49 protein-coding genes and 3 tRNA genes (2 of these 52 cut by a window edge) are annotated in these 57,671 nt (G+C 41.0%); 30 read left to right on the plus strand and 22 right to left on the minus strand.

Annotated elements, in window-relative coordinates; translation table 11 throughout:
- A protein-coding gene (locus QTN47_RS18170; protein WP_369330833.1) for an ABC transporter permease crosses the window boundary here: on the plus strand, positions 1-118 show its 3' end. Its footprint begins 1,145 nt before the window's first position; the window shows 118 of its 1,263 coding nt (coding positions 1,146-1,263); the start codon falls outside the window, past its left edge; its stop codon occupies positions 116-118.
- A 10-nt stretch (positions 119-128) separates the two neighbouring features.
- Positions 129-803, plus strand: a complete 675-nt coding sequence (locus tag QTN47_RS18175; RefSeq protein ID WP_369330834.1) for an ABC transporter ATP-binding protein — start codon at positions 129-131, stop codon at positions 801-803.
- A gap of 47 nt (positions 804-850) precedes the next feature.
- Here QTN47_RS18175 and QTN47_RS18180 read toward each other — a convergent pair whose 3' ends face one another.
- From QTN47_RS18180 to QTN47_RS18205, 6 genes are all read right to left on the minus strand, one after another.
- On the minus strand, positions 851-1,315 hold the full coding sequence (locus QTN47_RS18180; RefSeq protein WP_369330835.1) for a YgaP-like transmembrane domain: 465 nt from the start codon (positions 1,313-1,315) through the stop codon (positions 851-853).
- Positions 1,316-1,711: 396 nt separating this feature from the next.
- Positions 1,712-2,695, minus strand: coding sequence for an ISAon1 family transposase (locus QTN47_RS18185; protein WP_369330836.1), 984 nt, complete (start codon positions 2,693-2,695; stop codon positions 1,712-1,714).
- The gene (locus QTN47_RS18190) at positions 2,676-3,041 is read right to left on the minus strand and encodes an ISAon1 family transposase N-terminal region protein (RefSeq protein ID WP_369330837.1); all 366 of its coding nucleotides are present in this window, start codon (positions 3,039-3,041) and stop codon (positions 2,676-2,678) included. The genes QTN47_RS18185 and QTN47_RS18190 overlap by 20 nt, the downstream gene beginning before the upstream one ends.
- 80 nt (positions 3,042-3,121) lie before the next feature.
- A tRNA-Lys gene (locus QTN47_RS18195) sits at positions 3,122-3,195 on the minus strand.
- A 53-nt stretch (positions 3,196-3,248) separates the two neighbouring features.
- Positions 3,249-3,322: transfer RNA gene (locus tag QTN47_RS18200), tRNA-Lys, on the minus strand.
- 51 nt (positions 3,323-3,373) lie between these two features.
- A tRNA-Lys gene (locus QTN47_RS18205) sits at positions 3,374-3,446 on the minus strand.
- Between the two features lie 164 nt (positions 3,447-3,610).
- On the opposite strand from QTN47_RS18205, the gene QTN47_RS18210 reads away from it, so the two are divergent.
- From QTN47_RS18210 to QTN47_RS18225, 4 genes are all read left to right on the plus strand, one after another.
- A complete protein-coding gene (locus QTN47_RS18210; RefSeq protein ID WP_369330838.1) occupies positions 3,611-4,417 on the plus strand; it encodes an SDR family oxidoreductase in 807 nt (268 codons plus the stop codon).
- 21 nt (positions 4,418-4,438) lie between these two features.
- Positions 4,439-5,260 (plus strand): SAM hydrolase/SAM-dependent halogenase family protein, encoded by an 822-nt coding sequence (locus QTN47_RS18215; RefSeq protein WP_369330839.1) that lies wholly within the window; start codon positions 4,439-4,441, stop codon positions 5,258-5,260.
- 249 nt (positions 5,261-5,509) lie between these two features.
- Positions 5,510-5,656: a hypothetical protein gene (locus QTN47_RS18220; protein ID WP_369330840.1), complete on the plus strand. Its 147-nt coding sequence runs from the start codon at positions 5,510-5,512 to the stop codon at positions 5,654-5,656.
- A 666-nt stretch (positions 5,657-6,322) separates the two neighbouring features.
- Positions 6,323-7,636, plus strand: coding sequence for a sugar porter family MFS transporter (locus QTN47_RS18225; protein WP_369330841.1), 1,314 nt, complete (start codon positions 6,323-6,325; stop codon positions 7,634-7,636).
- Between the two features lie 390 nt (positions 7,637-8,026).
- Here QTN47_RS18225 and QTN47_RS18230 read toward each other — a convergent pair whose 3' ends face one another.
- The gene (locus QTN47_RS18230) at positions 8,027-8,794 is read right to left on the minus strand and encodes a phosphosulfolactate synthase (protein WP_369330842.1); all 768 of its coding nucleotides are present in this window, start codon (positions 8,792-8,794) and stop codon (positions 8,027-8,029) included.
- Positions 8,795-9,045: 251 nt separating this feature from the next.
- On the opposite strand from QTN47_RS18230, the gene QTN47_RS18235 reads away from it, so the two are divergent.
- The 4 genes from QTN47_RS18235 (at position 9,046) to QTN47_RS18250 (ending at position 16,205) form a co-directional block, all read left to right on the plus strand.
- On the plus strand, positions 9,046-9,831 hold the full coding sequence (locus tag QTN47_RS18235; RefSeq protein ID WP_369330843.1) for a 5'-nucleotidase, lipoprotein e(P4) family: 786 nt from the start codon (positions 9,046-9,048) through the stop codon (positions 9,829-9,831).
- A 139-nt stretch (positions 9,832-9,970) separates the two neighbouring features.
- Positions 9,971-10,357: a hypothetical protein gene (locus QTN47_RS18240; protein ID WP_369330844.1), complete on the plus strand. Its 387-nt coding sequence runs from the start codon at positions 9,971-9,973 to the stop codon at positions 10,355-10,357.
- 276 nt (positions 10,358-10,633) lie between these two features.
- Positions 10,634-15,013: a CusA/CzcA family heavy metal efflux RND transporter gene (locus QTN47_RS18245; RefSeq protein WP_369330845.1), complete on the plus strand. Its 4,380-nt coding sequence runs from the start codon at positions 10,634-10,636 to the stop codon at positions 15,011-15,013.
- A gap of 52 nt (positions 15,014-15,065) precedes the next feature.
- Complete coding sequence (locus QTN47_RS18250) at positions 15,066-16,205, plus strand: efflux RND transporter periplasmic adaptor subunit (RefSeq protein WP_369330846.1); 1,140 nt, start codon at positions 15,066-15,068, stop codon at positions 16,203-16,205.
- Positions 16,206-16,558: 353 nt separating this feature from the next.
- Here the strand turns inward: QTN47_RS18250 and QTN47_RS18255 are convergent, their stop codons facing one another.
- Both QTN47_RS18255 and QTN47_RS18260 read right to left on the minus strand, forming a co-directional pair.
- Positions 16,559-17,755 (minus strand): hypothetical protein, encoded by a 1,197-nt coding sequence (locus QTN47_RS18255; protein ID WP_369330847.1) that lies wholly within the window; start codon positions 17,753-17,755, stop codon positions 16,559-16,561.
- Positions 17,756-18,181: 426 nt separating this feature from the next.
- Positions 18,182-18,997 carry a type 1 glutamine amidotransferase gene (locus QTN47_RS18260; protein ID WP_369330848.1) on the minus strand — a complete coding sequence of 272 codons (816 nt, stop codon included), beginning with the start codon at positions 18,995-18,997 and terminating at the stop codon, positions 18,182-18,184.
- A 238-nt stretch (positions 18,998-19,235) separates the two neighbouring features.
- Here QTN47_RS18260 and QTN47_RS18265 point away from each other — a divergent pair, with 238 nt between their 5' ends.
- Positions 19,236-19,793, plus strand: coding sequence for a DNA-3-methyladenine glycosylase I (locus QTN47_RS18265; protein WP_369330849.1), 558 nt, complete (start codon positions 19,236-19,238; stop codon positions 19,791-19,793).
- A gap of 255 nt (positions 19,794-20,048) precedes the next feature.
- Here the strand turns inward: QTN47_RS18265 and QTN47_RS18270 are convergent, their stop codons facing one another.
- Positions 20,049-21,341: a sugar MFS transporter gene (locus QTN47_RS18270; RefSeq protein WP_369330850.1), complete on the minus strand. Its 1,293-nt coding sequence runs from the start codon at positions 21,339-21,341 to the stop codon at positions 20,049-20,051.
- Positions 21,342-21,769: 428 nt separating this feature from the next.
- Complete coding sequence (locus QTN47_RS18275) at positions 21,770-22,321, minus strand: GNAT family N-acetyltransferase (protein WP_369330851.1); 552 nt, start codon at positions 22,319-22,321, stop codon at positions 21,770-21,772.
- Between the two features lie 175 nt (positions 22,322-22,496).
- Between QTN47_RS18275 and accD the strand changes: the two genes are divergently transcribed.
- From accD to QTN47_RS18295, 4 genes are all read left to right on the plus strand, one after another.
- Positions 22,497-23,432, plus strand: a complete 936-nt coding sequence (accD, locus tag QTN47_RS18280; RefSeq protein ID WP_369330852.1) for an acetyl-CoA carboxylase, carboxyltransferase subunit beta — start codon at positions 22,497-22,499, stop codon at positions 23,430-23,432.
- 144 nt (positions 23,433-23,576) lie between these two features.
- Positions 23,577-24,017, plus strand: a complete 441-nt coding sequence (smpB, locus tag QTN47_RS18285; RefSeq protein WP_369330853.1) for an SsrA-binding protein SmpB — start codon at positions 23,577-23,579, stop codon at positions 24,015-24,017.
- 200 nt (positions 24,018-24,217) lie between these two features.
- A complete protein-coding gene (locus tag QTN47_RS18290) occupies positions 24,218-25,099 on the plus strand; it encodes a hypothetical protein (RefSeq protein ID WP_369330854.1) in 882 nt (293 codons plus the stop codon).
- A 227-nt stretch (positions 25,100-25,326) separates the two neighbouring features.
- Positions 25,327-26,616 (plus strand): bifunctional folylpolyglutamate synthase/dihydrofolate synthase, encoded by a 1,290-nt coding sequence (locus QTN47_RS18295; protein WP_369330855.1) that lies wholly within the window; start codon positions 25,327-25,329, stop codon positions 26,614-26,616.
- Positions 26,617-27,186: 570 nt separating this feature from the next.
- Here the strand turns inward: QTN47_RS18295 and QTN47_RS18300 are convergent.
- From QTN47_RS18300 to QTN47_RS18310, 3 genes are all read right to left on the minus strand, one after another.
- Complete coding sequence (locus QTN47_RS18300; protein ID WP_369330856.1) at positions 27,187-27,906, minus strand: copper homeostasis protein CutC; 720 nt, start codon at positions 27,904-27,906, stop codon at positions 27,187-27,189.
- Positions 27,907-28,066: 160 nt separating this feature from the next.
- A complete protein-coding gene (locus QTN47_RS18305) occupies positions 28,067-29,089 on the minus strand; it encodes an isoaspartyl peptidase/L-asparaginase family protein (RefSeq protein WP_369330857.1) in 1,023 nt (340 codons plus the stop codon).
- A gap of 59 nt (positions 29,090-29,148) precedes the next feature.
- Entirely contained in the window at positions 29,149-29,457 is a 309-nt protein-coding gene (locus QTN47_RS18310; RefSeq protein WP_369330858.1) for a phosphoribosylpyrophosphate synthetase, read from the minus strand.
- A gap of 250 nt (positions 29,458-29,707) precedes the next feature.
- Here QTN47_RS18310 and QTN47_RS18315 point away from each other — a divergent pair, with 250 nt between their 5' ends.
- From QTN47_RS18315 to QTN47_RS18325, 3 genes are all read left to right on the plus strand, one after another.
- Positions 29,708-31,021 carry an NAD(P)/FAD-dependent oxidoreductase gene (locus tag QTN47_RS18315; RefSeq protein WP_369330859.1) on the plus strand — a complete coding sequence of 438 codons (1,314 nt, stop codon included), beginning with the start codon at positions 29,708-29,710 and terminating at the stop codon, positions 31,019-31,021.
- Between the two features lie 178 nt (positions 31,022-31,199).
- A complete protein-coding gene (locus QTN47_RS18320; RefSeq protein WP_369330860.1) occupies positions 31,200-31,685 on the plus strand; it encodes a cytidine deaminase in 486 nt (161 codons plus the stop codon).
- Positions 31,686-31,757: 72 nt separating this feature from the next.
- Positions 31,758-32,255, plus strand: coding sequence for an SRPBCC family protein (locus QTN47_RS18325; RefSeq protein ID WP_369330861.1), 498 nt, complete (start codon positions 31,758-31,760; stop codon positions 32,253-32,255).
- 332 nt (positions 32,256-32,587) lie between these two features.
- Here QTN47_RS18325 and pncB read toward each other — a convergent pair whose 3' ends face one another.
- From pncB to QTN47_RS18340, 3 genes are all read right to left on the minus strand, one after another.
- Complete coding sequence (gene pncB / locus QTN47_RS18330; RefSeq protein ID WP_369330862.1) at positions 32,588-33,772, minus strand: nicotinate phosphoribosyltransferase; 1,185 nt, start codon at positions 33,770-33,772, stop codon at positions 32,588-32,590.
- Positions 33,773-33,898: 126 nt separating this feature from the next.
- A complete protein-coding gene (locus QTN47_RS18335) occupies positions 33,899-35,323 on the minus strand; it encodes a SusD/RagB family nutrient-binding outer membrane lipoprotein (RefSeq protein ID WP_369330863.1) in 1,425 nt (474 codons plus the stop codon).
- A 19-nt stretch (positions 35,324-35,342) separates the two neighbouring features.
- Entirely contained in the window at positions 35,343-38,399 is a 3,057-nt protein-coding gene (locus tag QTN47_RS18340) for a SusC/RagA family TonB-linked outer membrane protein (RefSeq protein ID WP_369330864.1), read from the minus strand.
- A gap of 515 nt (positions 38,400-38,914) precedes the next feature.
- Between QTN47_RS18340 and QTN47_RS18345 the strand changes: the two genes are divergently transcribed.
- The 3 genes from QTN47_RS18345 to QTN47_RS18355 all read left to right on the plus strand — a co-directional run bounded on the left by QTN47_RS18345 (position 38,915) and on the right by QTN47_RS18355 (position 42,121).
- Positions 38,915-39,628 (plus strand): DUF8737 domain-containing protein, encoded by a 714-nt coding sequence (locus QTN47_RS18345; protein ID WP_369330865.1) that lies wholly within the window; start codon positions 38,915-38,917, stop codon positions 39,626-39,628.
- A gap of 32 nt (positions 39,629-39,660) precedes the next feature.
- Positions 39,661-41,403, plus strand: coding sequence for a tetratricopeptide repeat protein (locus tag QTN47_RS18350; RefSeq protein WP_369330866.1), 1,743 nt, complete (start codon positions 39,661-39,663; stop codon positions 41,401-41,403).
- A 187-nt stretch (positions 41,404-41,590) separates the two neighbouring features.
- Complete coding sequence (locus tag QTN47_RS18355; protein ID WP_369330867.1) at positions 41,591-42,121, plus strand: HD domain-containing protein; 531 nt, start codon at positions 41,591-41,593, stop codon at positions 42,119-42,121.
- A 173-nt stretch (positions 42,122-42,294) separates the two neighbouring features.
- On the opposite strand, the gene QTN47_RS18360 is transcribed toward QTN47_RS18355, so the two are convergent.
- The 4 genes from QTN47_RS18360 to QTN47_RS18375 all read right to left on the minus strand — a co-directional run bounded on the left by QTN47_RS18360 (position 42,295) and on the right by QTN47_RS18375 (position 46,981).
- Complete coding sequence (locus QTN47_RS18360) at positions 42,295-43,488, minus strand: hypothetical protein (RefSeq protein ID WP_369330868.1); 1,194 nt, start codon at positions 43,486-43,488, stop codon at positions 42,295-42,297.
- 305 nt (positions 43,489-43,793) lie between these two features.
- Positions 43,794-44,177 (minus strand): hypothetical protein, encoded by a 384-nt coding sequence (locus QTN47_RS18365; protein ID WP_369330869.1) that lies wholly within the window; start codon positions 44,175-44,177, stop codon positions 43,794-43,796.
- A gap of 135 nt (positions 44,178-44,312) precedes the next feature.
- On the minus strand, positions 44,313-46,343 hold the full coding sequence (locus tag QTN47_RS18370; RefSeq protein WP_369330870.1) for a PAS domain S-box protein: 2,031 nt from the start codon (positions 46,341-46,343) through the stop codon (positions 44,313-44,315).
- Between the two features lie 185 nt (positions 46,344-46,528).
- The gene (locus QTN47_RS18375; protein ID WP_369330871.1) at positions 46,529-46,981 is read right to left on the minus strand and encodes a ferritin-like domain-containing protein; all 453 of its coding nucleotides are present in this window, start codon (positions 46,979-46,981) and stop codon (positions 46,529-46,531) included.
- Between the two features lie 502 nt (positions 46,982-47,483).
- Between QTN47_RS18375 and QTN47_RS18380 the strand changes: the two genes are divergently transcribed.
- The 8 genes from QTN47_RS18380 to QTN47_RS18415 all read left to right on the plus strand — a co-directional run bounded on the left by QTN47_RS18380 (position 47,484) and on the right by QTN47_RS18415 (position 56,120).
- The gene (locus QTN47_RS18380) at positions 47,484-47,972 is read left to right on the plus strand and encodes a hypothetical protein (protein WP_369330872.1); all 489 of its coding nucleotides are present in this window, start codon (positions 47,484-47,486) and stop codon (positions 47,970-47,972) included.
- 264 nt (positions 47,973-48,236) lie between these two features.
- On the plus strand, positions 48,237-48,809 hold the full coding sequence (locus QTN47_RS18385) for a carboxymuconolactone decarboxylase family protein (protein WP_369330873.1): 573 nt from the start codon (positions 48,237-48,239) through the stop codon (positions 48,807-48,809).
- Positions 48,810-48,826: 17 nt separating this feature from the next.
- Positions 48,827-50,101 carry an MFS transporter gene (locus QTN47_RS18390; RefSeq protein WP_369330874.1) on the plus strand — a complete coding sequence of 425 codons (1,275 nt, stop codon included), beginning with the start codon at positions 48,827-48,829 and terminating at the stop codon, positions 50,099-50,101.
- A 1-nt stretch (position 50,102) separates the two neighbouring features.
- Positions 50,103-50,651 carry a carboxymuconolactone decarboxylase family protein gene (locus QTN47_RS18395; protein ID WP_369330875.1) on the plus strand — a complete coding sequence of 183 codons (549 nt, stop codon included), beginning with the start codon at positions 50,103-50,105 and terminating at the stop codon, positions 50,649-50,651.
- 2 nt (positions 50,652-50,653) lie between these two features.
- Complete coding sequence (locus tag QTN47_RS18400; protein ID WP_369330876.1) at positions 50,654-51,217, plus strand: carboxymuconolactone decarboxylase family protein; 564 nt, start codon at positions 50,654-50,656, stop codon at positions 51,215-51,217.
- Positions 51,218-51,229: 12 nt separating this feature from the next.
- Positions 51,230-51,790 (plus strand): carboxymuconolactone decarboxylase family protein, encoded by a 561-nt coding sequence (locus QTN47_RS18405; protein ID WP_369330877.1) that lies wholly within the window; start codon positions 51,230-51,232, stop codon positions 51,788-51,790.
- Between the two features lie 67 nt (positions 51,791-51,857).
- The gene (locus tag QTN47_RS18410) at positions 51,858-54,806 is read left to right on the plus strand and encodes a SusC/RagA family TonB-linked outer membrane protein (RefSeq protein ID WP_369330878.1); all 2,949 of its coding nucleotides are present in this window, start codon (positions 51,858-51,860) and stop codon (positions 54,804-54,806) included.
- Between the two features lie 12 nt (positions 54,807-54,818).
- Positions 54,819-56,120 (plus strand): RagB/SusD family nutrient uptake outer membrane protein, encoded by a 1,302-nt coding sequence (locus tag QTN47_RS18415; protein ID WP_369330879.1) that lies wholly within the window; start codon positions 54,819-54,821, stop codon positions 56,118-56,120.
- Positions 56,121-56,253: 133 nt separating this feature from the next.
- Here QTN47_RS18415 and QTN47_RS18420 read toward each other — a convergent pair whose 3' ends face one another.
- Positions 56,254-57,045, minus strand: a complete 792-nt coding sequence (locus QTN47_RS18420; RefSeq protein ID WP_369330880.1) for a DUF2490 domain-containing protein — start codon at positions 57,043-57,045, stop codon at positions 56,254-56,256.
- Between the two features lie 324 nt (positions 57,046-57,369).
- Here QTN47_RS18420 and QTN47_RS18425 point away from each other — a divergent pair, with 324 nt between their 5' ends.
- Positions 57,370-57,671 carry the 5' portion of a hypothetical protein gene (locus QTN47_RS18425; protein ID WP_369330881.1) on the plus strand. The gene runs 40 nt beyond the window's last position, so the window shows 302 of its 342 coding nt (coding positions 1-302); the start codon lies at positions 57,370-57,372; the stop codon falls past the right edge of the window.

The following is a 57,671-nucleotide window of genomic DNA, read 5'->3' on the forward strand; positions in this document are numbered from 1 at the left end:
CAATTCTCTTTATTATGTGGTGGGACTGATTTTTGGACTGCTCACTACCGCGCTGGCAGGTTTATTACCCGCACTTAAGGCGTCCAGGGTTGACCCTGTAGCTATTTTACGAGGATAAAAATAATTATATGGCGCAGGCAGTATTGACGGCCGAAAAGCTAAATAAATACTTTTATGATCCGGCAATGATTCATGTGCTGCATGACGTGTCCTTGTCGGTTTGCGAGGGCGAATTTGTTTGCATTATGGGTAAGTCCGGCTGTGGTAAATCAACCTTGCTATATTTGCTGTCAACATTGGATACGGCGTATGAAGGTGCACTGTATATTAACGGCATCAGGGTAACGGGGCTCGATGAAAATGATCTGGCGCATTTTCGCAATAAACATATTGGCTTTGTGTTTCAATTTCATTTCCTGCTTCCGGAGTTCACTGCATTAGAAAACGTAATGTTGCCCGCTTTGAAACTGGGAAAGCTGAACCCGAAAGAAGCGGAAGAATATGCAATAGAAAAGCTCCGGCAAATGGATATGCATGAACATGCGCGTAAATTGTCGGGCAAGTTATCGGGCGGTCAGCAGCAGCGTGTTGCTATTGCCCGTGCTTTGATCAATGATCCTAAAATAATTATGGCTGATGAGCCTACCGGTAATCTTGATTCAACCAATACCGCGATAATATTTAATATTTTTGATCAATTGGTTAAAGAAGGCAACACGATTATTACTGTTACACACGATCACGACTTTGCTGCCAAATCAAATCGTATACTTGAAATGGCAGACGGACAAATAAAAAGTTGACAAAGCTGTTCAATTTTAAATAGAAGTTTCAAAATAAGGAAGCTGCGTTATTTGATATCCCCTTCCAGATTTTTCCATCCACCGCCGTTAAATGTTTTGATTCCTTTGGCTGACAGGATTTTTTTTGCCACCGCACTGCGGGCGCCACTTGCACAGCATACCACAACTGTTTTGCCTTTTAGCGTTGTAATTTGTTCGGATAACTCACTAAGAGGCATATTGATACTGCCTTCGATGTGGCCGAGGTTATATTCATTTGGCTGACGGACGTCCACAATTATCGCATTTTGCTGCAATATTTTTTTGAAATCGATGGCTGGTTTACGCGTGGAGATATGAAGTAATGAATATAACGGACAAAAACGGAAATATACCGTGAATAGCATTATTATGCCTGTTACAAGAGCAATGGTACCGGCGGTATTGTTTAGGAACTGTAAATAGTATGTTGCTAATGCTGCTGCTATTGTAAAACGGATGGAACGATCGGTTGAACCTACATTAGTTTTCATATTATCTGTTTTGAATTAAAGTTGGCAAAAAGTATTAACGGGATTGGTAACTTTAGTTACATAAACAGAGGTTTGTTTTTACTATAACCGTGTGATATGAGATGTGCTGATCTTACGAAAAACAGATTGATCAAAACTTACTCTGAGGAATGAAGCCATAAAAAATATCATTACTGAAGATTTAGTGTAGATGGATATAATACTTATCGATTTTTTCGGAGTAGAGTATGTAGGTATAGGGTAAAAAACACCATTTCAGGCGGTTACTGATTCCGCTAAAAAAGCGGGGATGTCCACCAACCTAGCCATCAGATCTTTATTGCAATAAAAAGCCTTCAATTCCTTCGGAAAGAAGGCATTTTTCGGATCAAGTTAAATTCTTGGGGGATTGGAGGATCAAGCATAAATTTTAGATAGTCTGTAAAGAAAGAATTGAATATCCCTTACACCTCTGGATGACGCCCTAAAAGCCTTAATTTTTGCATTGAAAGATTCCGCGGACGCGTTTGTACTTCTATTATTAAAGAAGTTAAGAATATACGTGTAATGGGCTTGTATTGACCTTGCGACTGTTTTGAATGAATCAATGCCGCAATCTTCAATATCATTATACCAAAGAGCCAGCTTTTTAAATGCCTGTTCTTTACTGGTACAGTTCTTAAAGATGAAGCCTAATCTGATGGATAGTTTATAGGCTTGATCAATGAGTGGATATCTTTCGAAAAGTAAATCTGCCCGTTGTTTTTGGGAAGGCGTCCATTTCGTAGGGTGTTTGAACAGAAGATACCTGCTGCGGGCCAATAATTGTTTGATTGAATCTCCGTTGGATAAGAGTTCCGGCTCGTAGACCTGCTTATTACGTTTGGCTGCTGCTATCTGTTCATTTTCCTGTTCCAGAGCCTCCCAACGATATTTGATTCTTATTTCCTGCACTGCATCATAGGCCAGTTTTTGCACATGAAACCGGTCTATGACCCTGGATGCGTGAGGAAAGCATCGCTTAATGACCAGGCTCATAGCTGCAGCCATGTCCATGGTTACTTCAGTCACACGCTTTCTAATGCGTTCAGGAATTTTATTCAATACTTCAATAAGCTCCTCTGCCTGTGTTCCCTTGATCATTGCAACAATACAGCCTTTACGTCCCCTGGCTGACTTGTTGGTTACAATGGTGTATAATTCCCCATTAGACAATGCCGTTTCATCAATACTGAGATGAGCGCCTACATTGTTTTCAAATAACATCCAGTCACAAGCATGATCTTTCTGTTCCCAACTGCTAAAATCACTGATATGTTCTTTGTATTGCTGCTGAAGCTGTTTGCCATCTACCTGGAAAAACTTCCCTAACAAAAAGCAGCTAATGGGTTGATTGTCCAAGTATGCCTTTTAAAAAAGCCGCAAACTCTTTGGTTATTCGCGTTCCGGACTGAACCAGTTGCCAATCCCTGCTGACGATTTCTTTAGTATCTTGAATTTCCCAGCGCCGCCGCTTGATACATAATTGAACTTCCTGACCACGAATGGGAAAATCTTGTATGCTTATTTGAGGATAAAAACCTTTTGAATGAAGTAATTGCCCCTTAAACTCTTCGGGTATTATATTCTTTTCTTCCAGATATATCTTAAGGCCTTCATGATCTTTTATTGTATTCACCAACTCAAAATATGTCAATATGCCTTCTGGTAATAATAACTCTATCAATTGCCGAAACTGTTCTTCCAAAATCCAAGCTTTTTAAAGACACAAAAAAATGTCTTTTTTCAAAATCCCCCAACTTTTCGGCTTGATCCCATTTTTCTGTGATCCCGCCGGGACTCAAACCGAGTGCCTTCCCGATAAAAAATCGGGGGGCTCTACCAACTGAGCTACTGGATTTTTATTGCAATAAAAAAGCCTTCAATTCTTTCGAAAAGAAAGCTTTTTTCAGTGATCCCGCCGGGACTCAAACCGAGTGCCCTCCCGATAAAAAATCGGGATGCTCTACCAACTGAGCTACTGGATTTTTATTGCAATAAAAAAGCCTTCAATTCTTTCGAAAAGAAGGCTTTTTTCTGTGATCCCGCTGGGACTCGAACCCAGGGCCCATACATTAAAAGTGTATTGCTCTACCAACTGAGCTACGGAATCTTATCTTTTTCAGATACCCCGTTTTGTTTTGGGAGTGCAAAAATAGGGGAATTTAAATTAGTGCCAAATTTTTCTTTTATTTTTTTAAAAATTCTATCAACCTCTTTTTCAATATGCTAATCAGTTTGAAGTAGTTACTTTTGCAAATTAACTAAGCGTTCATCATGTCATATTTAAAAGATAAAGTTGTAGTCGTTACAGGCGGGTCAGAAGGTATAGGTAAAGCATTGGTTGATGCATTGCTGCAGAAAGGAGCAAAGGTTGCTACATGTGGACGTAATTATGATAAGCTGTACCAGCTTCAAACACATTATCCCGGTAAGCCTTTACTTATTTATACTGCGGACGTAAGCAAAGAAATTGATTGTCAGAATTTCATCGATCAAACCATTAAGCTATTTGGCACAATTGATATCATGATCAATAATGCAGGGCTTTCCATGCGCGCCATGTTTGCTGAAACAGAAGTAGAAACATTGCGCAGATTGATGGATGTAAATTTCTGGGGCGCTGTATACTGTACCAAATTTGCACTACCACATATCCTTAAACAAAGAGGACAAATAATAAGTGTTTCATCTATTGCCGGCTTCCGTGGATTGCCGGGCCGTTCAGGATACTCTGCGTCAAAATATGCGCTCAACGGATGGATGGAAGCATTGCGTACTGAATTGTTGTACACTGGTGTAAATGTGATGTGGGTTTGCCCTGGCTTTACCGCATCAAATATCCGTAATGTAGCATTAGATAAAAATGCACAGCCGCAGGGTGAGTCTCCGCTTGATGAAAAAAGTCTTATGACTGCTGAAGAATGTGCTTCACATATCCTGCATGCAATTGAAAAACGTAAGAGAACCCTTGTGTTGACCGCTAAAGGAAAGCAAACTGTTTTTATGAACAAGTTTTTTCCTGCGTTAGCTGACTCGTTGGTATATAAATTCTTTTTTAAAAACGGAGAGCTCGTAAAATAACTCTTACTGAAGTACTGCTGAATGTCCATAGTAACATTATCTACAGACATAGGTTCGAATGACTTTGTTACAGGAGCCATCAAGGGGCAAATCCTTTCGATGGCTCCCGCAGCAAATATTGTTGATATAACCCATAACCTTTCGGCCGATAATTTTTTACAGGCTGCTTATATCTGTTCTAACGCATTCAAATATTATCCTGAGGGAACAATACATCTGATCCTGGCAAACTTGTTTGAGTCAAGGCCCAATTATTTATTGTTGGTTGAATACAACAAGCAGTATATCATTTGTCCTGATAATGGTTTGCTAACAATGATCATGCGTAATAAGCCCGCGGAAATATTTGCTATCAGTGTTGAGGCCTCAAATGGTTTGAATATCCTTAGCTGTACACAATTTGCAGCTAAAGCTATTGCTGAACTGCAACAGTTTTTGCCATCGCAAATCGGACAGCCTGTTGAGCGCATTGTTGAAAAGTATCCGTTACGTTCTACTGCAACGTCCAACATTGTTGAAAGTCAGATCATTTTCATTGATAATTTTGAGAACGTAGTCCTGAATATTACAAAGGAAGAGTTTGAAGAATACAGAAAGGGGCGTTCATTTAAAATATTCCTCACACGTAACGAAATAATAGAAACCATCAGCGAGAACTATGCATCAGTTCCGCAGGGTACAACACTGGCATGGTTTAATGCGGCAGGCTATCTTGAGTTGTCCATCAATAAGGGCAATCTCGCCGGTTTGTTTGGTCTGCAGGGATTCTCTGAAAAAATGCAACACGCGCCATCAATGCAAAACAGGCTGCTTTACCAGGTTGTCCGGATCTTTTTTGAATAGCACAGGGCGCTGCATAAGCCCATGTCCGTTATTTTATACAACTGTTAGTTTACTGATTATCAAATTAATTGTTAAGAGCGGGTTACCTTTTTTTGAAAATGGTATATACTGATGTATATTTGCATCTCCATAACGTTATCGTAAAGTTGCAACCCTGATTGTCTCGCACTGAAAAAGAAGTTTACGGTTGATTGTCTGCGATTTAAATTTTTTATCAAAGGCTTCGCGCCATTTTTAAAATTATATTGTATGAGAACAATCATTGCACAATTATTTTTTGATAGAGAAGTTGTTGAAGCTGTTAAGCAGACTGAAGTTGACAACGCGAAATTGTACAACTATCTTATGGAAGGAAAAATTACTATGCAGGAGTACCTGCAATTATGCAAAGCATAAATCTTCGTTTCTTGTTTCTGTGATTAATACTAATGATTTAGAGTTTCTGAAAAGCCGGCCTTGCGCCGGTTTTTTAGTTTTCAGCTGTGAGCTTTCGGCTTTTCACAATTATGATATTACCCTGGTAACCTGCCCAATATTTTTTCTTATCACTTTTGTACTGTTGCCTGTTCAACTGATTATCCCGCACTTTCTTATTCGATTCAATCTCCCAGTTGCTCCGCTGATAGCTGACAGCTGATAGCTGACAGCTGATAGCTCACAGCTCAACAAAGTGGAACCAATTGCATACTTGTCCCAACGTGTTTGTTACTGACGGCGCTTGCATGACTTCAACATCAACACAAAACCTCTCTCTTACCTACATGGCGCCGACAGCACGTGCAGTTGATTATGCTATTAGCCAGATGAAGAAAGGAGAAATACAGTGTTAAGCCTAAAGCTTTAAGCCCAAAGCTTAAAACTGTTGTTGCCTCTTGTTGTGTAAAAACTGATAACAAGGTACTATCTGACTATAGACACATTAAGCAATATGCCGAAACGCTATTCATTCGCTTATAGGTTTTAGGCTTTGAGCTTTAAGCTTTGAGCTTTTTAAAATTAAACCGCGCAAATCGCAGAATTATGACATGCAGGCCATAACTTAGATAACCAAACTATTTTGCTATGTCATACCCTGTTCGGATCGCACTGATCGCGGCCCTTGGCGGTTTCCTTTTCGGATTTGAAACCGCTGTTATTTCCGGTGCTGAGAAAACTATTCAACAATTATGGTCCCTATCCTCATTCTGGCAGGGTTTTACTGTTGCTTCCAGCCTTATCGGTACAGTTGTCGGTTCACTGATCGCAGGTGTTCCTGCGAAGAAGTATGGTCGTAAAAAAGTGTTGCAGTGGATAGCCGTATTGTATATTATCGCTGCGTTGGGTTGTGCATCTGTTTCTTCGTGGATCCTTTTTATTTCTTTTCGCTTTCTGGCGGGTGTGGCAGTTGGATCGTCTTCAGTTGTTGGCCCGATGTATATAAGTGAAATTGCTCCTACAAACTTACGGGGCCGCCTTGCCGGATCTTTCCAATTGAATGTCGTGGCCGGTATTTTTATAGCATATCTCACGAATTTTCTTTTTGTGGGATTGGGCGATAATGCCTGGCGTTACATGCTTGGTATAATGGTGGTTCCTTCAGTTTTGTTTTGGGCATTACTGCGTAGTATACCTGAAAGCCCTCGATGGCTGATTCTGAACAACCGTGATGCAGAGGCTATTCCCGTTATGCAGCGGCTACAGGAAACAGATATTAACGGAGTGATTGCAGATATCCGTAATTCAGTCAAGGCGCACAAAGAATCGCTTTTTCAAAAAAGATATGCTAAGCCTATTCTTTATGCTGTAATACTCGCCATGTTTAACCAGCTTTCAGGCATCAACGCAATTTTATATTATGCGCCCAGGATATTTGAAATGGCGGGTTTTTCCAAGAGCGAGGCATATCTCCAACCTGTATATATTGGAGCTGCTAATTTGTTGTTCACTATTCTGGCCATGACTCTAATCGATAAATTCGGAAGAAAAAGATTGTTGATCATCGGTTCATTGGGAATGATTTTGTTCTTAGGATTAACTGCTGCAGCATTTAATAATGGTGCTTCAAGCAACAGCAATGTGTTACTTTATCTCATTGGTTTTATCGCTTTTTTTGGATTTTCACAAGGGGCCGTAATATGGGTATTTATCTCAGAGATATTTCCAAACTCAGTACGTTCTCAAGGGGGCTCGCTGGGCAGTTTTACACACTGGATCATGGCGGCCATCATTTCATGGACATTTCCTATCATCGTTGAAGGTAGTCCCAAAGGCGGCTATTATTCTTTCATCTTTTATACTGTGATGATGTTCCTGCATTTGTTGTTCGTATGGCGCGTTCTTCCCGAGACAAAAAATAAATCACTTGAACAAATTCAGAAAGAACTGGGAATTGAGTGATAATTGAAAATGGAGAATTGAAAATTGACAATGAAGAGTAAGTACGAGTTACGAAGTACGAAGTACGCAGGTTCAGACAGTTTATTTTTTTTGATACATCATGCAAAAAAGAACAATCAAGTTCAATTTATAAAGCGTCGGGGTTTGGACAACACAAAGTCCTGAAAGGGCGCCATCACTAGCCCAGGGCAACGCCCTGGGAATAAAATAACAAATGGCAATCAAGCCTGAAAGGGCGCGAGCGGCACATACAAAAAAAGGCCTGAGTTTGATAAAATAACTCAGGCCTCGTTTGTATTTCACTGACTGTTCTTCAGTTAAAAATTTGCATGATTCTAGTCTTCATTTTCAATTGTCAAATTTCAACTATCAATTGACAAATTTCAATTGTCACTTATCCAGGTATAGCTCAAATGTGTCACTTCTCAATCCAATCCTCATCGCTTCCAGCGCAATAACATCTGTAGTGGCGATATTACCCAGGTTAACATTGGCGCCAATCGTTTTGATGAAATACAATTGCTGATCTTTTTGCGGCGTTTCCCAGATAATTTTTTCTGCAGGTATCTTTACCAGTATTTCCTGTACCAATCCTTCCCTTACTTCACCGCTATCACGGAACAAGCCAACCGTGCCGGTTTCGCGTGCTTCTGCAATTACATAGCTCGCACCTGCACTTAGTTCTTTTGTCATCAGGTCAATCCATTTGTAAGGTGGCGTAACCAGAACCTTGTCTTTATCTTTAGAACCAACTTCGCTCAATACTGTTCCATATTTTGTCAGCTTTTCAATATAGCCGCACTTTTCCTCGTGAGAAATGTTTAATGATCCATCGGACATTTCAATATGCGTTATTCCAAAGTCTTGTATAAAGCGGATATAGTCGCTAAATTGGTTGCGTATGATAAATGCTTCAAGTAACAAGCCACCAAGATAAACGGGTATGTTCTGTGATTGATAAAGCTCAATTTTTTCGCGAAGCAGCGGAGTAAAAAGTGATGTGCCGAAAGCCAGTTTTGCAAAGTCAATATATGGAGCCGCAACAGATAAAAGATTTTTGGTTTCCTGCAAGCCAAGTCCTTTATCTGTTATCATAGTTATGCCATAGCTGCGTGGATTTGTAGTACGTTCGGGAATATTGTTGAGCCGAAAATTCATAGCCTCTCATGTTTTTAATAGATCAAAAAAATATCTGCCGTTGGCTGGCAGAATGAAGCAACATTCTTTTTACCGCGGCAAATTTGGCAATAACTGTCAGAATAATTTATTGCCTTAACATTTTTTTACAATTGCATGCGCCGGCGTTTAATTTTTTTCGACGTTTGCCCGCAACAAAAATTGTTTGCAAAGGAACTTTGACTTGCTACACTTTCTGAGTACATTTCGCGCTGTAAAATTACACACTAACTATGAATAAGCTAAAGATAATAGCTGTTGCGGCTTTTGCATCAATACTCGTACTGATGCAAAGTTGTTCCACCCAAAATATATACTACGCTCCTGTATGGGCTGCTGCGTACCAGCAAAAGGCGGCTGAAAATAAGGCACTGGCCATGCAGGCATACAATATTGCACACGAAAGGCTGGATAAATATATTGCTGAGCCATCGGACAAACCTTTTGCTGTTATTACAGATATAGACGAAACAGTTCTGGATAATAGCCCATATATTGTACATCGTGCATTGCGAAACAAAGGCTATTCTGACACTACATGGAAAGCGTGGACAGCCAGGGTGGATGCAGACACAATTGCGGGCGCGTTATCATTCTTTACATATGCAGCTTCAAAAAAAGTTGAAGTATTTTATGTCTCAAACAGGCAACAATCTGAGGCTTCGCAAACATTGGCCAATTTAAAAAAATGGAATTTTCCATATGCCGATGAGACGCATTTGTTACTAAAAGTGAACACTTCAAGCAAAGATGCAAGACGCGCGGCTGTTGCAACGAAGTACAATGTGCTGATGTGGTTCGGTGATAATCTTGGCGACTTTGAAGGCACTTACGATACTTTGCCTGTTGCTGCAAGGGATAAACAAACTGTTCAGGAACGTGATAAATTCGGAAGCAGGTTTATAGTACTGCCCAATGCCATGTACGGCGGCTGGCAGAGTGCACTGCTGAATTATAACCATAAACTTTCAGCTAAAGAACAAAAGAAGTTGATAGAGAGTCAATTAAAAAATTATTGATACAGTATATGTCATATAGTAAAGGCTTTTTATTGATCGCTATAAGACTATCCCTTTAAACACCCTCTATACCGATTTTTCACTTCGTTTTTGAGTAGTGGAACAACGCATTGGGCATTTAGCCTTATCTTTGCCGTGCGTGAAAAAAAAGGTAGCCATATTATTGCTGATCATTTATGTGTTTGGAGCAACAGATGCCAATCAGTTGCTTAAGCTACCTGCGTTAGTCAGTCATTACATTCAACATCAGCATACAACACCAGGCATAACCCTTGCAATGTTTATTAAGCTGCATTACGAAGATGAGGCGCTGAAAGATCTTGACCAGGATTTTCAGCAGGACATGCGGCTTCCATTTAAAACACATGAGGCAGATTGTTGCCTTACGATGCCTGTGTTGGTTCCCCAGCCTATTAAAGTGGCCGCCCACACTCCGGAAAGACCATGTGTTCAATACAATATTTCCAACGATGATGTTCCTCAATATTTAATTCCCGTTTCCATCTTTCAGCCTCCCCGGATCTGAGTTCTCAGTTAAATGCTCTGTGGAAAGCACTGTGCGCATCTGTTAAACCATTTGTGCAGTTATATTATTTTCTTCGAAAAAGATGTTTAATAACTTTTAATACTGTCATGACTTACGTTGTCATGATCACAGCGCTATAGCTTTACCACTGTCATTTGGCTAAATTTCCCTTCATTTCATTTGGCGGAGAGTGAATTGCCCAACCGCATATAGTTCATTCTTATGCACAAAATCCCCGTGAAAAAGTAAGTGATGTATTCATATTAATAGATATTCATGTTAAACAGAATTATTCATTTTTCCGTAAGGAATAAAATAGTTGTCGGACTAATGCTGCTCGGGTTAATTGTCTGGGGAAGCATTGTGGTTACCAGGCTTCCGATTGATGCAGTGCCTGATATTACAAACAACCAGGTAGTCATTATTACCACATCGCCAAGCCTTGGAGCAACTGATATAGAAAGGTTGATTACAGTTCCCATTGAGCAGGCTACAAGAAACGTTCCTGGTATTATTGAACAAAGAAGTTTCTCACGTTTTGGGCTAAGTCTGGTGACAATAGTTTTTGACGATGAAACTGATGTGTACTGGGCGAGGCAACAGGTAAGTGAAAGGCTGCTCAATGTACGCGATCAAATACCGCCGGGTACAGGCACACCCCAATTAGCGCCGGTTACCACGGGGCTGGGTGAAATATTTCAGTATGTAGTTAAAGCAAAACCCGGGTATGAAGGCAAATATGATCTTACAGAATTAAGAAGTATACAGGACTGGATTGTTAGGCGGCAGTTACTCGGTACTGAAGGCGTTGCGGATGTTAGCAGTTTCGGAGGTTTGCTAAAACAATATGAAGTGGCTATAAGCCCGGAAAAGTTAAGAAGCTTTCACTTAACCATTGGCGATGTATTTAATGCGTTGCAGAAAAATAATCAGAATGCCGGGGGAGCCTATATTGAAAAAGGACCTTCTGTTTTATTCATCCGCAGTGAAGGGCTTGTTCAAAACCTGGAAGACATTGGCAATATTGTAGTAAAACAATCAGCGTCCGGAGCGCCTGTATTAATTAATAATGTAGCGCAGGTAAAGATTGGTAGTGCCATTCGCTACGGTGCCATGGTCTATAACAGTGAAGGCGAGGTTTCCGGTGCAGTGGTGATGATGTTGAAGGGAGAGAACAGTAATAAAGTGATCAAGAACATCAAAGCCAAAATAAAAGATATTGAAAAGACATTGCCTGAAGGCGTTACTGTTGAAGCTTTTCTTGACAGGTCCAAAATGGTGAATAATGCAATCGGCACAGTGGAGCAGAATCTAACGGAGGGCGCACTTATAGTGGTCTTTGTGTTGGTTATCTTTCTGGGGAATTTACGTGCCGGTTTGTTGGTTGCTTCCGTTATTCCGTTGAGTATGCTCTTTGCATTTATCATGATGGATCTGTTCGGTGTAAGTGGCAACCTGATGAGTCTTGGTGCGCTTGACTTTGGTCTGCTTGTAGATGGTGCAGTAATTATTGTTGAAGCAGTGCTGCATAAACTACAGTATGACCGGATATACTCACATAAGCAGAGGCTGGATCAACAACAGATGAATGCCGAAGTGGAAGTGTCGTCCAAAAAGATGATGAACAGCGCTGTTTTTGGACAGATCATCATCCTGATTGTTTACCTGCCTATTTTGACATTGCAAGGTATTGAGGGGAAAATGTTCAGGCCAATGGCGCAGACTGTTTCATTTGCCATTATCGGCGCATTCCTGCTTTCTCTTACCTATGTTCCCATGATGAGTTCATTGGTGCTAAGTAAAACAATCAATCACAAGCATAATCTGTCAGACAGAATCATCCATGGCTTGCAAAATCTATACAAGCCAATATTGAAAAAAGCGCTTAGAATACCTGCGTACATTGTTATTGTTGCATTTGTTTTGTTTGCAGGAACGCTTTACCTGGCTACAACACTTGGCGGTGAATTTATTCCGCAACTGGAGGAAGGTGATTTCGCTGTAGACACCAGGTTGCTTACAGGTTCGTCATTGACCAATACAGTTAATACCACTCAAAAAACGGCCAAAATACTTACAGATAACTTTCCGGAAATAGAGAAGGTGGTCACTAAAATTGGTAGTGGTGAAATTCCTACCGACCCGATGCCACTTGACGCTGCGGATATGATGGTAATACTTAAGCCAAAAAAGGAATGGACCAGCGCAAAGACATTCCCCGAACTGGCTAATAAAATGAGTGCCGCATTACAACAACAACCGGGTGTGGCAACAGGCTTTCAGTTTCCCGTTCAAATGCGATTTAATGAGTTGATGACGGGGGCGCGGCAGGATGTGGTTTGTAAGATCTTTGGTGACGATCTTGATACACTTGCTTTATATGCAGCTAAGCTAAGCAGGCTGATTGGTTCAGTGGATGGTGCCAAGGATCTGTACACCGAAACGGTTACCGGCGTATCTCAAATGGTGATCACTTATAACCGGATGGCAATAGCAAGGTATGGAGCGAATATTGGGGATATCAACAACACGATACAATCCGCCTATGCCGGAAACACAGCAGGACTGGTATTCGAAGGTGATAAACGATTTGACCTTGTAATAAGAATGAATGAAGAACAGAAAAAAGATCTTGAAGAAATAGGCAGCTTGCTTGTTGGCCTTCCCGATGGCCAGCAGGTTCCTTTGAATGCACTTGCTACAGTTGAAATGAAAGAAGGTCCGTACCAGGTTCAACGTGAAGACGCACGGAGGCGTATTACTGTTGGCTTTAATGTTCGTGGGCGCGACGTACAAAGTATCGTTACTGAATTGCAAAAGAAGGTGGGTGAGCATATCAAATTTCCTGCGGGTTATTACATCACCTATGGTGGGCAATATGAAAATCTTCAGCATGCCACCAAACGGCTGGGCATTGCTGTACCTGTTGCGCTCGCACTTATCCTCTTTATGTTGTATTTCGCATTTCACAAAATATCCTATGGCTTGCTGATTTTTACTGCGATACCCTTATCCGCCGTGGGAGGTGTACTGGCGTTAATTCTGAGAGGTATGCCATTTAGTATTTCTGCGGGTGTGGGATTTATAGCCCTGTTTGGTGTGGCGGTATTAAACGGCATTGTTTTGATAACCGAAATGAACCGGCTGAAGAAAGATGGTTTAACTGATATAAAAGAAATTATTATGCAAGCGACAATCATAAGGCTGCGGCCCGTGTTGATGACAGCTGCTGTGGCGTCGCTGGGCTTTTTGCCGATGGCGTTAAGTCATGGAGCCGGCGCAGAAGTTCAACGCCCGCTGGCAACCGTTGTTATTGGCGGCCTTGTTTCTGCTACGCTGCTCACGTTATTTGTCTTGCCATCTTTGTATTTGCTGGTTGAAAGAAAAAAGACAAAGAAGAACATAAAGGCTGTGGCCGTTAGCACTATCCTGGTTCTTTGCCTCGCAATGCCATTTGGTTCAATGGCTCAATCTGTAAAAAAGATCAGTCTTACAGATGCACTGTCTCTTGCTCAATCGCAAAACCTTAATTTAAGTGCAAGCAAATTGCAGCAGCGGTATTATGAAATATTGAAAACCTCCGCAGCAGATATTCCCAAAACACAGATCATCGGAGAGCTAGGAAATGTAAACAGCGGCACCTTTGATAACAAATTTACATTGTCGCAAAGCATTGCTTTTCCCACAGTTTATAACAAACAAAAGCTGGTGCTGGAAGATGAATGGCAAAGTTCCAAACTGCAAACAGCTATTCAACAGGTGGCTATTTCGCGACTTGTAAAACAGGCTTATGTACAGCTTCAATATATTGGTGCAAGAGAGAAGCTCCTGGTAAATATTGACTCTGTATTATACAGGTATTTAAGTATTGCCAGGTTACGTCATGAAAAAGGCGAGGCCAATCTGCTTGAGAAAGCAACATTGGAAAATGATGTGGCTCAATTGGAAATGCAATTGAAAATGCTTAGAACAGATCAACAGTCTGCGCGTGCTCAGCTTGCGGTACTGGTAAACAGCACTGAATTATATGATGTTGCCGATACTTTAAGCGATAAGACTGTTTTATTTGATACGTCTGCTTTACAAAATCATCCTTACCTGGCTTATTACAGACAGCAGCAACAATTGGTGCAGCATCAGACTGCTGCTGAAAAAGCAAAACTTTCCCCTGATCTTATGCTGGGATACACCAATCAATCTTTTGTAGGTTGGCAGGCAGACAAGAATGGTAATGAGGTTTATTATGATGCAGGGAAAAGATTTTCTGCTGTGCAGGTTGGAGTGGGTGTGCCGTTGTTTAATAAGTTACAGAAAGCCCGCGTAAAGGCTTCGAAGCAACGTGAAGAAGTGGTGGAAACGCAATCGCAGATAGCATCACAAGAGTTGAGACTCGGACTATTGAAAAGTTTAAACGAGTACAATAAATATCGTGATGCGGTTGAATATTACCGGTCCAGTGCACTTCCGCAAAGCGATATTATTATGCGTACAGCTAACCTGCAATACAAAAACGGCGAGATTAATTACATTGAATGGGGAGCACTCATTAATAATGCCATCAGGTTACAGGGACAGTATGTGGATGTGTTGAGAGATTTAAACAATACAGCAACAGAACTGGAATACCTGTTACAGAACACCGGTTCCGCGCAATAAATTTTTAATGCAACCTAAATAGTCATCGGGTTTATAGTTTAATAATTGTATTATGAAAGTGATCATTAAATATATTTTAACTGCAGTTGTATTAACTGCAGTATCCTGCAAAAACGCCGCTGTAAAAGAGGAAGAAAGGCCCAGGCCGGCAAATGATTCTACTGTTACTTTAAATGCCGCTCAATTAAAAAATGCAGGCATAAAAACCGGGAGTGTTACAATGCAGAACTTACGTGCCACAATCAGGGTAAACGGAGCCGTTGACGTGCCCCCGCAAAGTATGGTAAGCATAAGTTTTCCTTTGGGAGGCTATCTGAAGTCAACGTCGCTTTTACCAGGATCGAGTGTGAGAAAGGGCGAAGTGATTGCAATAATGGAAGATCAGAATTATGTTCAGTTACAGCAGGATTACCTGACTGCAAAGGCGAAAATGGAGTTTCTTCAGACGGACATGCAACGTCAGAAAGAGTTGAGTGAAGCCGACGCAACAAGCAAGAAAAATTATCAGCTTGTATTGAGTGATTATAAAACTCAGCAGGTGTTGTTGAAATCACTCGAGGAAAAATTGCGGATTATTGAGATCAATCCCGCCAGGCTGAACGTACAGAACATTTCAAGGGATGTGCCTGTTTATTCCCCGATCAATGGTTATGTAACAAAGGTGAATGTAAACATTGGCAAATATGTGAACCCTTCGGACGTTTTGTTTGAATTGGTTGATCCTGATGATATCCACGCGTCCATCACTGTCTTTGAAAAAGACATCAATTATTTTAAGAAAGGGATGAAAGGAAAAGTTTCTTTGGTGGATGATCCGGCGAAGACTTATGATGTAGATGTAATTCTTGTAACAAAAAACATTAATGACAATAGAAGCGGGCTGGTGCATTGTCATTTTGATAACCCAATTCATGAGCTGCTGCCAGGCATGTTTCTCAACGGAGTGTTTGAGTTGGATAACAAAAAGGTGCAGGCCGTTACAGAGGAATCAGTAGTGCGGTATCATGGTAAGGATTATCTTTTTGCTGCCAAAGATTCCAACGTCTTTGTAATGATGCCCGTGCAAACAGGCAACAGAGAGAACGGCTATGTAGAATTGATACAGGATGGCCGCGACTGGACAAACACACCTATTGTTACCGGCGGGGCCTATGCGTTGCTTTCCAGCCTGAAAAACAGGATGGAAGAGTAAATTAATTGACAATGGAGAATCGATAATTGAAAATGACCGGTGAATGCGCAGACGTACAAATGTGCAGATGTGCGAATGAGTAAATGTGCGAATGTGCAAATGGCTAGAGGAATTGACAATTGAAAATGGGTTGATGTGCGAATGTGCAGATGTGCAAATGACTAATGAATTGAAAATTGACAATTGACAATTGAAAATGGGTGGATGTGCGAATGAGTAAATGTGCGAATGTGCAAATGACTACATGTTAATCGTCACCAGGACAGCGATGAGGGCCAAATATTCGCACATTTACTCATTCGCACATTTGCACATCCCGCCGTCATTGTCAATTTTCAACTTTCCATTTTCAATTAAACTTCGAAGTAGGCCATCGTTCCGCCCACCCAGGTCTTATCAGCATTGTAACGTACACCGATCATTTTTCCTTTGCTTAGGCGGGCGAGATTTTGTGTGGCAATGGGCCTCGCCGCTCCATCTTTCCAGAAATAGAAGATCCTGATCTCTGCTTTTGCGGGTATATCCGGGGTTTGGATGATGTCTGCATATTTAACCTTGCGTTGTAAGATCCAATTGTGAGGATCGGTTATATGATCAATGTCTTTAGGTGTGACATCTATTACTACTCCTTGTCCTGCGAAAGAGAATAACGGCTTTAATACGTAATTTTCAAGATCATCCGGGATTGTTTTAACATCGCTTAAGAACTTTGTTTCCGGCACATAAGGATGTTGTATAAAGGGAAGCGTGTATTTACTAATGCGGTAAAACCAGTTAGGATGGGGTACCCATTCAACATCGTTTTTTTCGAAAAAGATCCTTCCTTTTTCTTTTACGCCGGCTGGTTGTTGATTCAGTTCGTCAAAAATAACGCGGTTATAAATCCGTTTTATTTCTATCAACTTGTCATCTTTTTCATAATACAGTTTGTTGCCTTGTTTTTGCAATTCTGTGAGACAAACAATTGGAATGCCCAGGTAATCATGTGTGCAGTAGAAATCAATCCGCGTTTTCTGCTTATGCGGAAACAGCTCCAGTAAAACAACATTTTCTGCATTGCAGTCTCCAACAATTATTTCTTTGAGAAGCTGCAGATAAGTTTCTTTCGTAAATCCATTCAGGTATACAGAATAATTGTCCGGTATTGAAAAATGTTTTCTGGCCATTTCGTCAAAGAAAACATGAAAGGCAAACAGGGTAGGGAATCCCTGCATTTCAACCAGCTGCGGCTCCGGTTCACCTTTTTCATTTTCACAAATCCCAAAGTCAAAGGCTATAAAATGTGAATGACCGTTCTCGTCGGGAACCGATATGTTTTCAGGCACAGCTTTGCTTGTCATTTCCTTAAAATCCGGACGGGTAATCACATCAACAATGCTTTCGCAGGCAGAGAGCATTTTATCCCTGAAAGATTTATCGATAAATATGGGTGTTTCCGCTACTCTGAATTCAATAGCTCCGGGATGTCTTGATTCCAGATCTTCTAAATATGCTTTATATTTTTCCGGGGTAAAATGTTCATTGAACCATTTACGCATTGCTGCAACCATGCCTGATTTTTTTTTAAAAATAGCTAAAGAAAATGAGTTGATAAAAGGAGAACAAATGTTGACTGCGAATGGATGTTTAAAAAAAGGTAGTGTAGAAACACCACCTCCTTTCGATTGCTTGCCTAAAATAAGTCGGGTAAACCAAACCCCACTAAAAAAAATTATAATGACTGTGTGTTATGTTCTGTTTTAAATATCCTACAAATTTAGTAGACTATTTGAATTATCCAAATAATTTTATTATATGAGCCGAATGAATTACTGTATGGTATGGAAAAGGCTTTTTTGCGTTTGAACCGCCGGTTAGTTATTAGTTAATAGCAACCTGGTAGAAGGCGAGTTGGGAGAGTTTACTCAAGGCGCAAGTTCGGGGTATAGAATTCAGTCATTCGTAAAAAACAATATACGAATGACTGAGTTATTTTTTTATTGAAGTTCTGCAACAGACATCGTAAGAAAATTTGGCAACACATGATTGTGCGTCCATGTAATTTTATCGGGATCGTTCAAATGATCAATCATGCTGCTCCATTTATCGCGACCGTGGCTATTGATTATCACCGTCTTCTTGTCTTCACGCTGGAGGTACATACTCATTCCGGTTGCATCCGCTTCAGGATGAAACTGGGTGCCGATAAAATGAGGGGTAAAGCGAACAGCCATCACCGCCCTTTCATAAGGAACATGCGGCCTGTTCTTTTCAATGGTGAGTATTTTCCCGCCTAGTTTTTTAAGTCTTTCATGGTTTGGTTTTACTACCTGGTAGTCCCTGCTGTCAACTGCATAAAAGGGGTCCCGTAACCCGTCGAAAACAGGTTCCTTAGATCCATCTTTAAGCATGTGTACCGGGAAAATGCCAAACGCAGTTGAATTTCTTTTGCAAACATCAGCAATATTAAAATAGCGACATGCTAACTGAAAACTGTGGCAAATGAAAAATACGTTCTTCCTGGGATGATTGCCCGGCTGCGAATTCCAGTTCTCAACTTCTTTGATCCAGTCGAAATACTTGTTTTCCCATTCAGAATTTTCGCTTTCAAGCGGAGAGCCGGGACCGCCACTGGAAATATAGATATCATATGATAGATCAGGAAGCTGCAGGAGACGACGTACTTCAAATTCTTCTAAGGTAACGTCGACGTTTTGATCCATGCTCCATTGCGCAATTATCTCACGCAGACACCTCATGCCCTGGTTTGGCAGACCATCATTCATGTCCAGTATCGCAATTCTAATGTTCATCTTTTCTGCGGATATTAAACCGCAAATGTACTTAGTTTTCGCTAAACGCCCGGAGCCGCTGGCTTTGATGCTCGCGGGAAGCTGTTTATGAATTAATTATTGATTAGATTTTAAATGATATATTGAGGCTGATTTTATTTTACCCTCAATTATTCCGGCTGCGTCTCACCGTTTTGCGTGTAATCATATTGCTGAATGGTAACAACGAATAGTATAACTTGCCTTATAAATTTTGAAAATGGCGACAACCTATTGCTCATATGTTACAACTGTGAATGGAGACAATGTTCATAAACTCTATCACGATAATGAATATGGATTTCCCTTAAAAAATGATAATGACCTTTTTGCACGCCTTGTGTTAGAGATTAATCAGGCTGGTTTAAGCTGGGAAACCATTCTTAAAAAGAAAGATAATTTCTTCAAAGCCTTTGATGATTTTGATGTGAAAAAAGTTGCCCGCTATACGCCTGCAAAAGTGGAGAAGTTGTTACAGGATGCAGGCATCATTCGAAACAGGTTAAAAATTAATGCTGCCATCGAAAATGCAAAGAAAATTATTGAGATTCAAAATGAGCATGGCTCTTTTGAAAACTGGCTGAATAAACATCATCCGCTTACAAAAGAAGAATGGGTAAAATTGTTTAAAAAGAATTTCCGGTTCACCGGCGGTGAAATTGTTAATGAATTTTTGATGAGTACCGGATATTTACCCGGCGCACATACACTGGATTGCCCGGTGTATAAGAAAATTGCGAAATTAAAGCCGATGTGGATGAAGGGAGAGAAGTTGTAAGTTTTTACGTGGTACGTTATACGTTTTACGTGGTACGTTATACATTTATTGGAGCGGAGTGTGTTGTAAGTTATACGTTTTACGTTGTACGTATATCAAAGCGGAGAGAAGCTGTAAGTTGTACGTGGCACGTTATACGTTTATTGAAACGAAAGAGGGTCGGCATATAATGAATAAAGAAAGTTGTAAGTTATACGTCAACATCAAACCTTTTCAGTCTAAAACGTACAACGTATAACTTACAACGTACAACTCTTACTTGCCAACTTTATGGCCGGCAATAGCAAAATATAAAATAAAGAGATAAGCCGGAACCATGATCCAAAAAGCCTGTTGTAAGCCAATCTGTTCGCCTAAAGTAGCCCACACTCTCGGTAATACAGCGCCGCCGCCAATACCCACAATAAGTAATGCAGAGCCTGTTTTTGTGAACTTGCCCAAACCTTCAATAGTCAAAGGCCACAATGCGGGCCATATCAAAGCATTCGCCAAACCAAGGAATGCGATAAACAACACTGAAGTATAACCAGATGTAAAGATCGCTGCAAGCGAAAATAAGAGACCGAGGATAGCCGATACTTTTAATGCGGTGTTCTGCGAAATATATTTAGGAATAGCTGCAATACCAATGAGGTAACCTGCAAGCATGCCGATCATGGTGTATGTCGTAAAATGCTTTGCAACGTCAAGGCTGATCCCGATAGACTTTCCATAAACCTGGATGATATCGCCGGCCATTACTTCCACACCCACATAAAGAAAAAGTGAAATAAAACCCAGCCACAAATATGGATAGCTGAAGAGGCTGCTTCTGTTAACTACAGCAGAAGATGCATCATTCGAGTCTTCGCCTTCAGCCTTAACTTCCGGTAAATGAGAGAAATAAACAAACACAGCCAGTGCCACCAACACAGCAGCAATTATAACATAGGGAAGAATTACTCTCGAAGCAAGCAGATCAAGCTCAGCAGCTTTTTCTGCAGCATTCATTGTGAGCAATTTTGCTTCAAGTACGCTGGAATCTTTAAGAACAATGGCGCCAAGAATCAGCGGAGCAAGTGCACCCGCAGTCTTGTTACAAATACCCATAATACTGATGCGTTTTGCTGCGCTTTCAATTGGTCCTAAAATAGTGATATAGGGATTGGAAGCAGTCTGTAGTAATGCAAGGCCGGTGCCTATCACAAAAAGGGCAAATAAGAAAAGTCCGAATGTGCGTGTCTTTGCCGCAGGAATAAACAATAATGCACCAACAGCCATTACGAGCAATCCAAGCATCATTCCATTCTTAAAGCCTGTCTGCTTTAATACCCATGAAGAAGGAAACGCCATTACGGCGTATGAAATATAAAAAGCAAAAGTTACCGTTACCGCTTCTTTGGTCGTAAGCTGGCACGCTATACCGAGATACGGTATTAATGTACTGTTTGCCCATGTAACAAATCCGAAAATAAAAAACAGTATACCTATAATAAAAATAGCACCTGTTGTTTTGTTCTGCTGTGCGGATAACAATGGGGACGGTGGAGTTTTAATAGCTGTTGACATGTCAGTAGATTTCAGTTTTAAGTGCGATAAATATACCGATGGATTGTTTACTAACCTGAACTTAGTTATATAAATCCGCAAACGTTTGCTTAGAGTTATTAGCTTTAGCTATGAGCTATTAGCTTTGGGTATCAGGCGTCAGAATTGAAAATTGAAAGTTGAAAATTGAAAATGAGCATAAGGTACCAGGCTTCAGGCATAAGGCATAAGGCATAAGGTTTGAGATACCGGCTTTACGTATATCGTTGCATAAACAACTGCCTGCAATTGAGATTAACCATCAAGCTACAAACATTTTGCAAATCTGCACATTTACACATTCGCACATTGATGATCATTTTCAATTTCCCTTATCAATTATCAATTAGCATTCGCACATTTGCATATTCACACATTCTCAATCATTTTCAATTGTCAATTATCAACTATCAATTAAACTGCCATACCACAACGTTCCATTCATCATCAGCATCGCGGTAAGTATGAATAGTTGTAAAGCCAACTTTTTCATGTGCCCGTTGAGAGCGTGCATTGCTTGTTGAAACTTCCGTAACCAGCAAATCAAAATCATTTGAATGCAGTGTTTTGTGATGTTGGTACAGTTTATTAAACAGGCCTTTGCTTCTGTATTCTTTAGCAATACATATTTGTCCCATTATATAGTAACGGAAATCATGCAATGGTTTGTCCTTATAAATAACTTTTTCAGTATGGCTGATCATTGTGGCCAGATCTGGATGAAAGCTGCTTGCCTCCCGTGGTGTAACAAGTGCATAACCAACCACTTTATCGCCATCTTTGGCAATAATACTTGGCACAAGCTTGTGCATCTGCTGCAAGAGTTCAAGCGAATACAGCCAGGTAACAAAACCCTGTTCCTGTTTTTCTTCAGCAGAAAGCCCGTGCTTGATGTTCTCTTTGTTCAATGCATGAATCTGCTCCAGCTCATTATTTGTGCTAACGGTTGTTATTTCTATCATGGCCGCAATGTATAGATTCAGTCATTAAATCCAAAATCAATGCGTCTTGAAGACGATAACCGAGGGAAGAATTTTGTTGATAACGAGAGTTTTAGGCGTGAAACATTTAGTTTTTACTTGCTAATTCATCAAACTCCTTATTTTTGCCTTCTTCTACAATTATAATGGTTTGATTATGAAAAAAGAAGAGGATTTTGACTCTAATTTATCAGGCGAAGAAGAAAGTAGTGATAACCCGGTAGGCGCGGCGAACGCAGAAGCGAGGGAAAAGTGGTACAGGCGTTTTAGAAAAGGGATTACTACAGCCACTGCAGAAAAAAAAGAAACACCTGAAGGGCTTTGGAGCAAATGCCCCGAATGTAATTATATATGCACAACAACAGAATTGAAAGAAAACCTGTTTGTTTGTCCGAAATGTAATTATCACCACCGCATAGGCAGTGAGGAATATTATGAGATCCTGTTTGACAACGGTGAGTATATTTCTCTCTTCGATAATATTACCAGCCGTGACTTTTTAGGATTTACTGATTTAAAGCCTTACCAAAAGCGTTTGGATGACATTCATGCAAAAACAGATCTGAAAGACAGTATGCGTGTTGCAGTGGGTAAGATTGATGGTGAAGAAATGGTGATTGCATGTATGGATTTCGAATTTATTGGTGGCTCGTTGGGCAGTGTGATGGGCGAGAAGTTCAGCCGTGCCGTGGATTACGCCATTCAGCATAAATTACCTTATATGGTAATAAGCAAGAGTGGTGGTGCCCGTATGATGGAAAGCGCATTCAGCCTGATGCAGCTTGCAAAAACCAGTGGTAAACTGTCTCAGTTAAGTGATGCCGGACTGCCTTATATTTCCATGCTAACAGATCCAACATTTGGCGGTATTTCTGCAAGCTTCGGAATGCTTGGCGACCTGAACATAGCAGAGCCCGGAGCGCTGATTGGTTTTGCCGGTCCGCGTGTTATCAAGGAGACCATCAAAAAAGATTTACCGGAAGGCTTCCAGCGAAGCGAGTTTCTGCTGGAACATGGTTTCCTGGATTTTATTATTGACAGAAAATTATTAAAACAACGCCTGAAACACTTAATAGTGCTGTTCAGGGATTAAAATTTTCAATTGATAATTGAAAATGGACAATTGAAAATGAATTTCCAAACGAAAAGCGTTTAGAAATTCATTTTTGTTTTTTGAGAAGCGTGCGCATCGTGTATCAACATGCTGCGTACTTTGTAAATCGTAGTTGACTAGTATATGGCAAAGGAGATGAATAACAGGCAGGCTTACTTCAACTATCACATAGAAGATAAATATGTGGCCGGCCTTGTATTGCTTGGAACAGAGGTTAAATCCATCCGCGAAGGAAAAGTGAGCTTTAACGACAGTTTTTGTCTTTTTGACAACGGAGAACTATGGGTGAGGGGATTGTACATTGCCGAATACAAATTGGGCACTTCTAACAATCATATTGCTGTTCACGACAGGAAATTATTATTAAACAAACGTGAACTAAAAAAGCTGCAATCTGCGTTAAAGGAAAAAGGGTTGACTATAGTGCCGTTACGTGTCTTTTTTAACGAAAAACAGTTGGTAAAGCTTGAAATCGGGCTGGCAAAAGGTAAAAAAATTCATGATAAGCGTGAAACCATAAAGCAACGGGATACTGAAAAAGAAATAAAGCGCTTTTTAAAGTAGTGACTTCGATTGTTGTTGGAGAGATATTAACATACCGCAAAACCGCTCCTGATATAGCAAAAGTTACGCACGTATAACGATCCTATAACATACTTCCCTCTATATTTGTAGACAATGGCCGGTGCACAAAGTTGGCTGATGCAGTAACCGGTAGTGGGTGTTTCAAAATGACTCACATCTTTACAACGTAAAATTTTTGTATGAGTAATTTGCCAGCAGAAAATAGCTTTGAATCCCAAAAAAATATACGTGCATTCGGGTATACGGTTGGCGTTTGTGTGGGGATATTCCTGCTTTTCTTTTTGACAAGCTGGACATTGCCACAATTGCCCCAGCCCATACAGGATGAAGGAGTTGAAGTTAATCTCGGTAACAGTGACCAGGGACTGGGTGACGTGGCTCCGATGATTCCGGGTGAGCCCAACGAATCTACTGAGACAAATGTAAATCCTGTAGCTGTTTCTTCTCCCGCCCCGGCGCAGGAAGATAATAAGCTGGAAGAAGATAATGCTCCGGATGCAACGCCAATCAATCCGTCAAAACCCGCAGTAAAACCCAATCCTAATTCTACAACACGTACTGAAGTAAAAAAACATACAGTAAAAACCACCGCTAATCCAACACCTGCACCTCCAAGACCAAAGGCTGTTTATGCAGGAGGTAAAAATTCAGGTAACGGAGGCAATGGCGCGGATAGTTACAACGGTGTTCGCAACCAGGGAATCGCGGGTGGAAATGGCGATCAGGGCAAAGCCAACGGTAATCCAAACTCTGACAGCTATACCGGTAATGGCGGAACGGGTCACTCCGGCATTCGCGTAACCGGAAAGTTGAGTAACCGTCGTGTTTCTTTGCCTGCCATGACGGACGACTTTAACGAGCGCGGCGTTGTTGTTATGGATATAGTTGTAAATGCGGATGGCAAAGTTATCAGCGCAACAGCCCAACCAAAAGGAACCACTACCACAAGTTCCAAACTCAAAGAGATCGCAAGGCGCAAGGCCATGCAGTTAAAATTTGCTGCCAACAATAATGAGACGGAGACCGGATCAATTTTTTTTACCTTCAAGTTGCAGGAATAGTTATACGTTGTACGTTTTTGCGTTGCGAAAACATGCAAAATCGCGTACTGAATTATTCTTCTAGATTCCTGGTCAATTTATTTGGAAATCCTGAAACAAAATGTGCAATTTTACATGCATAACTTATTGGTTATAATGTAATACGTATAGCCTCGATTCCAGATTACATCAACCGGAGAGGACGTATAACGCATAACTTACAACGTATAACGTATAACGTAAAACGTATGAATTACCAGCAAACTATCGAGTTTCTATTTAACGCTTTACCCATGTTTAGCCGCGTTGGTGCGGCAGCTTTCAGAAAAGATCTTGATAATACGATCAGACTTTGCGAGGCTTTGGGTAATCCCCAAAATAAATTTAAGAGTATTCATATTGCCGGAACAAATGGAAAGGGTTCAACAAGTCATATGTTGGCTGCAATATTGCAATCTGCAGGTTATAAAACCGGCTTGTATACTTCACCTCATCTAAAAGATTTCAGGGAACGCATAAAAGTCGATGGAAAGCTCTGCAGCGAAGATTTTATTGTTGATTTCACGCAGCGCATCCAGCCGTTAATAGAAGAGTTAAATCCCTCTTTTTTTGAGATAACGGTTGCTATGGCATTTGAATATTTCGCTCGGCAGAAAGTAGACATAGCTGTGATTGAAGTAGGGCTGGGCGGCAGACTTGATAGTACAAATATTATTACACCTGAATTATCTGTAATCACTAACATCGGGTATGATCACATGAATATGCTGGGCGATTCACTCGACAAGATTGCGTTTGAGAAGGCTGGTATTATAAAGAAAGATATTCCCGTTGTAATAGGCGAGTGGCTGCCGGAAACGAAGCCTGTGTTTGCTTCTGCAGCTGAAGAAAGAAAGGCTCCGATAATTTTTGCGCAGGAAAATAAATGGGTAACGGAGTGGACCTTTGCACACCATCATTTATTCGTTACTGTTGCAGATAAAAGAACAGATGACCGCCCTGTTTATGAATTGGATCTTCCTGGTGTATATCAAACCAAGAATGTGGTTACGGTGCTGGAAGTGGTTCACCAACTGCGCCTGTCAGGATGGAAGCTGGATGAGCCAGTGGTGAAAGATGCATTGAAACAGGTAAAAAGGCTCACAGGGTTACACGGACGCTGGGAGCTTGTGCAGGAGAACCCTTCGGTTATATTGGATGTTTGTCATAATGAAGATGGGATAAGGCAGCTCGCCCAGCAAGTGGAATTAAGTAAGTACAACGATCTGCACATTGTGTTGGGCATGGTGAAAGACAAAGACATTTCAAAAGTGCTGCCACTTCTTCCCAAAAACGCCGTTTATTATTTTACCAAAGCACAAATTCCACGGGCTTTAGATGAAACAGAACTTGAACGTCAGGCTGCTGAAGCAGGCTTGAAAGGCAAGAATTATCCGGATGTAAATACTGCGCTGCAATCAGCAAAACAACATGCGGGAAAGGAGGACATGATTATTGTATGTGGAAGTGTATTTTTAGTGGGTGAAGTGGTAGTATAACTCAAAACAATTTAGGAGAGATTTTTTAAACCATATAAGGCATATAAGGATATATAAGCAGTTTGATTAAAACTTATATTCCCTTCTATACAACTAGTGAATAGTGAATAGTCAATGGTGAAGGGCACAAACTGGCTGAGTAAATGTATGCAGCTCTAGCCATGACGGACCTCCGGCGTAACTTCTTGTACGCCCTTATATACCTTCTATACAACTAGTGAATAGTCAATAGTCAATGGTGAAAGTTCGGTCTGGCTAAGTAAATGTAAAGTCATTTAAGTGCAATTATTATCGCAGGCAAAATTCTTATGTGCTCTTATATGCCTTATATGGTTTAAAAAACTTCGCTTCGGTCTGCTTTGCGCTTTAAGCTTTGTGCTTTAAGCTTTACAAGTTGTTTACCATGAAACGTTGGCGCGGCCGACCCCTTACTTATACGGTTCAAAAAACTTCGCTTCGGTCAGCTTTGAGCTTTAGGCTTTGGGCTTTAAGCTTTATCAGTTGTTTACTATGAACGTTGGCGCGGCCAACTCCTTGCTTATATGGTTAAAATCATTTTCTTACACGGTGCTATGTTGTTAGCAAAGCATCTTTCATCTTTCCAATCTCCGCTTTATCAACTATCATATTTTCCAGTGTTTCCTGCATAGTTGTGCAGGTAAAACTCATTTCAGATGGAACCAGTTTCCTCGCTGATGAATGGAGTTCCTGCACGCCGGTATAAGCCGCCAGCTCTTTTATGTTGTTGCTTCTAACACCGGATCCGGGCATAATGATCATGCGGCCGGAGGCTTGTTGATTTAATTGTTTGATAAGTTCCTTGTTGTCAAACGCATTAGGCACCTGTCCGCTGGTCAGAATGCGTTTGCATCCTGTGCGGATGACATCTTCGAGCGATTGCAGGGGATCTTTGGCTCTGTCAAATGCGCGGTGAAAAGTTACATCAAGTGAAGAGGCCAATTCTGTAAGTATTGAAGTCCGCTCAACATCAATGCTTCCATCCCTGTTAAGTAAGCCTACAACAAATCCTTTGAACCCAAGTTCTTTTACAAGCTGCACATCTTTCTTTATTACTTCAAATTCGTCATCAGAATAAAGAAAGTCGCCACCCCTTGGGCGAATGATGGGAAATACTGGTATAGATATTTTTTCTATAACCGTTTTTAATGTGCCATAAGACGGAGTGGTACCTCCATCATAAGGGTTTTCGCAAAGTTCAATTCTGTCTGCACCGGCTTTGACCGCCAACAGCGCTGATTCTATATTAAAGACTGCAATCTCAAGCGTCATGTAGTTGAAAATTGAAAAGGGAAAATTGATAATGTGCGAATATGCGAATGTGCAAATGTGCGAATGTGCAAATGTGAAATGTGAAAATGTGAGAATATGCAAATGCTATACAATGTGCTACATTTTCAATTTTCAATTGTCAATTCTCCATTGAAAATATCTATTTGATGATGAATTTTGAAGGCACCATAAAGTTTTTGTCATCTGCGTGGCAAACGGCAAACTCGAAGCCGCCCTGTATGGCGTAACCGCCGTATTCGCCTTGCTTGTTGATGGCTATAAAGCCAACCTGGACTTCTTTTATTTTGCTGCCTTTTTTGCTGATAATACGCTCAACAGCTTTTTTGCATGCATCTTCAGGATGCAATCCCTGGCGCATTAATTCAACTACCAGGTGTGTACCGCAGATTTTGATCACTTCTTCGCCAAGTCCGCTTGATGTAGCCGCGCCCACTTCATTATCAACGTATAAACCAGCACCAATAATTGGGGAATCGCCTACACGTCCGCGCATTTTAAAACCCATACCGCTGGTTGTACAACTGCCACTTAAGTTGCCGTTCGCATCAAGGGCTATCATACCGATCGTATCATGGTTAAAGTCACCATTTTCTAACCTGTTCGGAACAGGAACAAAAGAGTGTTTGCCCTGATTTTCAATATTTATAATAGGTTTGTATTCGCTTTTTTTCAGCCATTGCTCATAGGCTTTTTTTGCGTCGTCGGATAGTTTCTGTTCTTCCAGCGGAAACCCTTCGGCTACTGCAAATTGCTGAGCTCCCTGCCCAACCAGCAAAACGTGTGGCGTTTTTTCCATTACCCTTCTCGCAACAGAAATGGGATGTTTAATGCGCTCAATTGCAGCTACTGCTCCACAGTTGCCATTTTCGTCCATAATGCTTGCATCGAGGGTAACTATACCTTCCCTGTCAGGGTTTGCGCCCAGGCCCACACAACAGTTAAGTGAATCTTCAGTAACCATCACACCTTTTTCAACCGCGTCAAGCGCCCTGCCGCCCTGCCTTAGAACCTCCCATGCTGCTTTGTTTGCATTAATACCTTCCCGCCAGGTGGAGATAACCAGTGGCTTTTTGCCCGCTTTGGTAGTAGAACGAAATGAAGAAAAAGATACCGCTGTTAATCCAAGAGAACCCAAGCGGATAAAATGCCTGCGATGTAACATGTGCCTGAAATTTTGCGATGAAAGTACATCATTGACCCATAATGGGGAAATGCAAAATTTTATTGGATATTAACTTTCAGCTTTTGTATCATTTCATCGCTAACTGCATCGCTATAAACACCATATGCATTTACCAGAACACCTTTCATACTTTCGTCACTCGCTTCAACTGCGTAAAGCACAGACGAATCGGCGGGATTGGTCATTCCTTCGAAACGATAGACTTCTCTTATCTCAAATTGTGATGGAAGCAGGCAAATGCCGGTTTCGGCACACTTAATCTGGTCAAAAGCAATATTAAAATCTGTGGTAAAGCCGCGTTTTTTCAGATCATTCATGGCTTCAACAAGTGTATCGTAGGTATACATATAACGTTTTTTTGTTTAAGTTACAGATAAAGCGCTGGTAAAAGTTATAACTATTATCTGAATTGTTATAAAATTCACTAGATGGTCAGCTAATACTTTTTTAAACTTTCAGTAATTTCTGAAAATTGTTTAACTTTGCATCCAATTGGATGTTGGTTGAAAAAAAAGTTGCATAATAGTTGATGCGATTGCTGATGAAAATGCCTTATGAACATGCAGATGCTATTCGTTCATAATAAATTACATCAAAATGAAAGTAGTAATTATTGGTGGTGGATTTGCGGGATTACAGTTGGCTAAAAAGCTCAATAACAAAAGAGATATAGAAGTTCTGTTGATTGATCAGTATAACTATCATCAGTTTCAGCCTTTATTTTACCAGGTAGCTACGGCAGGGCTGGATGCCAGCAACATTTCTTTTCCCCTGCGTAAAGTATTTCATAAGAGTCACAACGTTCGTTTTCGTCTGACCGAAGTAAAAGAGATTGTTCCGGCTGAGAACAAAATAAATACTGCAGTAGGCGAATTTGATTATGACGTGTTGGTTATAGCTACCGGCGCCAATACGAATTTCTTTAACAATGTCAATTTTCAGCAGTACGCCTTCCCCATGAAGTCTACGACAGAGGCATTGCAGCTTAGGCATAGCCTTATTACAACTATGGAGGAAGCGCTGGATATCAGGGATACAAAAAAACTGGAGCAAAAACTTAGCATTGCGGTTGTCGGTGGCGGTCCGACCGGTGTGGAAGTGAGTGGCGCGCTGGCAGAAATGCGTAATAACGTGCTACCGAAGGATTATCCTGAACTTGATTTCTCTCTCATGCACATTTATTTATTGGAAGGCAGCCCTAAAACACTGGGGGTGATGAGCGAAAAAAGTAGCGAACAAAGCCGGAAATATCTTGAACATTTAGGTGTGGAAGTACATACTGGTGTTCATGTGAAAGATTATGATGGTGATAATGTGGTACTACAGGATGGAACAATTTACCCCGCAAAAACTGTGATCTGGACGGCTGGTGTAAAAGGTAATGTTCCGGCAGGTATAAACCCGGATCTGATTGTACGTGGCAACAGGATTAAAGTTGACCGTACGAGCAAGGTATTGGGCTCATCCAATATTTATGCGATAGGAGATGTGAGTTATATGGAGACGCCTAAATATCCAAAAGGACATCCCCAGGTTGCCAATGTTGCCATTAATCAGGCGCGCAACCTTGCCATCAATCTCGTGCGCCAGGTAACGGGTAATAAGCATTACCAGGACGAGTTTGAATATAATGATAAAGGCAGCATGGCCACAATAGGACGTAACAAAGCTGTAGTTGATATTCCTAAACCAAAAGTTCATTTTGGTGGTGTGCTTGCATGGTTTGTCTGGATGTTTCTTCACCTCGTTCTTATCCTCGGCGTAAAAAACCGGGTACAGATCTTTATCAACTGGGTGTATAAATATTTTACTTACGACCAAAGCTTACGTTTGGTGTTTAACGAATTCAACAAAAAACAAAAAGCCGCACATGAGGCGGAAGTTGTGAAGAAAAAACAAACAGTGAGTTAATGTTAAATGCGCGGGCAAATGTCAGATGTACGGTGTTAGATGTACGATGTGGTGATAATGCATCCTACACTTTTAAAGTGCAGGACACATTATCACCGGGTTGTGAGTCAACAACTTCTAAGGTAACATTCAATTGAATGTATTAATTTAGTTAGAAGAGTTGCAATAAAAACAAATTATGCGTAAGAAGGAATATCATTTTGAATACGAGATTTTTGATTCTATTGATGATTTAAATAGTGAGGACCGCTGGCTACTGGAAGAAGCAAGGTCGGTAACGGAGAATGCTTATGCACCTTACTCAAATTTTCGTGTTTCAGCAGTGGCTAAACTTGAAAATGGCGAAATAGTAGCGGGCAGCAACCAGGAGAACGCAAGCTACCCCGCGGGGATCTGTGCAGAGCGGGTTCTATTGTCCTCAATCGCTACGCTATATCCTAATCAGCCTATACAAACGCTTGCAATAAGTTATGATAGCGATAATGGTCCAAGTGATCATCCCATTTCTCCTTGTGGGATCTGCAGGCAAAGTCTGCTGGAATATGAAGAAAGAGTGAAGCAACCCATCCGTCTTATTCTTGGCGGCATGGAAGGAGAGGTGTACATTATCAAGAATGCGGCTTGGCTTTTACCGCTTAGCTTTTCCAGCGATGACCTCAGATAGTGTTAGAGGAAAAATAAAACAGAAATTAAAATAGATTGTTTCGAAATAGAAGCTCCGAATAACTGAACTAATATGTCCCGAGTGTATTCTATTCAATGTGTTCAACATATCCCTGCTTCAATAGAAGATACCTGGAAATTTTTTAGTGATCCTTCCAACTTAAAGAAAATAACACCCGAAAAACTGGATTTTGTTGTCCACCGTGAAAACAACCAGAAACAAATGTATGCAGGACAGATCATTGAATATAAGATACGGCCACTGTTAGGCATTCCCGTATATTGGATGACTGAGATCACGCATATAAAAGAGCCTTGTTATTTTATCGATGAGCAACGCTATGGTCCTTATAGTTTCTGGCATCATCAGCATTTTTTTGAAGCGGTTGAGGACGGCGTAATAATGAAAGATCTTGTTCACTACAAAATACCTTTTTCATTTATTGGTGATATTGCTAACCAGCTTTTTGTGAGAAAACAGCTTAAAATGATCTTCTCTTTCCGATTTGCAATAATTGCAAATCTATTTGGTAACATAAAAAACAGCCAGCCGGAAATAGTAATGAGTTGATAATGTGCGTATTTAATCTTGCTTCAAATTATAATACCAGTGTCGACTATTCGATGCAATTGTGTCAGCTCTTGCAATTGTCAATTTTATTTGCAAATTTTATTCATGCATAAATGCTTCGGGTTAAGATGCCGGTGGTATGATTAAACAAAGTACTCCAATAAGTGAAGTAGCGGCATAGTTAATATTCTCGGTTCCGGCATTTTTTTGGACGGCCTGTTGTTGTGCCTTGTATAATCCCCAATTGTTCGTTTGAGCTCGTTTTTTATCCGTTGCGAAACTCCGTTTATTTTGTAAAAAAAAACTAATGGACTAGCGGAGTTTTGCTGGCCCTAGTTGATGTTTAAAATTTTCTTACTGAGTAGTATCATTTCAGTATCTCCCGTGTGTTTGCCTTTTTCGTCCGAAAGTTTAACTGTCGGGATCCAATGCATGTTCCGGGGCATTGCCTCCGTAAGTTTGATCACGATGTTCATTGGCGGCAAGCCAACATCGTTGGTAAGATTAGTACCTATGCCGAAAGATACGCCGATCTTTCCTTTGCAATAAGCCGCAATGTGCGCTACTTTCTCGTTGTTTAACGAGTCAGAAAAAATGATCGTTTTGTACTCCGGGTTTATGCCGCGTGAAAGATAGTGCCTGATTGTTTTGTCAGTGAATTCAATTGGGTCACCGCTATCGTGTCTTACACCATCGAACAGTTTCGAAAATTTCTTATCAAACTGTTCAAAAAATACATTGGTAGTGTAGGTGTCGGAGAGCGCAATGCCAAGATCACCCCTGTAAACATCAGCCCAATGCTCCAGTCCCATAGAGTTGGCCATCTGAAAGCCATAACGGGCAGCGTGAAACATAAACCATTCATGTGCATGCGTGCCAATTGGTTTGGTTTTGTGCAACATTGCCATATGTACATTGCTCGTACCTACAAAACTTGGGCGTCCATATTGAACCAGCGTGTTTATTACAATTCTTTGCACATGATATGAATGCCTGCGGCGTGTGCCAAAATCTGCAACAGTTACACCAATCTTATTGTAAGCGTCGAATTTTACTTTTGATATTTCTTCTACTTCCTGATCTGATACGCGTTGCAAACGGCTAATCTTGTAAAACAATTCGCTGATGAGAGAAAGCAACGGAACTTCCCATAAGATGGTGCGATACCAAAAACCTTCAATTGAAACTTTGAGATTGTTGCCGTGCTGTTCAATATGAACTTCAGAAGGATCGTATCGATAACCCTGTAAAAAGTCGAGATAAACGGGGTCGAGATAAGGGCAGTTATCCAGAAGAAATTTTTTTTCAGCATTTGTCAATTGAAGTCCTGCCATTGCATCGACAGATTCCCTCAGCGCTTTGCCAAACCCTTCCGGAAAAATATGTTGTCCCCTGTTGATGAATTGATACCTGGCTTTTGCATATGGAAACAGTTTGGTGACCGCATATTGCATCGTAAATTTATAGAAGTCATTATCCAGTATGGATATAAGGTTTGCTCCGGTAATCACATCCATTTATTCTGCTTTGAAAATAAATTTACTGCAAAATATGCTGGTTGTTAGTCGACACACATAAATAAAAAACTGCCTGTATTTACAGGCAGTTTTTTATTTATGTGTGTCCAGACCTTATGGGAGCTGTTATTGCTTATCCCACCAAACGGGGTCTTTTGTAGTAAGGCTCTGCTGAGGCTGAGGATTGGTGAGTATTGTTGTGTTTCCGTACGGCCATCTCCTTGGAATGTAGTTGACATATGCGTTTTGAGCTAATGTCAGTCTCGGAAATCCTGTGCGTCTCCAGTCATTATATGTTTCAATACTAAGGAAATCGGCAACATATTTTTCGGTGATGATTTGTTCAAGGCCATTCGCTGAAGTAAGAGGTCCCCTTGACGCTATATAAGCGCTTCCATCAACGCCAAGCATTTGCATATGCGCTGCAATAGCTGCCTGGTAAATGGGCGTAGCTGCTGCGGCGCCGCTTTTAATAAATGTCGCTTCTGCTTTAATGAACAGCTGTTCGGTATAAGTAGCGAGATAAAGATTAGCTCCCGCACCTGCTGAATTGCTTTCATCAAGCGGCAGATAACCTCCATAGAATGTATTTACCGATGAGAACGCGGTAGGATCAGGGCTTGCATCTTCTCCTGATTTTCTGCCTGTGTAAGAGCCATCATTGGCCTTAGCTGCTATAACAGGTAAACGCGGATCATTTCTTGATTTTAGCGAATCAACAAACGAAGCAGCCAATACAACGCCACCTGCACCGGGCAGCGTGTTCATGTACCATGGGTTTTCGGCACTGGGACTTCCGGGATAAGGAACAAATGCATTATCGTCGTTTGATGCAAATCCATTTGCAAGTGCGTTAAGTGCAGAATCGGCCTGGTTGCTTGCTGTGCGTCCCGGAGCTTTAGTGAGCCTCAAATAAAAACGGGCCTTAAGCATATACATGAACTTTTTCCATTTATCCATGTCTCCGCCATAAATGTAGTCGTCACTTCCCGGTACAACGCCGCTTGAAGGCTGATTGGCATAATAAATACCACTGTCAAGCAGGTTTTGAATACCGGCATATATTGCTTCCTGGTTGTCATACTTAGGCTTTAAGTACTTTTCAATTTGTAAGGCTTCGCTAAAGGGAATATCTCCCCATATATCAGTGGCGATAGCAAAATTAAAGGCAAGCAGCGCCTTACCTATTGCAGCATACTCATTGTGTCCTGCCGCTTCCGCCTGGAAAGTCAGATCCTTAAGATTTTCTAATGTGTTAGGATAGATATAGTAGCTCCAGGTATTGTCAACGTCTACCGGTGTTATGCGATACGTTTCTGCATTTGGAGGCGGCTGATTCAGCGATAATTGTTGCATCCAATACGCCGCGATAGTTCCGTTATATCCTCCCACCACGCTTGTTGCCATTGTCACTTCTACAGGTGAGAGTATTAATGCTTCAGAAACACTTGTTGGATGGTTCGGATCTTTATTTATATCCAGGAATTTTTTACAGCTTATAGTAGTTAAGCCCATGATGAATAGGGCTAAAGCTATATATGTCTTTTTCATCTAGTCAATTTTAGTGTTCTTAAAATGTGGCTTTCAAACCAACGATAAAATTCTTGCTGGTAGGTGTCATGAAATTAGCAAGGCCCTGGCCGTTACCACTACCGTTCAGGCTAACTTCAGGATCTGCGCCAAAGTAATTTTTGTGCAGGATGAAATTGGTGCCGGTTACGTTGATGGCTATTGATTTAAAGAATGAATTCTTCAATATTGAAGAACCCAAACGATAGCCCAGAGACACTTGTCTTAATTTCAAAAATGAGGCGTCAGAAACAGATGTCTCATCTGTAACTGAGTACAAATTCTGGTAAAAGATCTGGTCTGTTTTAACGGCTGCAGTATTTTCCTTGCCTGTGCTTTCAATTATGCCATTGAACACTTTAGTGCCGTTCCTGTTCTCTGTAACTTTTGATGTGCCATAGAAGTCAAGATAGTGCCCGTCAAGATTTAATATCTGTCCTCCCTGTTTCATATCAAGAACAAATGAAAAAGTGAAATTCTTATAAGTAAGATCACTTGTTAAGCCTCCAAGCCAATTGGGAGTAACGTTTCCTATTGGACCCAGATCATCGGCAAGCTGGGGATATCCATCATCATCAAGTAACAACCTTCCTCCATCGTTACGTTTGAAATGCGTACCGTAGATTACGCCATAGGGAGAGTTAGCAAAAGCAAAGATGCCCGGGTTGGTAAATCCGGCAAATTGCAGGAAAGTAATACCTGGGGCAAGGTTAAGCACATCATTTTTAATTTTAGTATAATTTATTCCGATGTTCCATGTAAGATCTTTTGTTCTGATAGGAGTTACGCCCAAAGTGACTTCAACGCCTTTGTTACGCATGCTGCCAGAGTTAAGTGAAGCGCCGGTGAATCCTGTCGCCGGCTCAATCGGAACTCCGCTAGTCAAAAGGTCTATACTCTTTTTATTGAAATAAGTTACATCAAGACTTACGCGACTGTCGAAAAATTTTGTTTCCAACCCAATTTCCAGTTCTTTTACTGTTTCATTTTTTAAAGGATAACCGTAGGTTGTTGTTAGCAGATAACCATTTTGGCCGGCAAATGGAAATGTGACATTTCCTACGCTGGCTTGTATGTAAGGATTTGTAAGCGAGTACGGTGCAACATTGTCGGCACCTACGACAGAATACGCAGCCCTTATTTTACCAAAGTTGAATATTTTGTTTTGTGACATACCCAATGCCTCTGTAAAAATAAAACCAGCGCTGACAGAGCCGTAGGGGTAGAATTGATTATTGACAGATAAAACAGATGAGCCATCGTACCTGCCAGTGAGGCTCAACGTAAGCATTTTTTTATATTCGGTATTTATCTGTCCATAAAAACCGACTTTTCTATTCTTGTAAGAACTATATGAAGATGTTACCGTGGTAGCATTTGATATGTTATAAAAACCGGGGACGCCTAAGCCAACACCCTGATCGAATTTGTTATCGTTGAAATTTGTAAGGATATTGTTCCCAAGCAGGATCTCGCCAAAAAAGTCGCTGCCAAAGTTTTTTCTTGCGTCAACAATAATGTCATTGTTGAATTGTTGATAAGTGATCGCACGGTTGTACACTCTACCTGTCGGATAACTGCCAACAGTTCCGATTGCTTCGTGATAATCTGTGGTATTGTAATACATATCACCTCCGAGTCTTTCTGTGATAGTAAGCCAGGATGTTGGGCTGTACGAAAGATTTACCACCGGAATAATACGATCCACTTTATCAAGAAGGCCAGTGTTTTCTAATAACCAATAAGGATTGTTACGCGCTGCACGATAAATATTTTGCGAACCATCAGCTCGTGTGCTGGGTTTGGGGTTCCATGAAATCGGAGAACCAAGTACCGTCCATAAAGGCGCTTCGAGGCTGTTACCATCCAGCGTACGGTTATTATCAGCGTGTATATAGTTGAACTGAGTTGTCAGGTTTACTTTATTACCCAGCTTCGTATCATATTTTGCAAAAAAGGCATTTCGTATATAATTCGTGGTTGGAGTAATACCGTCGTTCCTCAAAAAAGAATAGGAAGCAAGATAGTTAGACCGATCATTAGAACCAGACACGCTTACATTGTTGTCTGTTACATGGCCGGTTCTATAAAACTCTTTTAGCTGGTTATGTTTGGGAACAGGTTGTCCATTAACTCTTAATGTGTCAATCTCAGGTCCCCAGGAAGCACTTCCGAGCTGGCCATTGTTGCCATCTACATAGCGTCCGCCGCTTCCCTGTGCCCATGTGCTTTGCAACTCAGGCAATAAAGCTTTGGAAACAGTATAGCTACTACTTACAGATACGGTGGGCTTGCCTGATTTTCCACTTTTTCCATTTTTTGTTGTGATGATAACCGCACCCCGGGAAGCACTTGAGCCATAAATAGCTGTAGCAGCTGCTCCTTTTAATACATTTACACTTTCTATGATGTTGGGGTCTATGTCAATTCCCCTGTTAGATGTTCCTCCTGCACCCAAAGCTCCATCGGGATTGCCTGCTTCACTATTATCCATCGGAATGCCATCGATAACAAACAACGCTCCGTTGTTACCGAGCAGTGTACTGTTTCCCCTGATGATAATTTGTGATGAACTGCCAGGCTGACCGGTAGAATTAGTGATCTGGACGCCTGCCACTTTGCCGGACAGGCCGTTAACAATATTTTCCTGTTTTGCGTCAACCAATGCAGATCCTTTTACTTCCTGCGTAGTATAGTTGAGCATTCGTTTTTCCCGCTTAATACCCAGCGCCGTTACTACAACTTCTGAAAGATCTCCGGTTTGATTGGTTAATGTAATTGAGGAAGCCTGTGAAGCGCTTACCGTAACTTTTCCATACCCTATAGCACTAATGATAAGGTGCCCGCCTTCTTTAACGTTGATGGTAAAGTTTCCGTTGTCATCTGCTGTTACGGCATTCTTTGTGCCTTGTTCCTGAATTGTAGCAAATGGCACTGGAAGACCTTTTTCATCCTTGACCTGGCCGCTGATCTTCTGGTTCTGCGCGAATACAGAAATAGCAAAAAATAGCCCAATAAGCATCAGCATACTGGGCAAAAGCTTAAGCTGTTTTCTCATAAGTAAGTTTTAGTTCTAAAAAAATAGACTTGACGTTTGAGCAGTAGGGGTAAACGGTTACAACCGGCAACAACATAGCTGCGCATGCGCACTTGTGTTTTGCGATTGTTTTGGTAGTTGTTTATGTGAATGTTTTGTTACGGGGGAGATATAACTCTTTTCATAGCATGTTTAGTTTTTTCTTATGTGTACTTTGACTACAATTCCGGTACGGATTTTTTGCAATCAAGTACTTAAAATAATGAAAAATTAAATGCAAAAAAAATATTTTACGAAGCAGCGTATTGGTCAGCTTATAAAGTCGATTCATGGCTGCTCTGCGTCAAATAAAAGATTGAGATAAAAAGATCGAATTTATACATGAGCCATTTATCAGGTCACAGGCCTGTTTTATTTCTAACGGATATTGTTGGAAAAATGCCATTTGTTTTGTAAATTTTTCGTGTTTGTCAGAAGTGAACATAAAAACATATTCCTTCATAATGCGGGTAAGCATTATCCGGTAAAGAAGTCTTATGATTGAACATCTGCCCTTATATATCGCGCTTGTATTTGGCTTGACAACCATGTTAACCCTATTGCTGGTATATTGGACGATGCGCAATTCGGCACTGCATGCAACAAAACATAAAGCCGTTACCGTTACTATTTTAATAACGTTCTGGCTGATCATTCAGGCAGTAATTTCCTTAAGAAATATTTACAGCGAAAGTACAGACGCAATGCCTCCCAGGCTCTTTCTTTTTGGCGTGTTGCCCGCACTCATCACTATTGCATTATTGTTTATAACAAGCGGAGGAAGACGTTTTGTTGATAGCCTCCCTTTAAAAAATATTACTTATTTGAATATTGTCCGCATACCAGTTGAAGTGGTGCTTTTTTGGCTGTTTGTCAACAAGGCCGTTCCTAAACTTATGACATTTGAAGGCCGTAATTTTGATATCCTTTCGGGAATTACAGCGCCTTTTGTAGCTTATTTCGGATTCACAAAACAGACGCTCGGCAGGCGTGTTGTGTTGATATGGAATTTTATTTGTCTTGCCCTATTAATGAACGTTGTTGTGCATGCCCTTCTGTCTGTTCCCACGCCTATTCAGAGACTGGCTTTTGATCAGCCGAACATTGCGGTGTTACATTTTCCTTTTGTGTGGTTGCCGGTTTTTATTGTACCGGTTGTGTTGTTTGGTCACCTGGTATCTATCCGCCAACTAGCAAGAAACAACTCTTAAACATACAATCAAATCCTGCAAATACCTGGCTTATGAAAAAAACATTCTTGCTCTGTACTATAGCTGTCTTCCTGATGGCTTTTGTAAACAGGTACATGATACAAGGCAAAACTGCAAATGCGAGATTCAATGCGGAACAATTTAAGCGTAAGTATTCTGTTAGCTGTGCCGCCCGTATATCTGCTGAAGAGCTGGATGATCCGGCTAATTCGATACCCTTATTAGAAGGATGGGGCAATTATGTTATGCCCGTTACCGCGGTAAATGATAGCGCGCGGATTTACTTTGAACAGGGCATTAACATGTACTATGGGTTTCACATTATAGAGTCGCTGGCATCTTTTGATAAGGCCGTTAAGTTTGACAGCGGCTTTGCTATGGGGTATTGGGGTAAGGCGCTTGCTTATGGACCGAATATCAATGATTATGGTTATGCGGCTTCTTCGGATGCGCTTGTTGCCTCCGGAAAAGCCAAACTACTTGCGAATAATTGTACTCCCGTTGAAAAAGCGCTTATAAATGCGATGCAAATACGTTATTCGGCGGATTCTATGCAAAGCAGGGAAAAACTGAACAAAGAATACGCAGACGCAATGAAAGCCGTATATGAAAATTTTCCAGAAAGCAATGATGCCGCCGTTTTGTATGCAGATGCTTTGATGCTGCTGCATCCGTGGGATTTGTATGACCTGGCTGGTGATCCAAAGAAATGGACGCCTGCAATAGTAGATGTGCTTGAAAAAATTATAAAGAAAAATCCGGCGCATCCCGGTGCTTCTCACTATTATATTCATGCGGTAGAAGCTTCTAAGCATCCGGAAAAAGCTTTAAATGTTGCAGGCAAATTGCCTGAGCTGATGCCGGGCGTTTCTCATATTGTTCATATGCCTGCGCATATCTACATACGTACCGGCAACTACAGCAAGGGTGCTGAATTAAACATGAAGGCTGTGGAAGGCTATAAAAATTACCTTTCCGTTTATCCTGCTGTTGTCAATAATGCTCCATTGTATCTTGTTCATAATCTCCACATGGAAGCAACCTGTGCCAATATGGATGGGCGGTTTGCTTATGCTGCGAAGGTTTCAGAAGATTGTAAGAACAGCTTTGATAGCAGCTGGTTAAGTATGCCCGATTTTCCGGGCATATTTGTGCAGTATGTTTATATGATGCCCTATTTCACACAGATCCGTTTTGGAAAATGGGATGACATTTTGCAGGCCCCGGAACTGCCTTCTGCTTATGTGTATGCAAATCTGATATGGCATTATGGAAGAGGACTTGCTTTTGCCCGCAAGCATGATTTTGAAAAAGCCCAGGCGGAACTTGCAGCGTTGTGGCAGTTCTTAACAAACAATCAGTTGAAAGCACCGGCCCCAACTTATTCGAATCCCGGCATCAATGGCTCTAAAGTTGCTGAAAAGATATTAATGGGTGTGATTGCCGAAGAACAGCAGAACTATGATAAAGCCGTCACCTTTCTTACTGAAGCAGTCAGCGGGGAGGATGCCATGATTTACGATGAGCCGAAAGACTGGCCGCACCCTGCAAGGCAATACCTGGGAAATGTATTGTTGAAAGCCGGTAAATTCTCTGATGCTGAACGTGTTTTCAAGAAAGACCTGGAGCTCAATCCCAATAACGGATGGTCACTTACCGGGTTAAAAGATGCGCTTGCCAAACAAGGAAAAACCAAAGACGCTGCTGCTGTAAGTGAAGCACTAAGTAAAGCATTTGTGAACAGTGATACAAAAATTAGTTCGGCAGTATTTTAAGCCTGTTTACGTCGATCTTTTTTCTTTCGTTTTTGTTTCCAATGAGGGTGTGAGTGTTTCTTGCAGATGTTGGCATGCTGTAAAAGCAACATGTACACATGCGTACATTTATTTTAAGGCGGAATAAGCTTGGGCTAAAGCAATTTCCATGTATGAAAGATTGATACTCTTTTAATTTTAAAAACAGATGAATTACTCCAATGCAATTGTTGAAGATTTAATGCGTCAGTTTAAAAACGTTATAGGCAAAGACTTTGAAAAATACCGGAATCATGTCTATCGCGTTTTTATTAATTGCCTGTTACTCGATAATGAGAAAACCAATGAAGAAAAATATTCCATTGCTGCAGTATTGCATGATATAGGTATCTGGACGAATAATACGATCGATTATATAGATCCGTCTGTAATCCGGGCAAGACAATATTTAACATCGGTTGGTAAAGATGAATGGGCTGAAGAGATAACGCAGATGATTTATTGGCACCACAAAATAAAATGCTACAACGGTGATTATAAACAGACGGTAGAAACGTTCCGCCGTGCGGATCTGATGGATGTTTCTTTGGGCTTGTTCAAATTTGGAAACAATCATAACACTTTAAAAGATTCAAAAAAACAATTCCCCAATAAAGGCTTTCATGTGTTTCTTCTTAAAAAGCTGGGCGTAAACTTTATCAGGCATCCGCTTAATCCATTGCCCATGTTTAAGAGATAATGCGTTTTTTATCCTGAAATATTTTATCGTATTGTAAAGAGGCTCATTTATCAATAAAAGAATCAATCATAATGTGGATCAAATGAAGGAGGTCAGGGTAATTTTAAAAATAAAAAAGCTTCCGTTGCCGGAAGCTTGAAGACGAGCATTAATGCTCAATTTGAGGGATTATCCTATCGACCATCGGTGCCACCGATATATGCGTTTTTAGCGTAATCAACAGTTTTCTTTTGCCAGCTTTCCCTGTCATAAGTAAAGTTGGTAACGGTACCCGGTATTGCTGCCTTTGCGCCGTTGTTTGTACCATTGATTACGTATAATGCGTTTTTGCCTTTGACAGATGTTGTTTGCTTAACACTTGCATTTTCCAGTAACAGCTTTTTAGGCGGCAGGTTAAAGCCGCGGTCGTACCTGTTGTCCACAATTATGCCGTATGATTTTGCAGAAAGTGAAACATCCTGCAATGCAACATTGCTGACATGTGTGTCGCCATTGGAGAACAATGTAAGACCCGCGCCGGTACTCTTATTTACAGAAAGATTTTTAAACCTGCCGGTTGTGGCATCCTGTATTGCAATGCCGCTCATCTGGCTTTCTTTGTTTTCAGTTCCGGCATTTATTACAGTAATACCGTCAACATTGCAATCTTGTGCATTGGTTACCTGGAAGCCATCCCATCCTGTGTTTTCCGCTCTGCAGTTTTTAACAGTTAAACCGATTATGGGGCTGTTCTTAAATCCATTCTGATAGTCTGATGTATTTCCGATATAATAGCCTTCGTTTGTACAATTCTTAACCGATATGTTTGCTATTGAAATATTTTTAATAACCGCTTTTGGATAATAGCTGTCCGGATTGTCAGCCATGGCATCATTCTTTAACATGAAACCGATAGCTGCGCCATCAACATTCACGTTTTGAAAAGCAATGTCTGAACAATAGTAAGCTCTGATTCCAATTGCGGTAGGAGCACCCTTGATGTTAATATTAACTACTTTAACAAAAGAGCCTTTTATATCAAAAGAAGTGCGATCGTGGCCGCCAATTACAACATCTCTTTCAGCAGTAACAATCACAGGCTTTTCTTTAGTGCCGTTAACATTGTACAGGGCCACGCGCATAACGCTCTGTGGTATAACCAGGGTGTCACCTGGTTCATAGCTTATGGCGCCAGCATCTTTTATATATACTGATGATCCGTTTAAAGGAAGATTAATTTTTTTACCGGTAAATTGGGGAGGAGTATTTTCTGTTTCAGTTTCCTCACGCTCTGTGGGCGATGTCGGTGCAACAACATCATTAGACTTAGAGCAGCTAATCAATAGCATGGTACCACACAGTAGTAACCCTACAATGGTTTTGATCATGGATATTGTTTTTTAGAAAATTGGATTTACTCAAAGAGGGCAATTAAAATATAACTGTATCCCTTTTTTCGTGGCGCAAAGTTATTACCTGGCAATCGATTTTTTTTGTTAAATGGCATTAAATTTCTATAAAGAATAATTAATATTTGACAGGAAAAATGGATTTAGTTTAACTGTAAAAAAATAATTTAATGCTTTTGTAAATGGTAATCATCATCAATTTTCAATTTCAATAAATAAAAAGGCCCGAAGCGCAGGCATGGGGAATCCTGCCTTCGGGCGTCGGTTTTTAACCAGGTTTTTCATCAGGACTTATAATAATTCCTCTTTGCCTGGTCGATGGCATTTTCCCTGTCATTTCTGAAGTTCCGGATCATTTGTCTCCTTTCTTTACCGCTAAGTGTGTTATCCATTCTTACAGATTTTATCTTGTCGGCGTAGTCATTCCTGATATCTGCAATTTGCATATCAAGTTTGGAAGGCCTGTTATAATAATAAGGTTGGTTCCAGTAAAATGGAGAATATAATCCAAAACCGGCATAAGGGTAATAGTAGTATGGGGCATATCCAAAGCCACCATGCACTATTACAGTCCTTCCGCCGTAGTGTGGGGCTGCATGGCCGTTAAATGCAGCAAATGAAGTGGAAACAATGCCAGTCATCAATAAGGCCGCCAGTAACTTTTTCATAAAATGCTTTTAATCCATAGACTACAGCCAAATTCAAAAGTTACGAAACCAACACTATTATAACTATTCTGTAACGATTGGCACAATGAAATACCACACAACACTGTTGTGCACGTAAAGAATCCTGATTATTCTTTAAATAATACTGGCTTTTTGTTCGATGGGAATATCAAACCAGAAAATGGAACCTTCTGCCGGGCTGCTTTCTACATAGAGATGACCATTGTGACGATGAATAATTTCTTTGCAGATATAAAGGCCGATTCCCAGGCCGGGTTGGTTTGCCTGATCTTCTACACGATAAAATCTGGAAAAAATATGCTCCTGTAATTCTTCTTTTATGCCTATTCCAAAGTCCCGGATTGCCAATATGGCCCGGTGGTCTTCCTTATGTGTCTCGACTTTTACAACGTTGGCCCTGGGAGAATATTTTACTGCATTGCTAAGCAGATTGATGATGACCTGTTCTATTCGTTGTTTGTCTGCATAAACAAACAGATCATCCTGTTTAAAATTCAGCTCAATTGTATGGGATTTAACAGAATATTGAAATTGAGTTACAACCTCCCTGGTTAGTTGAACAAGATCAAAATGCGTAAAAGACAATGGCAGCTTACCACCTTCCAGCTTAGATACGTCCAGCAGGTCAGAAACAAGGTTAGATAGCTTCTTCACTTGTTTCAGGGCGATCTTTATAAAGTCTTTATTCTGATCATCAGTTTCAAGTGAAGAATCAATCAATTGAAGAAAACCGTTAAGGCTTGTGATAGGTGTTTTCAATTCATGGCTGGCCTGGCTAATAAACTCATCTTTCTTTTCACTTAGTTGTCTTACCTCCTCATAAAGTTTTGCATTGTCCAGGGCGATGGCTGCCTGCACAGCAATTGCTGAAACAAGATCTTCATGTTCTTTGGTAAACTTTCCTGGTTGGGGATGGCCGTAAAACAGTCCTCCAATTACAGTGCCGTCCTTTGAAACAACAGGCACAGCCAGGTAACTTACAACCGGCAGATGTCCTTTCGGCATTCCGTAGTAGGGCGCATTTTTGCCGTAACGTTCATCTTTTCTAATGTCATCAACCCGTATAATGCCTTCACCTGCAAAAGTTGGTTTAAAGATGTCGGTATTGCGTGGCATTCCTAATTTCTCAAAGACTTCTTTTGGAGCCCCGCTTAAAGTGTACAGCATGTACGCTTCATTATTGTTGTCTGTAGTGTTGTAAAAGAATGCGCCAAATTCAGCACCGGTTAATTGAGTGGTGGCATCCGTTACATTCTGGAGAATTTTATCTATATCCAACGTCTGGGAAATAAGCTTTCCCAGGTTATTCATCGTTTCCAGGTTGCCGGCATTTTGCAATAAGGTTTTTTCCGCATCTTTTTGCCTGCTGATATCCCGCGCAATTTTTGAAGCACCAATGACGGTACCGTTCTTGTCCTTGATGGGAGAAATGGTGAGTGATACAGGAATAAGTGAACCGCTTTTTGTAAGTCGCATTGTTTCGAAATGTTCAACACGTTCATTGTTTCTTATCTTGCTTAGAATCATCAATTCATCATTCCGGTAATCCGAAGGAATTATAGTAACAATTGGTTTCCCTATCATTTCTGCCTCAGTATATCCAAACATCCTTTCCGCTCCAATATTCCAGCTGGTGATTATGCCGTTCAGGTTCTTACTTATAATAGCGTCATCAGAAGATTCAATAATAGCGGCGAGCATGGCTTGTTTTGCTTCGCCTTTACGTTGCTCGGTCACATCGACTAAAGTACTTACAACATGGGTCAGTTTGTGTTCCACATCATACACAGGCATGGAATGCATTTGTATGTTTAGTTTCTCGCCATCAGGTCTTTCTATAATCACTTCTTCATTATCGAAGGCCACTTCCTGTTTTATTGCCATTGCTACAGGTGAACAGGCAGGTTCGATGGTATCTCCATTTGGGGACATTAGTTTAAATGCCCCACACCATTGATCATGCCCTGTAGCTGGTGTCCTTCCCCACAGCTTTGCGGCTGCTGCATTATAGTAAACGATGCGTCCTGAATTGTCACAAACATAAATGGCAATCGCTAAATGGTCCATAAAATGCATCACCGAAGTAATATCAGATGCTTTATCCAAAGAATCAGACAAGTAATTAAGATGAGTGGACTGTATCATGTGGGTATCCAATAACAACTTATTTTACATTGAAAATACTAACTGTTATTCTTATAGAGATATTTTTTATTATATTCAGATCTTTTGTTGGCACATTAAATGGTCAGATAGCTGATGATACTTAAATGAAGGCGCCCCTCCGGTATACCGGAACGACGCCTTTTTCAACCATTGCTGCAAAATCATTATACTGTGTGCGCATCGCGAAGTGCTTTTACTTCATCATGAGCCTGCTTTAGTTCGGTCTGTTGCGACTGAATAAGCGTGCGAATATTGGAAGGAAGTTCTTCCTTCAATGCATGCCTGTATGCTTTTTGCACGTTATCTTCTCCAAATTCAGCGTTGCTTAATATAGCGTGGTCATTGTTTCCTGCAAATGCTGACTTAATATCCATCCACATACGGTACAGTTTGCCGCCGGTTGTTGTATCCGTGGCGATGGTACCTTTAAGAACTTGTATTTCAGTACCCAGGGCTGATTTGCATTTGTGGCTTTGTTGTATATAGTTAAGAAAACTCGGTTTAAGGTCCTCATCTTCAGGTCGCAGTTCCTTCAATGCCTTTTCGTACCCCGCTATACGGTCGTTATGAATTTGAACAAGATCATTCAATGTTTCAATTACATGGTCGTTTGTCATAACACTTGTTTTTCGATTATAAAAGTGGTTCGCTATTTCTTTGAAACAAACAAAAGGCCAAGACGATTCACAGATGTAATTCATATAGCATAACAGTCCGGAACAGATGATTTACTAACGTACATTTACAAATGCTGTGGTCTGTTTTTCCTTTTGTGGATTTGAGGCAACAGATGTGTAAATGTGCAAATGTGCGGATGTGCAAATTTGCGGATGTGCGAATGTGCGGATGTGCGAATAAGGATTTGGAATTGGCGGGAAGAATGAAGCTTAAACATCTATTGTATGCACTGAAAATTTCGGAAATAATTAATCAACCCTGCTTCTGTTTAACAATTGAGTCATGATTAAATAGAATTAAAGTTCGCTGAAAGGAAGCTTAAAGTGATGTTTAAATACTGAATTTATATATATATTTAAGCATCTGAAAAAACTGGCTGCCATATCGTTGCTATTACTGTTCCTATTTAATCTCATAGGTTATAACCTGTTGTTTTCATATTTGCAGCTGCGTTCCTCTACACAATTAGAAGCTTATCTTGATAAGGGTAATTATAACGATGAAGACCTGATCACCATCCGCGTACCTTTTAACGTTCCATATCAGGCGCAGGTTTCAACATATGAAAGGGTAAGCGGTGAAATTGAACTGAACGGTTCAACATACAGATATGTTAAACGCAAGTTTGAAAAGGGGCAGCTGGTTTTGCTTTGTATTCCAGACCACAATAAAACTGTGTTGAAAACAGCCAAAAACGAATATGCTTCCCGTGTTGCTGATATCCCCGGCGGAAATAACAAGACCGGTGAGATTGTTAAAAAGCAACAAACAGGAAGTGAGTATGAAGAACTTTCTGGTGCAATTCTTCCTATTATTACATCTCCATATGCACGTGAATTTTTACGTGGCGAAAACTACAGGTTAACACAAGGCTTCGAATCCTTGTCAGCCAAACCTCCTCAAACTGTTACAGTTCTTCTCTTTGGCTAAAGCAGGAATGCACAACGCAGAAACTTTGAGCTGGCGTATTGTCGTGCTGGCCAATTCGAGCATTAATGCGGGTACGTTACCACCTCAATTATTCAGGAAAATTCAAATCTTTTTTCGTGATCTGGCTTCGCACAGGGCTGGCATCCTCGCATACGGTGCATCACGGTACATATACGTCAGTAACGTGAAGTAGCTGTTCTGCGTGCATTACATGCCCGAAGAATGGAGTGTTCCGGTTCATTTGATCTTTTTAATCTTAATTCTATGGCATATATAAAACTTAACAATCAGTTACCTGGCATAACAGGTTTGCTTGAAAACAGGCCCGATACCGGTGATCACATTCGTGCACTTACGCAAGTGCTGCTTCGCGGAGAGAGTTCGCTTACGGAAATGGAGCGGGAATTAATCGCTACCCTGGTTTCCTACAGAAATGAATGCAGGTTTTGCACCAGTGCACATGCCGCGACGGTAAAAGCTTTGGGCGGCGATGATGAACTGCTTGATAAAGTATTTCATGATGCTGATAATGCACCCGTTTCAGATAAAATGAAGGCGCTCTTAAACATAGCTGCAAAGGTGCAAAAACTGGGAAAAGAAGTGAAAGAAGAAGACGTAGAACGTGCAAAAAAGCATGGAGCTACGGATGTTGAAATTCATGATACAGTGTTGATTGCCGCATTGTTCTGCCTGTATAACCGGTATGTAGATGGTTTAGGAACATACAGGCCTGAAGATCCCGGTTATTATGAAAAACTTGCTCAACGGCTGGTAACGGTGGGCTATATGCGTCCGCGTGAAGGCGTTATTCCTGTTGCCGAAACAACCTACCGCTAACCTAAATAGACTGACCAATGAAAACGCCCGGAACTTTAACTGCAGACAGCCAATTATATGATGCCTCTTTTGCTTCATCTCAAAAGAACACGCGTGTCTTTCTTTTTCTTGCCTGCTTTTTTAGCAGCACATTTGGTGGTACAGTGTCAACACTTATGTCAGTTTATCTTCCCGTCGCTGTCAAGGATCTTTTAAAAGATGGTAACACCAGTCAACTGGAAAATATTGGCGCGTTTATCAATTCGATCTTTATTTATGGCTGGATGGCAGGAGGCATCATCTGGGGAATATTGTGCGATCGTATTGGGAGAAAAAAATCATTTATTTATTCAACCTGCTGCTACGGAATCTTTACGCTGGCAACAGCTTTTGCTTCAACCTGGGTGCAACTGGTGATCTGCCGTTTTTTTACAGGTTTTGGCGTCGGCGGAGTTTTGGTAACAACTACCATGTTGGTTTCTGAGGCTTTTAGTGAAAAGAAAAGAGCCGTGGCTTTAGGTTTTTTATCCATTTCAATTCCTGTGGGTATTTTTTCTGCAGGCCTCATTAATTATTTCATCGCATCGTGGCGGTATGGTTTTGTGGTGGGGATAGTTCCGGTAACCATAGCAATACTTAGCCTGAAGTATATTTCTTCCGGTGCGGTTATTGGTGACATGCATCGAACCGATGGAGGGGTGCCTTTGGGTAAAATATTTGAAAGGGATATCCGGAAAAACCTTGTTGCAGGTTCGCTTATTTTTGGAACAACGCTCATTGGTTTGTGGGCTATTTTTTCCTGGTTACCCTCATGGATACAAACATTGGTTGTAAACTCTGATGGACAGAAAGAGCGTGGCATGGCAATGATGCTTATGGGCATTGGCGGTTTAACCGGCGGATTTATCTCAGGATGGATTGTAAACGCCGTTGGTGTTCGCAAAACCATGATCATTTGTTTTGTTGTATGCTTCGTGCTTTCACTTACATTATTCAAACTGACCGATACTTTATCGGCAGCAGTATATGTTCAAATTGCATGCATGGCCTTGTTCTTTGGTATTAGCCAGGGCGCATTATCAGTTTATATACCTCAGCTTTTCCCGGCCAGCATTGGGGCGACAGCCACCGGTTTTTGTTTTAATGTGGGCAGATTATTTACAGCAACAATCGTTTTTTTTATCGGATCACTGGTTGATATGCTGGGCGGTTTTGGTAATTCAATTTTTACATTTTCGTTCGTATTTCTGATAGGCCTTGTAGTTACATTGTTGTTCAGGCCCGAATCTTATTCACCTTCAAAAATCAAATAATATGGCACACATCCAGGTACCTACAGGTGTTCCGGGAATCAGAAGCCTCGTGATGTTCAGGCCGGAGACCGGTGAACATTTATACAACCTGGCGCAGGCGTTGCTAAGGGGAGTTTCACCGTTAACTGAAGCTGAAAGAGAATTGATTGCCGCATATGTTTCGGGTCGTAACGAATGTATGTTTTGTATGAGTAGTCATGCTGCCGCATCCCGTTGCTTGTATGGTGAAGAACGAAATGTTGTTGATGAAGTGCTGAACGATGCAGACAGGGCAAACATAACACCTAAGTTAAAAAGCCTGTTGCACATAGCAGGCAGAGTGCAAATACTTGGAAAGGAAGTTACACAGAATGATATTGATGATGCTCGTTCAGAAGGCGCAACGGACGAAGAGATACATGATGCAGTTTTAATTGCGGCAACTTTTTCCATGTTTAACAGATATGTTGACGGACTTGCAAGCTTTACACCAAATGATGCCTCTGCATATGAAGCAATGGGCGAACGGATGGCATATAATGGGTATGTCTCACCTCAAAAACAATTATAACTATGGCACACATCAACCTTGAAAATGATCTTCCCGGCATACGTGGGCTTATGGCTTATAGTCCGCAAACGGCAAAGCCGTTAAATGAACTCGCAGAGATTATGCTGCGTGATGATAACAACACATTAACGCGTGGAGAACGGGAACTGATAGGTACTTATGTATCGTACCTGAACGATTGCTTTTTTTGTCAGAATGTGCATGGTTCCCTTGCAGGGCATTACCTGGGTTGCGATATTCCCGAGATTGATGCAATAAAAAAAGAGCCCTCTCTCACAAATATCCCGGATAAGCTAAAAGCATTGCTGGCTGTTGCTGCGAAGGTTCAAGAGGGTGGTCGACATGTAACTGCTGATGTTATTGAAAATGCGAAAGATGCGGGTGCAACTGACAAGGAAATTCATGACACGGTACTGATTGCTGCTGCATTCTGCATGTATAACCGTTACGTTGACGGCCTCGCCACATGGTCTCCGAAGGACAGGCAATTCTATGTGGAGCGAGCACCTAAACGAGCAGAAGAAGGCTATATCGATTTTGACCTTTACAATAATACCATATCATAAAATCTAAACACTATGCCACACATTCTTGTAGACAAGGATTTGCCCGGTATAAGGGCATTGCTGGCTTTCAGCCCGCGAACCGCTGAACCGATGGGAGTATTGGCAGAGGCATTGCTTCGCACATCAAATGGCCTTGCACCGGCCGAACGGGAACTTATTGCAACTTATGTATCTCACCTTAATCAATGTTTTTATTGTGATGTTTCGCACGGTGAAATAGCGCGCTGTTACCTGAAAGGCGATGGTGAGCTTGTAGATGAGGTGAGAAAAGGACCTGATGCGGCCGCTATTCCGGAAAAGTTAAAAACGCTGCTGAATATCGCTGGTAAAGTACAAAAAGGTGGAAAATATGTTACTGCAGAAGACGTAAGTGCTGCAAAGGAAGCCGGAGCAACAGACGCAGATATTCACGACACCGTTTTAATTGCTGCTGCATTTTGTATGTTCAATCGCTATGTGGATGGGCTTGCTGCCAACACGCCCGCAGATCTGGCTTCGTATGAAAAACGCGCCGCACAGGTGGCCGAACATGGTTACGGTAACCATATTTATACAACCCCACAACCCGTTTAAATAAACGGTACCGGTATGACTTTTATGACCGGTAAAGAAGTACTCTTTTATCAAAACAAAACTAACAATGAGACAACCTTTAAACGTAGTGATCTTTTTGGTCTGTATCATGGCAATGCCTTCGTTGGTATGGGCGCAAAGCAAAACGGTTACCGGAAAAATAACAGACATTAACAACGCTGTGGTGCCCGGAGCAAGTATACTTGTCAAAAATTCCAATCTTGGTGTTGCATCGGATAATGAGGGCAAATTTCATATCGTTGTTTCACAAAACGCCGTCCTTGTTATCAACGCAACAGGATTTAAATCTCAAAGCATACCAGTTAGTGGCCTGGTTGATGATGTTGTGATTAAGCTTGAAGAAGATGTCACCAAGCTTGATGAAGTTGTAATTACAGGGCTTGCTACCAGTGTTAAAAGAAGAAATCTCGCTAATTCAGTTGCTACCGTATCCAGTAAAGAGTTGAATGGTGTGGCGCCTGCACAAACTTTTGACGGCGCTCTTGAAGGTAAGATTCCTGGTGCATACATTAATGCCAATACCGGTGCGCCCGGAGGCGGTATTTCTGTGAAGCTGCGCGGCGTTACTTCAGTCTACGGCAATACTCAGCCGTTATATGTAATTGATGGCGTGTTTGTTGATAATACAGCGACTTCTGCGGGTCTGAATGCTGTTACAGGTGCTGCCGCAGGAGGCAATCCCACTTCTAACCAGGATAATCCGTCAAGCCGCATTGCGGATATACCTGCGGCGGATATTGAAAATATAGAAATACTGAAAGGTGCTTCTGCTGCGGCTATTTACGGATCGAAGGCTGCGGGTGGTGTTGTAATCATAACCACAAAAAGAGGAAAGCAGGGAAAAACCAGTGTTTCCCTTTCGCAGGATCTTGGCATTATCACAGCGAGAAAGTTTATCGGTGTGCGTCAGTTTACCGCGGACAGAGCCGCAAGTCTTTCGTCTGATAGTGCAACCAGTGCAGCTTTGCGTCAACAATTTTTAGATGCAGAGTCCGCCGGAAAAATATACGACTACGAAAAAGAGATTTATGGCAATACAGGCTTTGCCCGTAACACTGTGCTCAGCATAAGTGGCGGGGGAGAAAAGACCAGCTTCTATTTCTCCGCAGCGCAAAAGGATGAAGAAGGTATTGTGAAAAATACGGGTTATCGCAACAGTAACCTGCGGTTGAATATTGATCATCGTATTACTGATAATATTAAGATTGGTATTACAACCGGATATATCAATTCATCTGCAGACAGGGGCTTGTCCGGCAATGACAATACAGGTGTATCACTAGGTATAGCGCTTGCTTCAACACCAAGTTTTGCACAACTGCATCCTGATAATTTTGGTAATTATCCCAACAATCCTTTTGCTGCATCCAATCCCTTGCAGACTATAGCTTTAATGCGTAGCAACGAGGCGGTTAACCGCTTTATTACAGGATTAAATTTTGATGCGATATTTCAAAAGAGCAATCACAGCACAACCCGTTTTATAGGTAGGGGCGGTATCGATTTTTATAACCTGGAAACAAACGCTTTGTTCCCAAGTAACCTGCAATTTCAGGCTGTAAACAAAGGAACATCCATTCAGGGGACCACAAAAAATCTCAACACCAATTATATTCTTTCTTTGGTAAATACATATGCACCCTCTGACAAGCTTTCATTTACTACTTCAGCAGGTCTTACACAGGAAACAGGAGACTATAATAATCTTCTGAACATAGCAACGCAGGTAATCTCAGGTCAGTCGAATGTTGACCAGGCCGGAGCGCTCAATTCAAAACAGTTCAGAGCGAAATTTCAGAATGATGGAATTTTTATCCAGGAAGAAGCCAGTATTGCAGAAGCCGTAAACATTACGGCTGGTGTGCGTTTTGACAGATCGAGCAATAATGGCGATGCATCCAAATATTATGTTTATCCAAAGGCCGGGATATCCTGGAACCTTACGCACAGCGGTTTGCTGAAAGGAGGTTTCTTTGATAACTTTAAATTGCGTGCTGCATACGGACAGGCCAACAACGTGCCTGCATATGGCAGTAAATTCACATCATTGGTTATCTCCAATATTGCCGGCAATCCGGGATCGTTGGTGAATACAGAAAAAGGTGACCCCAATATTAAACCCGAACGTCAAAAAGAATTTGAAACAGGGCTGGATTTTACCATTCTGCATGGACGGTTGGGTTTCCAGTTTACTTATTATAACAAGAATATTGACGATTTTTTAATGCTGGCAAACCTTCCCGCTTCATCTGGTTTTGCAACTGGTTGGGTAAATGCGGGTAACCTTCGCAATCGTGGTGTTGAGCTGGGGTTAAATGCGAAACCGGTCGCCTCAAAAAATGTTACATGGAACACATCTGTCAATTTCTGGCTCAACCGTTCGCTTGTAACAAAGTATATTATTCCGCCAATACCACAAGGGTCATTCGGATATGTACTGGGTTCGTTCCAGATAGAGCAGGGTAAATCCGCTACGCAAATAGTGGGATTGAACGGTGCCGGAGTTGGTGTACTGGGCGATGCTGAACCGCGTTTCCAGATGAATACATACAATGAAGTAACATTCTGGAATAAACTTAGTCTTAGATTTTTGTTGCATTGGAAAAACGGAGGAAACAATATCAATCTAACCAATTTACAGACAGACTTTGGAGGTACCAGTGCCGATTATGATAATGTTACCAACAAGGCGGGACTGCCTGACGGAGTGTACAGAATTACCCAGATCGGAACCAGCGCACAAATGTTTGTACAGGACGCAGGTTATTTACGTTTGCGTGAAGTAGGTGTTTTTTATTCATTTGCCAAATTGCCGGTTAAGTTCATCAAAAGCCTGAGATTAGGGGCCTCTCTCAATAACTATCTCACATTTACCAAATACAAATCTTATGATCCGGAAGTATCCAATTTTGGAACAGGATTTTCATCCGGCGTGGATGTAGACCCTTACCCGGCAAGCAAAAGAGCAAACTTTCATATTTCAATTGACTTTTAAATCATCAACCAAATGAAAACAGTGATCAATATATTTTCAACTATAGCTTTGAGTTCGGTTGTGATGTTTGCTTCCTGCAAAAAGGATTATGGCAATCTTAACAGCCCAACGGGTGAACAGTTCCTGAATAATGCCTCGGCAAGTGAATTAAACAACCTCGTTAGCGGAACAGAATCAGGCATGCGAAACAATATGGCATTTTACCTGGATGACGTTTGTACGATAGGCAGGGAAGGTTACCGTTTTTCCCCTTCGGAACCCAGATATCTTACCGATCTGCTTGGAGCGAACAATGCGGTTTTAAGCGGCAGTAATTTTTATATAAACAATCCCTGGTCTGCAAGATACCGGGTTGTAAAAAATTGTAATCTCCTTATACAGGCAGCTCAGAACTCCTCTCTGATAACAACTGCAGAGAAGAGTGGCTATATAGGTTTTGCAAGAACGATCAAAGCTTATGAGCTCCTGCTTAATCTTAATCTGACATACACTAACGGTATCAGGATTGATGTAGCAGATCCTGACCATTTGGGGCCGATCGTTCAATACAATGAGGCGCTTCAATCCATTGCCGCTTTACTGGATTCGGGTAAGACTGATCTAGCCAACGCCACCGTGTCTTTTCCGCTCGCGGGATTTACAAAATTCAATGATGCTGCAGGGCTAATGCAGGTGAACAGGGCCATAGCAGCCCGCGTTGCCGTTTACAGGCAAAAATGGGACGAGTCTTTGACTGATCTCAGTGAATCTTTTTTTGGATTAGCCAGGGATCTTGATCTTGGCGTGAGCCATGTATTTGGAACCGGCTCAGGTGATCAGTTAAATCCGGCCTTCATTCCGCAAAATCAGAATGGGGAAGTGCGTGTAGCACATCCTTCCTTTGCAGCAGATATTGCTGCAAATGATGACAGGATAAATAAAGCGACTTTGCGTAATACGACTGCCTCTCTCAGTGGACTCAGCAGTAACAGGGATGTGTGGGTGTACACTTCAAGTACTGCACCAATGCCCATTATTCGCAACGAAGAATTAATACTGATCTATGCCGAAGCAAATATCCAGGCAAATAATTTCGCCGAAGCAATAAAAGCAATCAACAGAATCCGCACCAGTCATAATCTTGCAGCTTACGGTGGTGCGCAAACAAAAGATGCCCTGATAAATGAGATGCTGCAGCAAAAAAGATATTCATTGTTTTATGAGGGTCATAGATGGATAGATCTGCGCCGTTATAACAAACTAAACACGCTGCCTATTGACAGACCGGGAGATGATGTATGGGATAAATTTCCATTGCCCGTTACCGAACAATAGGCTGTATAAATTTCTTTCATGGGGGTAATAATAAAAAAGGCTGTCTCAATGAGGCAGCTTTTCGCTTTTATTTCCGTAAAACAATAGAACAGGTCGCTGTTGTACAACCTGCAAGCCTGGTATACATAGTGTATTATTCTTCGCCGGTACCGCTTACAGGAGGTGTTACTTTTCTTTTCCATCCCATATTTAAATAGAAAAACAAGCGGATAGTATGATTCATATCATATTGATAGCCGGTATATTTCTGTTGGTAAACATTCATATAGCCAAAGTCAAAGCTTAGTGAAGGGCTGATATTTTGTTTTATACCAAGAAAAAGCCTGTTTTGATCAAATGTGTTGTATACGACTTCTTTTCCGAAATGGATGAGTATTTCATCTGCAACAACCAATGATGGCAGGTAGTTGTTCTTGAATATTGAATAGTTGTAGTTAAACAGATAGCGCACACGATTTGTGAATCTGTAATCATTTGTTCTTTTGTCGTCGACAATTTTCTGCTGCCATCGTTGTTCATTTCTGAATCTCTGCAAAATAACAGACCGTCTGATTTTTGATATTACCTGGAACTGTTGATATACCCGGTTTTCATTGGAAAATGTATGCCAATCGCTGCGCGATGGGGCCAGCCACATATGGGCGTAACCAAGAGAAACGGTCATGTTGTCTTTTATCCAATAATTTGCAGCGCCTCTTAAAAAGTAGAAACTGGGATCTGCTATAAAATTGTTTCTCCTGATGTGAAAGTCTGCCAACATACCCCACCGTTCGTTGAACCGGGTTACAGTGTTGATACTTGTCCAGAACTGAATTTGCTGATTTATCTCTTTTGGAGGTGTGGTCTGTGAAATTGTAAGCAACGGCAGACAAAGCGTTATAAGAACGGTAATCCGTTTTATTTTTTGTATTTTATTTGTCGCCATTGTCATAACATCTGTTGCTTACATTAACCGATAACTTTTAAGAAAGTTCAATAAGCAAAGTTGAAAGTCAAAAAGCAAAAGTAAAAGGCAAAATATCATGTTTCGGTTTAAGGAGGTTTATTTTGAGATCTCAGCGAGGTCTTGGTCGTGACTTTTGAATTTTCAACTTTTTACTTTTGAATTATCTTCTTTTTTTAAATTAAATATTCATGCTTTTTTGATTGTTACCCAGTTTATTAATCCAATTAATAAAAGGGTAATCAGTTGCTTTTAACAAAACATAAGTCACACGCGCGGGTATCAGATGTTACCTTTGCGTCTGTAATGAAGAGGAATTTTGTAATCATATTATCAGTTTGTATTGCGTTACTTGTTACAGTATTCAGGATGGATACAGTGGCAAATGATCAGCACGATGGATTGGTGGTTGCAAAAGGAAAAATTTCAAAAACTTCCGAAAGTAAACTTAAGCGTGATGTGTACATCTGTCACTCTTTAGTTGCAAAGGTTAATACTGGTAAAAATACCTCTGCGGAATTAGGCAGGGAGTCAAATAATAATTTTGAATCTGCAAATAAAGCCAACAAAGCGCACTCACTTATGAGTTATAAGAGAGCCTGCGTTAA

Source organism: Danxiaibacter flavus (genome assembly GCF_041060425.1).
Lineage (GTDB): Bacteria > Bacteroidota > Bacteroidia > Chitinophagales > Chitinophagaceae > Danxiaibacter > Danxiaibacter flavus.

Bases quoted from the DNA above. Each gene is read 5' to 3' on its own strand.
- QTN47_RS18175 (WP_369330834.1), top strand. From the start codon at position 129: ATGGCGCAGGCAGTATTGACGGCCGAAAAGCTAAATAAATACTTTTAT.
- QTN47_RS18180 (WP_369330835.1), bottom strand. From the start codon at position 1,315: ATGAAAACTAATGTAGGTTCAACCGATCGTTCCATCCGTTTTACAATA.
- QTN47_RS18210 (WP_369330838.1), top strand. From the start codon at position 3,611: ATGTCATATTTAAAAGATAAAGTTGTAGTCGTTACAGGCGGGTCAGAA.
- QTN47_RS18215 (WP_369330839.1), top strand. From the start codon at position 4,439: ATGTCCATAGTAACATTATCTACAGACATAGGTTCGAATGACTTTGTT.
- QTN47_RS18220 (WP_369330840.1), top strand. From the start codon at position 5,510: ATGAGAACAATCATTGCACAATTATTTTTTGATAGAGAAGTTGTTGAA.
- QTN47_RS18225 (WP_369330841.1), top strand. From the start codon at position 6,323: ATGTCATACCCTGTTCGGATCGCACTGATCGCGGCCCTTGGCGGTTTC.
- QTN47_RS18230 (WP_369330842.1), bottom strand. From the start codon at position 8,794: ATGAATTTTCGGCTCAACAATATTCCCGAACGTACTACAAATCCACGC.
- QTN47_RS18235 (WP_369330843.1), top strand. From the start codon at position 9,046: ATGAATAAGCTAAAGATAATAGCTGTTGCGGCTTTTGCATCAATACTC.
- QTN47_RS18245 (WP_369330845.1), top strand. From the start codon at position 10,634: ATGTTAAACAGAATTATTCATTTTTCCGTAAGGAATAAAATAGTTGTC.
- QTN47_RS18250 (WP_369330846.1), top strand. From the start codon at position 15,066: ATGAAAGTGATCATTAAATATATTTTAACTGCAGTTGTATTAACTGCA.
- QTN47_RS18255 (WP_369330847.1), bottom strand. From the start codon at position 17,755: ATGGTTGCAGCAATGCGTAAATGGTTCAATGAACATTTTACCCCGGAA.
- QTN47_RS18260 (WP_369330848.1), bottom strand. From the start codon at position 18,997: ATGAACATTAGAATTGCGATACTGGACATGAATGATGGTCTGCCAAAC.
- QTN47_RS18265 (WP_369330849.1), top strand. From the start codon at position 19,236: ATGGCGACAACCTATTGCTCATATGTTACAACTGTGAATGGAGACAAT.
- QTN47_RS18270 (WP_369330850.1), bottom strand. From the start codon at position 21,341: ATGTCAACAGCTATTAAAACTCCACCGTCCCCATTGTTATCCGCACAG.
- QTN47_RS18275 (WP_369330851.1), bottom strand. From the start codon at position 22,321: ATGATAGAAATAACAACCGTTAGCACAAATAATGAGCTGGAGCAGATT.
- accD (WP_369330852.1), top strand. From the start codon at position 22,497: ATGAAAAAAGAAGAGGATTTTGACTCTAATTTATCAGGCGAAGAAGAA.
- smpB (WP_369330853.1), top strand. From the start codon at position 23,577: ATGGCAAAGGAGATGAATAACAGGCAGGCTTACTTCAACTATCACATA.
- QTN47_RS18290 (WP_369330854.1), top strand. From the start codon at position 24,218: ATGAGTAATTTGCCAGCAGAAAATAGCTTTGAATCCCAAAAAAATATA.
- QTN47_RS18295 (WP_369330855.1), top strand. From the start codon at position 25,327: ATGAATTACCAGCAAACTATCGAGTTTCTATTTAACGCTTTACCCATG.
- QTN47_RS18300 (WP_369330856.1), bottom strand. From the start codon at position 27,906: ATGACGCTTGAGATTGCAGTCTTTAATATAGAATCAGCGCTGTTGGCG.
- QTN47_RS18305 (WP_369330857.1), bottom strand. From the start codon at position 29,089: ATGTTACATCGCAGGCATTTTATCCGCTTGGGTTCTCTTGGATTAACA.
- QTN47_RS18310 (WP_369330858.1), bottom strand. From the start codon at position 29,457: ATGTATACCTACGATACACTTGTTGAAGCCATGAATGATCTGAAAAAA.
- QTN47_RS18315 (WP_369330859.1), top strand. From the start codon at position 29,708: ATGAAAGTAGTAATTATTGGTGGTGGATTTGCGGGATTACAGTTGGCT.
- QTN47_RS18320 (WP_369330860.1), top strand. From the start codon at position 31,200: ATGCGTAAGAAGGAATATCATTTTGAATACGAGATTTTTGATTCTATT.
- QTN47_RS18325 (WP_369330861.1), top strand. From the start codon at position 31,758: ATGTCCCGAGTGTATTCTATTCAATGTGTTCAACATATCCCTGCTTCA.
- pncB (WP_369330862.1), bottom strand. From the start codon at position 33,772: ATGGATGTGATTACCGGAGCAAACCTTATATCCATACTGGATAATGAC.
- QTN47_RS18335 (WP_369330863.1), bottom strand. From the start codon at position 35,323: ATGAAAAAGACATATATAGCTTTAGCCCTATTCATCATGGGCTTAACT.
- QTN47_RS18340 (WP_369330864.1), bottom strand. From the start codon at position 38,399: ATGAGAAAACAGCTTAAGCTTTTGCCCAGTATGCTGATGCTTATTGGG.
- QTN47_RS18345 (WP_369330865.1), top strand. From the start codon at position 38,915: ATGATTGAACATCTGCCCTTATATATCGCGCTTGTATTTGGCTTGACA.
- QTN47_RS18350 (WP_369330866.1), top strand. From the start codon at position 39,661: ATGAAAAAAACATTCTTGCTCTGTACTATAGCTGTCTTCCTGATGGCT.
- QTN47_RS18355 (WP_369330867.1), top strand. From the start codon at position 41,591: ATGAATTACTCCAATGCAATTGTTGAAGATTTAATGCGTCAGTTTAAA.
- QTN47_RS18360 (WP_369330868.1), bottom strand. From the start codon at position 43,488: ATGATCAAAACCATTGTAGGGTTACTACTGTGTGGTACCATGCTATTG.
- QTN47_RS18365 (WP_369330869.1), bottom strand. From the start codon at position 44,177: ATGAAAAAGTTACTGGCGGCCTTATTGATGACTGGCATTGTTTCCACT.
- QTN47_RS18370 (WP_369330870.1), bottom strand. From the start codon at position 46,343: ATGATACAGTCCACTCATCTTAATTACTTGTCTGATTCTTTGGATAAA.
- QTN47_RS18375 (WP_369330871.1), bottom strand. From the start codon at position 46,981: ATGACAAACGACCATGTAATTGAAACATTGAATGATCTTGTTCAAATT.
- QTN47_RS18385 (WP_369330873.1), top strand. From the start codon at position 48,237: ATGGCATATATAAAACTTAACAATCAGTTACCTGGCATAACAGGTTTG.
- QTN47_RS18390 (WP_369330874.1), top strand. From the start codon at position 48,827: ATGAAAACGCCCGGAACTTTAACTGCAGACAGCCAATTATATGATGCC.
- QTN47_RS18395 (WP_369330875.1), top strand. From the start codon at position 50,103: ATGGCACACATCCAGGTACCTACAGGTGTTCCGGGAATCAGAAGCCTC.
- QTN47_RS18400 (WP_369330876.1), top strand. From the start codon at position 50,654: ATGGCACACATCAACCTTGAAAATGATCTTCCCGGCATACGTGGGCTT.
- QTN47_RS18405 (WP_369330877.1), top strand. From the start codon at position 51,230: ATGCCACACATTCTTGTAGACAAGGATTTGCCCGGTATAAGGGCATTG.
- QTN47_RS18410 (WP_369330878.1), top strand. From the start codon at position 51,858: ATGAGACAACCTTTAAACGTAGTGATCTTTTTGGTCTGTATCATGGCA.
- QTN47_RS18415 (WP_369330879.1), top strand. From the start codon at position 54,819: ATGAAAACAGTGATCAATATATTTTCAACTATAGCTTTGAGTTCGGTT.
- QTN47_RS18420 (WP_369330880.1), bottom strand. From the start codon at position 57,045: ATGGCGACAAATAAAATACAAAAAATAAAACGGATTACCGTTCTTATA.